We start from the raw sequence: 57671 nt of genomic DNA on the forward strand, positions 1-57671 counted from the left end.
ATCAAAAAGGGACTCGGATTTAGTAAACAATCATTCTATCAATACGGGACTGATCACCTACTTCAGAGACCTAATCAGCCAAAAATCCACGCTGATTATATTGGATAATGTCGACCATAGTGAACAGGTAAAAGATTTGATCCCTGCATCCGGAAATAGCAAATTCTTAATTACAACCCGAAATAAACTGATTATTGATGAGTGTTTTGAACTGATATTGAAGCCACTTCCGGTTGATTATTCTATTGAATTATTCGCCAGCCGGCTTAAAAATAAAAAGTACAAGTTTCCAATAGACGAATTTCAATTAAAATCTGTTGTAACCGACCTTGGTCATCTGCCGATCGCAATCAACATCGCTGCTGAAGTCATCAGCAGCATGAGTTGGACGGTCGAAGAATATAGGGTTCAATGGGAAAAACCAGACGCATTGGACTTACTATCCGATGAAGATAATCCTGATGAAAGCGTTAGAAAATCATTTTCGATTAGTTATGAGAGTTTGCAGGATGAAAATGCAAGATTTGCATTTCGACTTTTGGCCATATTCAGACTGCATTCAATACCTAAGCAATTATTGCATAATGTATTAGAGAAAGTAGTAGCGCATCCTTCAAAAACGGCGTTAACTTTAATTCGTCGCGGACTCCTGGAGATCGAAGACGAAATGCAATTAAATTATTCATTGCATCCCTTAATGAAAAAATATGCGCTCGAATTACTAAATAGAAGTAAAACAGAAGAAGAGCAACGTATTAAAATCGCTTATAACACGGCCGGTAGTTGGTATCGGGATCAAATCAGTACGTGGAATTCCGAGTTAAAAATATTTTACTTTGGATCATTGGGAAAAGTAGAGGATATCGATGTCGGTTTCAATGCGATTTTCTATTTTAATTTGGCGCAAGCATACAATGAATCACAAGCGATATTAGTAGCCATAGCAGATATTACGACTTTACATGGTCGGGAAGAGTTTCTGATTAAATATTTAAATGAATTTGCGCAGCATCGGGAACTTGAACCATGGTTAAAACTTTATCAGGGACATTATTTAATTTTATCCGAGAATCCTTCAGATCAAGCTGAGGGAGAGGCTGTTTTGCAGCATTTGAAACAAGTCGATGACCTAAAATTGTCGTCCGCCGCACTTATCAGCCTTGCGAAAGCGAGAATTAAAAACGGTGCATTTATCGAGGCGACAAAGTTATTCGAGCAAAGCAAAGAACAAAAAAAATCTATAACCCCTTTAGATGCAAAAGGAATAGCGTACATAGAAAATGAACTGGGGTATATTGCTTTGAAAAGCAATCAGCCCGATCGCTATCATGTTGCGATGAGTTATAATAAGAAAGCATTGGAGATTCAAATTTTAGCCAATGACGAAAAAGGGATAGCCTATACTTATAGGCGTATTGGTTCCATACAACTTTGGAACCTCAAACAGATAGACGAGTCTCTACTGACTTTAAAAAAAGGGGAAGACCTTGCCCGAAAAGTTGGTGCAAAATTGATTTTGGTATTATTATTAATTGAAAAAGCTGAGGCGATACGGCAAAAAGGGGGCTTTACAAAGAGCATCGACATCCTTAAAGAAGCGTTAAACATTGCCAAGGAATGTGATGATCCGTTTTCAGAGGCTCATGTCTTAAAAAGATTGGCGATTATAATGGAGAAGGTCGAGCACTACGGAGATGCTTATAAATTTGTTGAAGAATGTATGACAATTTTAAAAAGAATCAAACCCAAAGCTTCTGAAGATTTAAAGAATACTTATCATAGGCTTCGCGGAAAGGTAGCGTTTCTTAAAGAAGAACTTATCAACATACAGGGGATTATTGACCAGTCTGGCGAGACCAGAATCTTACGTCGGAGATTAAAAAAAATAAAAGGCCAATTGAATTTAATTCCCTTTAAAATAACGATTGATACCTTCTGAAATCAGAAGAAGCAAAAAGCAGCTTTGATGGGGCTCGAACCCACACCCCCTCAGTAACTTTGACATTATTGAGGTACTCTAGCCAATTGAGCTACAAAGCCTTATAAAAAATAACAACGGAATAAAATTAAATAATAAATTAGATTTTAGAAATCTAAAAAACACATAGTTATTAAGTGATGTTTCTTGCCCCATGACTTTGTATTTTTTTGTTTTCACTTCCTGCTTTCCCTTACATCCTGGCCACACGGTTGCTAAGTCTGCCAGACACCCGGTCGTCAATGGACGATGTGATCTTTATGAAATACTATGCGGACGTTCCGGTAAAGACTTAAAGATGACCTGTGACATGACCTTTACAAATGAAACCCAAAATTGAAAATCGCTGTTCTCGCTACATGAGGGAACTTTTGTAGGGCATCTTAAGTGGCGAACGTCCGCCATCAAAAGAGAAAAATCACAAATATTTTTTTTTCTTTTCCCGATACCCCTTTCCCTATCCGCTTGCCGTCTTACAGACATATGCGAGAAGAAGACATCAAAGTTTTATTGGATAAATACAAGGCTGGGACCATCACGGACGGCGAAAAAGCCGTGCTGGATCAATGGTACCTGCATGTGGCCGCTGATGGTTCGGAAGAACTATCGGATGAGGAACGGTTGGATACTTTTGAACAGGTGCTGGTTCATTTGAATGAGGTGATTTATGAAAAGAAAACACGTAGCTTATGGCCGCGCATCGCGGCGGCGGCTTCGATCCTCCTTTTCTTATCGGTAGGAACCTATTATTTGTTACATCAAAATAAACCGCAACAAGTAGCAGTTAACCCCGAACAACGCGCACCGGTCAATAATGGCGTGGTGCTGACGCTGAACGGCGGCAAAACGATACAGCTCCTTCAAAAGCACCAGGGTCTGATCACCGCCATTGGGAATACGCAGGTTAAGCAATCGGATAGTTTGTTAACTTATCAGGGTACGGCGACAAACGCCGCACCCGCGATGAATACGCTGGCGAATAATAGCGGGAAGAAATTCAATTTGGCGCTGGCGGATGGGACGGAAGTCGCGTTGGATGTCGCCTCGAGCATCACTTACCCGGTGAACTTTACCGGCAAACGGCGCGAGGTGAGCATCACCGGGCAGGCCTATTTTAAGGTTAGGCATAATGCGGCGCAGCCCTTTGAGGTCAGCGCGAAAGGGGAGACCATTGAAGATATCGGCACGGAATTCAATGTGGATGCCTACGATAATCCCAGAACCACTTTAATCACCGGCGCCATTAAGATCGGTTCGCTGACCTTAAAACCAGGTGAAGAAGCCCACTTAGCCGGCAATGAACTCGTAAAAGGCCCTGCCGACCTCGAAATGGCCACCATCTGGCTGCAGGGCAAGATACCGCTCAACCACCGGACACTCGAAGATGTACTCAACGAGGTCGGCCGCATCTATGACGTCCAGTTCAACTGGCCGGACGCCAGCCTTAAACAACTCAAATTCGGCGGAGCGGTCAGCCGCACCCAGAAACTCAGCACCGTGCTCAACTTCTTCCGCAACACCGGAAAAGTAGACTTTATCGTGAACGGCAAAATAGTTACCGTATTGAAAAAGAAAAAACAATAATTAACCTGAGCAACCATGAAAAAAATTTTACGCAACTAGGCCGCAGGCCAAGGTAACCGGAAACAAAAAAACGCACCCCGACTTGGACCTCGGGATACGTTAAGCGTCCGGGAACCCTCCCCTGGGGCAGAGCCGCAAAGGGAAAATAATAATTCGTGTGTGAAAACAAATTTATTAAACCCGAACAAATCAAAATTATGCAAAATAATGCAAAACGCATGAGCAGTGCCCTGCATTTCCGGGTGCCGCGTCAAACATTCTTAGTCATGAAGATCACGACCCTACTTCTGCTGATCACGATAATGACCGTCAGTGCCAGCACCCTGGCGCAAAAGATCACCCTGAACGAAAAGAACGCCAGCTTAGAGCAGGTCCTCAACAAGATCCGCCAGCAAAGCGGCTACGACTTCGTCTACAGCGAAGACCTTTTCACCAATGCGCCCCCCATCACCATCACCCTCAAAGACGCCACCCTCGAAGAAGCCCTCCAGGCCAGCCTCAAAAACCAGGCCCTGACCTTCCTCATCGAAAACAACGCCGTCGTCTTCAAAGCCAAAGAAGAAAACCTACTCGACAAATACAAAGTTTTTTTCGACCCGATCACAGTCACCGGCAGAGTTACCGACGAAACCGGCCAACCTCTCGCGGGTGTGACTGTAAAGATCAAAGCTACCGGAAGCGGTACCGCGACAGGATTGGATGGAAGCTTTAGGATTACTGTTCCCAATGATCGTGAGATACTGACTTTTACCTATGTTGGCCATGAAAAAGAGGAGATTTTGGCTAGGGATGTCGCAAAAAGCTTAACGGTTGTTATGAAATCAATCGCAACAAACCTTCAGGAAATAGTAATAAATAAGGGCTATTATTCTGTTAAGGAAGAATTGAATACCGGAAACGTGACGGTTGTCAAAGGTGATGATATCGCCAAACAAGTGACCACCGATCCAATACTTGCTTTATCGGGGCAGGTACCCGGCTTGTATATTCAACAGACCTCCGGCGTCCCAGGATCATATGCGAAGATTAGTATCCGTGGACAAAACAGTATCGCTAACGGTAATGACCCGCTTTATATCGTTGACGGCGTTCCGTTCAGTTCGATCTCCTTGTCAAGCTCGAACGGCGCTATCGGACCGGTCGGTAATGCCAACAGCAATTTTAACTCCGCCGGCAATGGACTCAGTCCGTTCAACGGTTTGAATCCCGCGGACATCGAAAATATTGAGATCTTAAAAGACGCCGACGCTACAGCGATTTATGGGTCACGTGGTGCCAACGGTGTCGTCCTGATCACGACCAAAAAAGGAAAGGCCGGGGATACGCGGGTCGATTTCAACGTCTATACCGGCGCAGGCCAGGTTGGCCATATGATGCAACTTCTTAACACGCAGCAGTACCTCCAAATGCGCAAGGAGGCCTTTAAAAATGACGGTCTGATCGTGCCGTCTATCGTTACCAAGCCTACCGACAATAATTATGATATCAACGGTGTCTGGGATACGACCCGATACACCAACTGGCAGAAAGTGTTCATCGGCGGGACTGCACAGTTCACGAATGCCCAGGGGAGTATATCCGGAGGCAACGCCAATACGCAATTCTACATCGGCGGTGGTTATAGTACACAAGGTACCGTATTCCCGGGAAACTATACAGATCAAAAAGCTTCGGCCCATATCAATCTGACCCATAACTCTGCCGATCACAGGTTCAGTACGCAGTTCGCCGCCAGCTATGTCGCTGACAATAATATTTTACCCTCCGTGAATTTTGCAGCTAACATCATCACTGCACCCGACGCACCCGCCCTATACGATAATAACGGGAATGTGAACTGGGCAATTTATAATGGTGCTCCCACATTTCTGGCAAATCCCGCCGGAGTATCCCTGCGCACCGCGTCATCCCGGACCAATAACTTAGTCAGTAATTTCCTGGTCAAATATGAATTACTGCCCGGTCTTGACCTGAAAAGCTCCTTTGGCTATAACCGGGATGAAATGAACCAAAATCAACTAACACCTGCAACGTCAGTAAATCCCACTTTAAATCCCATTACTAGCCGAGACAATATCATTGCTCTGACGAGTTCAACTTCATGGATCATTGAACCGAACATCAGTTATCAAAAGAAATTGGGAAAGGGTAACTTAAATATCTTATTGGGGTCAACTTTTCAAGATAATCAATATAGTACAATCACAACTGAATATAATGGGTTTACGAGCGATGCACTTATTACCAATCCCCAATCTGCTTCTACTATAACTGTTTATGGCAGTAATAACGTTCTATATCATTACACGGCGTTATATGGCAGGATAGGTTACAATTGGGATGATAAATACCTGTTAAATTTAACAGCAAGACGCGACGGAAGCAGCCGTTTCGGGCCCGGTAAGCAATTTGGTAATTTTGGTGCGATCGGTGGTGCCTGGATATTTTCCAAAGAGAAATGGGCTGAAAACAAGCTGTCGTTTTTAAGTTTTGGTAAACTGAGGGCAAGCTATGGTACCTCCGGTAACGACCAGATCATTGATTACCAGTGGTTAAGTACCTATAGCCCCACTACCAACACCTATCAAGGCATCAATGGATTGACCCCTTCGCGGATCGCCAACCCGGATTATGCGTGGGAGATGGTTAAAAAATTAGAGGCGGGCCTGGAACTAGGATTTTTGCGTGACCGACTGAACGTTCAATTAAGCTACTACCAGAATCGTACGGGAAATCAATTAGTAGGATTTCCGCTGCCAATTTTGGCAGGATTTAACACTGTGCAATACAATTTGCCCGCAGTGGTACAAAATACAGGTTTAGAAATACTTCTGAACACCATCAATTTGAAATCCAAAAATTTTGAATGGACTACCAACCTTAATGGGACCCTGCCCAATAACAAATTAGTTGCCTTTCCAAATCTTGCTAATTACCCGCAATTCAACACTATTTATCAGGTAGGTCAATCATTATCTTCCCGAAATGTTTTATTGAATACAGGTGTAAATCCGCAAACCGGGCTTTACAGCTTTGTCACTTCTAATGCCAATGGCGTTCCTTCTGTTCCCGCCGATGACCACTTCATTAAACCCGTAACACAGCGTTTTTATGGCGGAGTGGAAAATAAGCTGACCTATAAAGGAGTGACATTGGATTTCCTGGTGCAATATGTCAACCAGTATTCACCCGGTTACCTGCAGGCATTTAGTTCTATGCCTGGTACAGTGAATTATAACCAACCTATCGAGGTTTTAACACGCTGGCAAGTCCCGGGCGATGTGACGTCTATTCAGCGGTACAGTACCGCGGCTACAGCCAAAACCGCTTATAATAACTTCAAAGGCAGTGACGGCACGTTTGCAGATGCTTCCTTCGTACGCTTAAAGAATGTGGTCGTATCCTGGGAACTACCTATAACTTGGAGCAGTAAACTGCATATCCGAACAACAAGGATCTATTTCCAGGGACAAAACGTCTTTACGCTGACCAATTATAAAGGTCTGGACCCGGAAACCGCGGGGAGCCTGAGTCTGCCGCCATTAAGAATGCTGACGGCTGGAATGCAGATCGGAATATAATTAAATACGAACCCACCTGTTTTGAGACAGGTTAAATCAGATAATCATGTACTTTCCATTATCAAAAATTAGAAGGACAACCCTAGTGTTAAATTTAATACTTATAGTTGTTGTATTAGGAAGTTGCCGGAAATTTGTCGAGATCGATACGCCAAGTACCCAGATCGCAACTGCCGATGTGTTCAAATCCAGTGCATCTGCCACTGCTGCCCAAACGACTATCTATGCCAACATGTCTTCGGGAATATATTATGGCATAACGCTCCCCTGCGCTTTACTTAGCGACGAATTGGTAAATTATTCTTCACCAACAAGTAGTAATAATTTCCTTTATTATACCAACTCAATGGCCGCAACGCAAAATCTGGGTATTTGGACGGCGGGTTATCCTAATATCTATGCTGCTAATTCAATCATAGAACAATTAAAGAACAACACCAGTATTCCGGCAAATGTGTCCAAACAGCTCACCGGGGAATCCAAATTCGTCCGAGCGCTGTGGTTTTTTTATCTTACGAATCAATATGGTGATCTGCCCCTGGTATTGACCACCGATTACCGGATCAACGGCCCGATTTCAAGAACTCCGCAATCCGACGTTTACAATCAGATTATTGCCGATTTAAAGGACGCGGACAATTTACTGAATAACAATTATGTCGATTTGTCCGATACCACTGTTACGACCGAGCGGGTAAGGCCAAATAAGGCCGCCGCAGAAGCTTTATTGGCAAGGGTGTATCTATTCACTAAACAATATGCAAATGCAGAAGCGCTGTCAACACAGGTGATCAATAATAGCCTGTATAAGCTTTGCCCTAATCTAAGTGGTTCTACAAATAGTGTTTTTCTAAAAAACAGTAGCGAAGCGATCTGGCAGTTAGCTACGCCGATACCTTCAAGTTCGGCGACTACCGATGGACAACTTCTTTTTTTAAATGCAGTGCCCAGTACAGGAACACAACGATGTACGGCAATTAACCAGTTTTTGTTAAGTGCTTTTGAGCCCAATGACAAACGATTTTCCCAATGGGTCGGCTTGTATACTGCGCCAAACAGAACCAAATATTATTTCCCATATAAATATCAATCGCACGACATTTCTACCAGTGCGGCGTCACCAACTGAGTATCTTATGGTCTTGCGGTTATCAGAACAATACCTAATCCGGGCGGAGGCGGAAGCCTATCAGGGTAAGATCAGCAATGCGCTTGCCGATCTAAACCTGATCCGCAACAGGGCCGGTTTACCCAATTACGCGGGCGCCCAAGATCAAGCCTCCCTTTTGGCCGCCATCCTGCACGAAAGACAGGTCGAGTTATTCACAGAATGGGGGCATCGTTGGTTTGACCTGATCCGGACGAATACCATCAATTCGGTTATGGGAAGCCCTGGGAACGTTTACAGTTCCAAATTAGGCACACCAGGCAGCTGGAATCCGCAATGGCAATTATTCCCGGTACCAAGTACCGAAATCATTGCAGATCCTAATCTGTCCCAGAACCCAGGCTATTAACCTGTTATTATTTTATACACCGATCGGACATGGGATAAAACCATGGCGGGTCACTATTGAAAAAAAAATGAAAAAGTTATTCTTCCTCATAGTTTTATCGCTCTTTATCGTTGCGACCTACGCGCAGGACAAAGGCATCCGCTTTGAAAAGGGTATGACCTGGAAACAGATCAAGGAAAAAGCCCAAAAAGAGCATAAATATATCTTTGTAGATTGTTACGCAACCTGGTGTGCACCTTGTAAATTGATGGATGCAAATGTATATGTTAATGACACGGTTGGTGCGGTCGTTAACAAAGATTTCATTTCGTTCAAACTGCAGTGTGATATCACCAAGAATGATAATGATTATATCAAAAGTATGTATGCCGATGCGCGTGAGTTGGTGCAGTCCCAGAAGATCGAATCCTTTCCTACATTTCTCTTCTTTTCGCCATCCGGAGAGATCGTTCATAAAGCAGTTGGCTATCAGCTTCCGGGGAAATTCATTCAACTGATCAAAGAAGCTAAAGACCCAGCTAAGCAATACTATCCTCAGTTAAAAAAATACCAGGAAGGCAAGCTTGGCCCCGCAGAGATTCCGGCTTTTGCTCAGATGGCCCGACGCTTCGATAAAGCGTCTTATCCAAAGATTATTCAAGAGTACATTGAAAACTATTTAGACAAACTGCCAGAAAATGAATTCTTTAAACAGGAGAACCTGGATCAATTAAGCAAGTTTAGGGTCGGCCTCCAAACGGCTGACCTGTCATTTAAACGCCTGTTCGGGCAATCCGCAAACGCAGATAAGATCATGAAAGAAAAAGGCTTCGCTTTCAGCATCGTCAACGATGTAATCTACGCCGAACAGATCACCCCTGAAGTAAAGACAGCGAAAACTGCGCAGACCGCGCCCGATTGGGAAGTTTTGAAAAAGAGGTTGGCAGATAAATACGGCATGATACATGGCGCTGAAGCGGTCGCTCGGGCCAAATTGCACTGGTATGAAGAAGCAAAAGATAGTTTAAGGACCTGTGCGGCCGCGATCGAGCGCGTCGAACTGAACTTCGCAGATTCGGCGACGACTGGTGCTTACAACGAAAATCAATTAAATCAATATGCCTGGAATGTGTTTCAGATGAGTAAGGATCCCGCCCAATTGCAGTCGGCAGTAACTTGGGCTGATATAGTATTAAGCGAAATGGATGACACATCGCTTTATGATGGTGTCTGTAAAGGAATGGTATTGGACACTAAAGCTAATTTATTGTATAAGTTGGGGAAAAGACAGGAAGCTCTCCAATTGGAAGAAAATGCTTTAAAACTTGCTAATCTGGCTAAAGATTTTGATCCAAGGCAGATTGCTGATATGCAAAAGAATCTGGAGAAGATCAAAACAGGTCGGCCGACCTGGTAAGCCGTTTATTTAATTATCAAAATCAAAATCATGCGCCACAATTTTAAATTTTTGTTGATCTTTCTGTTTGCCTTGGATTCAATACTGTGCTACGCTCAGCAAGGCTTGCCGATCAAACCCACCCGCACTATCTCTTTTAGCACCAGGGAGGGGACCTATATGGATGTTGATGTGTCACCAGATGGAAAAACGCTGGTTTTTGATATCTTAGGCGACCTCTACACAGTCGCCGTTACAGGTGGAAAGGCGACCCAACTCACCAGGGGGGTAGCCTTGAATGTCAGGCCCGTCTGGTCGCCCGACGCCAGGAAGATCGCCTACCTGAGTGATTATTCAGGCATCTGGCAGGTCAATGTTTCGGACTTGCAAACAAAGGCACGTACGGTTATCGGACCACCTGACGAGGCCCTGGATTACGACCTTGATCTGGTCTGGTCAGCAGACGGCAACCATATCATTGCCAGAGACCGGGTTTACGGCCTCACGGGAGGCAAATTTGATCTGGGTGTAAAGCCCGACCAATTACTTCGCCTGACTCAGGACGGTAAATCAACTTTATTTACTGATTCCGGGTTGGTCTATCAGTTTGATCCGGCTGTTAAGAAAAAAACGGTCATCGCAAAGGTGCCCGAATTGGTGAACGGCAATTGCCATAATGTCGTTCTTTCCTCCAATGGCCGCTGGCTTTGTTATTATGTTGCGGAATCGGATCTATCAAGACGCTTAATGATACAAGATCTGGTAAACGGTACGAGCCGTTCGCTGGTTCCTCAACTCATGTTAAGAACAAGTTACGATCCGCATGTGCCGTTCAATCACTATTGCTTCTCTCCGGATTCAAAATGCGTGTTTGTGAGTTATAAAGGAAAAATTCATCAAATCGATGTTGAAAATGGAAAAGACCATGAAATCCCTTTTACTGCCGACGTCAAAGCTGACCTTGGCCCTTTAGATTACCATACTTTCCGGATAGGCTATGGGTCTATTCAAAGCAAATTTGCACGTTCCGCCCATGCAAGCCCGGATGGCAAACACTTAGTTTTTTCAGCCCTGGATAAAATTTATATTAAAGATCTCCCTGCAGGAAAAGTCCGTTTGCTGGTATCACAACCTTTTGGACAATTCCAGCCGGTCTATTCCCCCGATGGCAAATGGATCGCCTACGTTTCCTGGCAAGACACAATCGGCGGGCACGTTTGGCGAGTACCTGCAAAAGGTGGACAACCTGTGCAGCTGACGAGAGAACCGGGGCTGTATGAGTCTCCTGCCTGGGCTCCTGACGGCGGTTCTATTGCGGTTACGATGGCCAAAGCGATGCACAACCGGACGGATGAAAGACGTGCTATTGCAAGCCTTCAACTCTTGTCATTGCATGCCGGGGGAATAAAAGCCATTGATGATTCTATTCCGCTGGTTAATAATCTATCTTTTGCCGCCGATGGTGACCGTATCTTTTATACTCCCAGTCAAAATCTGTTAAGTAAAAAGGAATTAAAAGGATCCATTTTAAAGCCTCAGTTGATCTCCAGGAATTTAAACACAGGGAAAAGGGAAGTAATCGCGATTGGAGATGCTCCGACATTTTTTGCTTCCAAATCGTTATCTCCCGATGGGCGGTATATCGTCTACTCTAAAGCCGAAGATCTTTACCTGGCGCCGGTCTACTCCGGGGGAAAGCCGATAGCACTTTCAGACAGATTTAGCCATGTGCAAGTGATACGCTTCGTCGCTGGTATAGAACCTCACTGGGTAAATAATAATGTCATCTCCTGGACTTACGGCAAAAATTTTTACCGGATACGTGTTGATAAGATTATGGCCGCTGCCGGACGGATGTTCCAAAACAAAATAGCCTATTGGTCCCATGGTGGGATTACTGGTACTTTAAATAATGGGCTAAATAATGCTTTAAAAGTTGATGTCCGGCCCGATGATGTCATAGACCTGAGCACGGGCTACCAGGCTAATTATGGACATGGATTGATTGCACTTCAAAATGCCAGAATACTGACGATGCGAGGCAATCGCGTGATCGAACACGGTACGGTCATTATCCGGGACGGACGAATCGTTAGTGTCGGAGCTTCATCTGCCATCACCATTCCGCCGGTGGCAAAAGTTTATGATCTTACAGGAAAAACAATTATTCCAGGGTTGATCGATCTCCATTTGCATATGCCGGTACCCCCGAACGTATTTCCGCAGCAGTCCTGGATGTTCCTGACGAGCCTAGCCTATGGTATAACGACCGCCAGAGATCCCTCGCAGACCTATGATGCCTTCGGGTATGCAGAACTGCTGCGGTCAGGTCAAATGATCGGGCCTAGGTTATTTACCGTAGGCGTTCCCGTGATCGACGACGACGGGATTACCCGAGTCGATGAAGCCAATGACGCTCAGCGGGTGGCACAAAAACGCGCGCTCCTGGGTGGAACGGTTGTGAAGAACTATCTATCACCGTTCTTACGTGGTCAGCGCCAATGGCTCTTACAAGCTTCCAACGAAGCCGGCATGAATTTAACCAATGAAGGCTACGTATATCCCATTGGACAATGGGGTATGATCAAAGATGGCAGCACCGGCGTAGAGCATAATCCCGCATTGGGGGATGTGTATCAGGATATGTTACTCTTATACGCAAAGTCCGGTACCTGGTTCACTCCTACGCTTCAGGTTACGGGAAACCCAAATCCGGAAACAACCAAAGAGTATTTTAATTATACCTATTGGCATCAACCTGATGACAAATTGAAAAGGTTCAGTTTCCATGATGCAAAGATGAGACCGGTCGTACAAGGTCCCGAATCTATTGAGGTGATAGAAAAGGTTAAACCTGGGGACGGTAGTTATGACGGATTATTGACCTATTCGGGTATTGATGCACGTATTCGGCACTTTGGCGGAAGAGTGACTTTGGGCAGCCACGGTAACGACCAGGGAATCGGTCCGCACAATGAACTTTGGGCACTGCAAATGGGCGGCCTGACCAATATGGAAGCACTGCAGGCCGCGACGATCATGGGCACGGAAGCACTCGGTATCCAAAAAGACGTGGGCTCGATTGAGGTAGGCAAGATCGCCGACCTGGTCATTTTGAATTCCAATCCCTTGCAGGATATCCATAATTCCAGGGATATCAAATATGTGATGAAGGACGGAATACTCTACGACGGCGATAACCTTGACGAACTATGGCCCATCAAGAAGAAATGCCCCGAATGGAAAATGAAAGAAGAACGATATTGATGAACCACCTTCAACGCCTTTTCTTTTTGGGGAGCTTGCTCGCCTGCGCAAATGTGCAGGCACAGCAAGCGCATTATAACGACAAGGTGAATGTGTTCCTGGGCACTGCCGGGGACCATGGACAGTTATCCCCCGGCGCCTGTGCACCATTCGGACTGCTGGACGTTTCACCGGAAACCTACCCGGCTACGCATACCGGCTATGACCACCGCGCCAAATCTTTCCTCGGTTTTAGTCATAACCGGCTGGAGGGCGTTGGCTGCAAGGGTTCCGGCGGGAACTTATTGATCAAGCCCCTCCTGAAAAATACGACACTTATCAAGCAAAGTGAACAGGCCCGCCCCGGCTATTATGCCGTAGGCTTTCAAAATGGGATCGGTGTGTCTATCAGTGTCAAAGGTAACATCGCAACCGAGCACTATACCGGCCAGCAGCAGCTATTCCTGGACCTGTCGCACGCGTTGGCCAATGGATTTGTTGCTGAGCAACATAGCTGGAACAGTGGAATATTATCCGGCTGGATCGAAAGCGGAACGACCTGCCGGTTCGGCACCTATAAAACCTATTATACCGTCCGTTTCAGTTCACCGGTCAAAATCTCCGACAGTACCGCTCATATGCTGACCCTGGATTGTGCGAAATCTATAACGCTGACCGTCCATTTTTCGGCCAAATCGGAAGATAATTTTGAGAACGAGGCGAAATGGGAACAGGAGCTGTCGCGGATCAAAGTCAGCGGCGACCCAGAAGAAGAAAAACTGTTTTACTCCCTGCTCTACCGGACACTGCAGGCCCCGTACCAGATTGCGGATCATGCGTACAGCGGCTGGTCGATCTGGGATAATTACCGGAATGAGTTGCCGCTGTTATCTATCATCGAACCTGAACGCTACCAGGATATGATCAATAGCATCGTCAAGCTATATCAAACCGGAAAGAAAGACTGGGCGACCCAACGTGAACCATCCAATACCGTCCGCACCGAACACGCGATCGTCGTCCTGCTGGACGCTTACCGCAAAGGTTATCCTGTCGACTTCAGCCACATCAAAGATTCCCTGATCGCTGAGAATAAGCGTTTGGATGATAAGACGCCCGACAAGGCGCTGGAAAGCAGCTATGATAGCTGGGCAATGTCGCAGGTCCTCGCTATTTTAAAAGAAGATAGCCTGAGCAGGGTTTATTTGAACAAAGCCGCGAACTGGAAAAGCAGCTGGAACAAAGATTTTAAAAATCTGTCCAAACCTGATGTCGACCATCTGGAAGCCCGAGGCATGTACCAGGGCACCATCTGGCAATATCGCTGGTTTGTCCCCTTTGACGTGGAAGGGCTGATCGCTGCCTGCGGCGGAGAAAGCGCCTACCTCAAGCAGTTGGATACATTCTTTGCCCAGGATTATTACTGCGCCTCCAACGAGCCGGACCTGCAGGCGCCCTACATGTACCAGTTTACCTCCCGGCCCTGGCAATCGCAGCAAATGATCCGGCACTACGCGAAAGACACCGTCATCCAGTATTACCAGGACAATAATTACCGGGGCATCGGCGCGCAGATCGGCCGCGTGTACAACAATCGTCCTGATGGCCTGCTGCAAACCATGGATGAGGATATGGGCGAAATGTCTGCCTGGTACGTGATGGCCGCTATTGGCCTTTCACCTGCCTGCGTCGGCTGGCCGGTTTATAACCTTCATGTCCCCCTATTCCGCACGGTATCCTTCGGTAAGTTCCAGGTGATCGTCAAAGGGAAAGGACGGTATATCCGCTCGGTCAGTTTTGATCGCCGGCCGTTCAAAAGGAACTGGCTCAGCCACCAAGAGATCATGCGTGGCGGCACCTTAGTGATCACCGCTTCGACCGTGCCCAATAAAAACTTTGGCATCCAAAACCAATGGATGACCAGCCTTAACCCATCAAAGAACCATTAAAAAACCCAATAAATATGAAAACCATTAAAATTCTGACACTCGTACTATTCATTACACTGAGCCATTTTGCTTCGGCACAAGAAATGCCTGCAGCGATCACTGCCGCTTTAAAAACCGACGACGCGAGTGCACTCTCACCATTGCTTAACAAAGACAACCTCAATACTTGTTATGGGAATTACTGCATCCTTGCCGATGCAATTCGTTACCAGGCGGATGCCTGTTTTAGCTTGCTGTTGGATAAGGGCGCCGACGTCAATAAAGTATGCAATGGGTACCTGCCCCCCTTAATGCACGCATGTAAATATGGTACATTGGAAACCGTCAAAGCGCTGATCGCCAAAGGAGCCAAAAAAGATTTTACCTATGACGGAAGCATGGAAGTGCAAAATGGCCCGAAAAAAGGAGATACACCGCTGATCTACGCACAAAGGTATCATCATGATGACATCGCTGATTATCTAAAGTCACTGAAATAAGAAGGTATGCGCAAAATCTATTATTTACTTTATTTACTGATTTTCCTGTGCTCGTCCTTACGGGCACAGGTTAAGCATGTCGTCCTGATCTCTGTGGACAGTTTCCACCCTGACATGTACCTGGATAAAAGCTGGCCCTGTCCGAACCTGCAATATCTGATGCAGAACGGCACTTATGCGGATTACCTGAAAAGCGTATTTCCCGCTTATACCTATCCGAGCCATACGGCAATGATTTCTGGCGCTCTACCGGCACGGAGTAAAATCATCTATAACCAACCATTGCGCTCCAAAGGCGAATGGTACTGGTATTTTAACGCGATCAAAGAACCTACGCTCTGGCAGGCCTTAAAAGCTAAAGGCCTGAAAACCGCCGCCCTGATGTGGCCGGTTACCGTAGGCGCACCGATAGACTACAATCTCTCCGAACTTTGGGAAATTAACCATCCCGATGACCGGATCAGTTTGGCACGGAAATACGCCACACCCAAAGGCTTTGTCGAAGAACTCGAGCGAAACGCCACCGGTAAACTGGATAGTACGAATTATAACGACAATTACCTGATCACGGACGAGAATGTGGGCCGAATGGCGGCTTATACTTTTACGAAATACAAGCCTGCCTTTATGGCGATGCATGTGATCGGCGCGGATGATTTTGGTCACGAAGACGGCAGGGTTTCGCACCGGGTTGATCTGGCCATGGCCACTAACGATCGGGCGATCGGTGACTTGTTGGAAGCTATTGACAAAACACATTTAAAGGACAGCACCGCAATTATTATTGTAGGTGATCACGGCATGGCCACGATCAAACAAGTATTCCGGCCCAATATCCTGATCAAAGCTGTGCCTGCCAAGTTCAATCCGTCCGGCGGCAGTTGTTTTTTATATCCTTACGCGGGTACCGATAAAAAAGATTATCAAACCATCGTTCAAAGAGTAACAGACAGCTTGAACACGTTACCCAAAGAAAAACGAAGCCTGTTCCGGATCATTGACCGGAAACAACTCGATCAAATGGGCGCCGACAGCGCGGCATTAATGGCGCTAACAGGTGTAAACAGCTCCGGCCTGGTGTTCTCCGGTTCAACAAGAGCTGCGGAAACGACCAATCATGGTCCAGGTACTTCTATCCAGCAAAGCAAATTTGATGGCATGTTTTACCCCACTACCGGCGGGCATCATGGCTACGATCCGGATAATGAGGAAATGCATACCGGTTTTATAGCTTACGGTGCAGGTATCATTAAAGGCGGGCATATCGATCATTTGAGCGAACCGGATATTGCGGTGCTGATCGCGAAATTGTTGGGCGTCGATTTTAAAACACCAGACGGCAAATTTGTGAAAGGAATAATTCAGGAAAAATGATCAACGGCAAACTCGACGAGATCGACACCAAGATACTGGCACACCTGCAGGGGAATGCCCGGATGCCCAACGTGGCACTGGGCAAACTCGTGCACCTGTCCTCCGGCCCCGTCCAGACCCGAATCGACAAACTCGAAGAAGCCGGCTATATCCAGGGCTACCACGCCCGCGTCGACCGCCACCTCGCCGGCCAGCCCGTCCTCGTCGTCCTGCACGTCCGGCTCAAACACCAGACCAAGGAACTCCTGCTCGACTTCGAACAATTCGCCATGGCCATCCCCCAGGTCCAGGCCTGCCTCCACGTCACCGGCAAATGGGACTTTATCCTCCAGGTCACCGCCGCCTCCCCGCAAGCTTATTATGTCTTCGTCATGGACCGCATCTGCGACCGCCCCAATGTCGCCAAGGTCGAGACCAGTATGGTCATGAAAGAAGCCAAATGTTTTGGGCCATTGGTGCTATAAGCCCATTGGTTTCATTTCTTTAAAAACACCTGTACAAAGGGCAATAACAAGGAGACCAGCGTCGTCACAAAGGATGCTAGGAACTGGAATTTGGGGTAAGGTTCCAAATAATCGAGATGAATGATCTGGTCGCCTTTTTCTCTTTGAAGATACTCCAGGGACATTTGCGTTTTGAGCCGACGCCACTGTTTGCGCATCCTGACGATAGGTAGGGTAAATAAGCAAATGGAGATCACCCAGAAGGAGTGGAAAACGAGCGCAGCAAAAAAATAACGCGCATCGCTGTAAAAAGTAATGTTTTTCCAATAGAACCAGGTCCAGGGTAAAAACAGGACGATAATCAACAAAATATTGCGCTGCCATTGGGAGAACCTTTCCCGAAAGTCGAGCGAAAAATTAACGCAAAGCTCAAGGGTCGGCTCCTGATTGAATTGAGCAATCAGCAAGGCGGATTCCGTTTGGAGACTTTCGCCGATAACCAGCAGGATGCCAAATAAAAGGGCAAAGGTAAACACACGCAACTCCTGCAATAAATAAGACCAGCAATCAATATCAGGATTGACATAAGAATAAATGGTTCGACCGTGCTGTCCGATCGCGGAATTTCTAAACCATACCGGTCCGTCAAACAAGAGAAAAATCATCACAATGACGGCCAAGAGATGCTTTTTGTTTGATTTTTTTAACCAGCCTGGATAAAGCACAAAAATAAAAATGCCGAGTAAGGCAAAAGTGCTCACCCAGATATAATTCAATTGGGTATCGATAAAACCGGAAAAGGAAATCTTGACGACTGTATTATCCGGCTGTACAAGCGGCCTCCCGTTTTTATAATATTTCTCGGCTCCGCCCACGTCTCTGATACGCGGCAGGATCGTGCTGTCACTGATCCGGTTTTTGAAATCCCTCCCGGTAAAATCATGCGCGCGATAAGCCACATAGCCGGGTATCAGCAAAGCCCAGCAAATAGACAGGAGAATGATCAGCAACGCTTTAAAAGTCGGCGACATAAGGATTAGATTTTCAACCGGGCAAGCAATTTCCGGACACGATGATTCAATTTACAATGGTTTATTAATCAAGCAATTGCTTGGTATAGTAAAAATAACTTATTTTTATAAGCTCCGAATAATAAGTTCAATAAATTTTAATAAAAATGCGTTAATTATATCACCGTGACATGACCGAGCCTTTTTATCATTTAAAAAATGCAAAGACAACTTTATTAAAAGCCGTGTTGGTGGTGGTCATAGCGCTCCTATTCGGATTAATTATTCCAGGTATCGTCGCCGCAGGGGGTGGGGTATTTTATGAAAGTACACTCATTGGTCATATGCCTGTAAAAGCACAGCGGTCATTCCGGGCAGGTCAGGCCACAGAGGCCCTGCTTAAAGCCAAACTCAACGAGATCGACAGTGCTTTGAAAAAAAGCACTTCGCCGGGCATGCTTTCCACACTGGTCAAGGATGAGTCAGCGATCCGTTCGGAACTCAAAACCAGCCACACAGCGGTCGTTCCCGCGCCTTTTTACCTGAACCCGATTATGCTGGTATGGGTGGCCCAGTATACTTCGCTGGGTTGGTTGCTTTTGATCCTGATACCCATTAAAAACCGGATCATTCAATATCGGAAAGATGTTTTACAGTTTGTCGTATTTGTCGTATTGATCTATGCCGTATACGAATGGACCGTATGGATGCGCAACTTTGTTCTTGGAGATGAGAATCGCTTTGTTTACAGCTTCGCCAATTACGACATTTGCGCCGCTTCTTTTGTGATGCAGGAGATCAATACCTTGATCTTCGCCATCTTGCTCGCGCTGGTCTGGATGGCGTGGTTACATTATGTCAAAGAGTGTCGTGACGAGAAACCTGATAGCGCCCATGTGGCCGAAGGGCTGACGGACCCGCAATCACATGACCGGCTTTTACGCACTTACATCCACTGGCAGGCCTGTTCTATCGGCTTAGCTCTTGGTTTTATCAATTTTACCAGCGGATTCTGGACTATCATCATCCGTCAGCATGATCACCGCTACCTGGTCGCCGCGCTTACGATCCATTCCATTTGGGGCTTGACCTGGCTCATCATCACGCTGCCTTTGCTGATCAGATGGTATCGATGGACGCTGACCAAATCAGCCGCGGTCCGCTCATTATGGTTGGAAGAACCCATGGAAATAGAAGTCAGAAAATTCAGGTTAGAGCTCATCAAAGAAACCAACCCGTTTTCTGTGTTCAGTTTGTCTACCTCCGGCATCATTTCTCTGATCTCTTTTTTTCTGCCTATCCTGCAGGCGTTCTTTAAATAAATCGGTTTTTAAAAGTCTATACTGGGATGGTCATGAAAGCGCCAAATATTTCGGGCCATTGGTGCTGTAATTTTTGCTAACTTCACGGATATTTATGCAGCATGACCAAGAGTGCAAAAATGTGGTTGTCAGCCACGGTGATCATAACAGCCTTGCTAAGCCTGATCTTTTTTTGCGGGCCGGCTCCGGCAACTTTTAAGGTGCCTAAAATGGATACGAGTAATCCACTGACGCTCCAAAATTTTGACGAGGGCAGTGGCGACCAAAGTGGAGGCGCCGATCCGACTAAACCACCCCACCAACAAATTCCGCAAAACAACTATCAAAACTTCCGAACCAAGGCCCTGAACCAGGCCATCGGTTATATGGGCAACCGTGATAAGTTGAACCTCTTTTTCAACATCCTGAGTATTGTTTCCATTGTGGCCTCTTTTTCGGTAACGGTGATCGGTGCGAACAACGGCTGGCACCTTTCTGCCGACAAGATCGACAAAGACCTGCCCAAAGTTAAAAACCAGGTCACCAAGAAATGGATCATCCTTTTGAGTTCAGCTGCCGTGTTGTCCACGACCCTGGCTAACCGCTGTAGCGCTTATGCAGATAAAGAACAAAGCAAAGGCCTGGAGATCATTGGGCTTGTCAAAACAGCCGACTCGATGGTCGCTGGTGCTCTAGACATTAACGAAGTACAACATGTGGCTGAAGATCTTGAACTTGACCTGGCGAAATATTAAACTCCTGTTGCTGCTGGCCCCGCTGTCCTGGCAAGTGCAGGCACAACAGTTGGATTTTGTCCGTAAACTGTACGCGCACCAGCTCATCACCAGCGAGCATACACAGGGTATTGAAATGGTGATACGCGATCTTTGCGCCAAAACCAGGTTCAAAGAGCAGCTCAACATCAACCGGGGTTATGATGCCCAAAAACTCAATTTCTATATTATCGATTCCCGTAAAGACACGGTATTAAAGGATATTTGCGCGTTCGCCGGTGCAAATATCATCATACTCGACCAGTATTTCCTGACCACATACCTGGACAGGCTTGGTTTACACCCCGGTCCGGCGAGCTACCGGAATTTTCAATACTGGGTGATCGGCCATGAGATCGCCCATGCCGACCTTGATCATAGCAGCGGCCATTTTCTCAATAACGAAAAACCTAAAACACAGGAGCAGGCCAGGCATCTGCAATTCCTGGAATTGCAAGCCGATCAAAAAAGCCTGTCTTACTGGCCGCTTACCGTCCGGAAAACTATTCCTAGCGATCTGATCGCCATTTTTAACGCAGCGTACCGCAAACAATACGGCCCCGCGAAAACCAGCAATAAATATCTTTTGTGCGACCCCGCACCTTATCTCACCTACGCCTACCGGTTACAAGCGAATCATCCCGTTATGGTCATTCGCACGAGCCTGATGCTCTACTTGCTGAAGGTCAGCCCCCAATTAAATGCGGAAGCTTTTGGTTTTTTGCAGCAAAGCCAACTTCGGATCATCGAAGACCTCAACGGACAACCCATCCGTCGATGAATGTTTTGACCAAATCCTAATCTGACAGCAATTATTGCTGTTTTGAAAATAATTCAAACCTTTTGCCCCTCCCTGCTTACCTTAAAGGTTTGATCATGCACACCCTTACGCTCGATTTAGTTGAAAATCAAACCGAACATTCGTATATTCGAATGAAGGAGGTGCGTATGCCCGCGCTCAGGTCATTAAGCGATGAAGAATTGCTGCCTTTGTTTAAGGCAGGGGACCCCGCTGCGTTCGACGAGATCTACCTGCGATTCCACGGCCCGCTCCGGTATTTCGCTTCTGAAATATTAGATGATGAGTTTGCCGAAGACATTGTACAGGATGCCCTGATCAAGACCTGGCAGCGGCATCAGCAATTCGACAAATTTTATTCCCTGCGCTCTTTTCTTTATACCACGGTCAAACGCGCCTGTTTCGACCAATTGGATAAACGCAAAGTACGCGAGCGCCACCAATTATATGTAGCCAATAACCCGGATTTTGAACAAACCGCCCTGCAGGGCCTGATCCGCTCGGAGACCGTACGCCTGCTCTATTCCGCTGTGGATACGCTGCCCGAACAATGTAAAAAAATTATTTTGCTCACCTACGAGCAAGGATTAAAACCCATTGAAATAGCAGAGCTGTTAAACGTGAGCGTCAGTACCGTAGGCGTCCAAAAAATGCGCGGCCTCAAGCTCCTGCGTGATCGCCTTTCCGGTGATGACCTCGGCGCCGCCGTGCTGCTGATCGGGTTGATCGAGATCTTGCATTAATGCGTCGCCGCCAGTTCTTTGGTGGTGTTCATGACGCTGGCGTTCCTTAAATGCGCATTTAAAGGCGAACGTAATTTATAAGGCCGGTTAAACGCTTCCTGGGAAACTTTGAAATGCACAGCCAGCGCACGGATAATGTCTTTAGAAAAACCCTTTTTGTAGTTCAAAATGTCTGAGATCAGGCTTTTGCCCACGCCTAATATACCCGCCAGATCTTTGGACTTTAACTGGTGATCCGCCATTAAGGAGCGTAGCAGCATCACGGGATCCAGCTGAGTATGACTGCGCTGTGCTTCATCCCAGGTGTGGATCAACAGGGTCAATAAGTCGATTTCATCTTCGTTACCGCCTTTTTCCACTAAATGCTCCAGTGAGTTACAGTAATCAAAATACTGTTCCTTGGTATGAATAATTCTATATTTCAAAGCTTCCATCTTAATACAAACAGATATCGTATTGTTTATTCAATTTACAGAGTTTGGTATATTCCGCATGTGTGCCGATCCAGCACACAAACAAATGCACCTGCCTTTTTCCAAAAGCGTATTTACAGATCATGCGAAAATTATTCCCGCCAATGTCAAACACCACACGGTTGCTGCCATTTCCCAAAAGGTCCGCGCTCCCAAAAGAAGCCTGGATATCTTCCGGGATATCCCAGTCCGCATAATCGATCACATTCAGCCAAATATCAAAAGAAGAACGGCTCCGGGCATGTGTCTTCACATAATCCTCGATCGTTTGTCTTTTAATTAAGTGGACCTTCATGTACAAAGTAAAGATACAGAAAAAAGTTCACAAAATGTGAACTTTTTAGGCGACAATTTTTCCTTGTTAAAAAATCTTTAATTCCTTGTAAAGATTTTGGTACCCCTTCCCGTTTTATGCGCAATGAAAGGAAATGAACTACGCATTGCAGTATTGATCGACGCTTACCTGCGCGGATCAATCACCCGTGAAGAGCTGTCAGAACTCACCGCCTGGACGGAAAGCACGCTGGAAAACCAGCAGTTGTTCGCCGAGCTCATGGACGAAAAGCGTTTGCAGGCCATTCGCGACGGGCAAAGAAGTTTTGATTCTATGGCTTCGCTGGAAATAGCCAAAGTTAAATATATGCAAAGACGCTGGCTGGACTGGCAACGCCTCGCCGTGGCCGCTTCGATCCTGATCGCCTGTTCCATCGGTGGTTATTTTTTGCTGCATCAAAAAGAACAGGCACAGATAGCGATAGCTCAAAGGGAAATCGCCCCCGGCCATAATCAAGCGACCCTGACCTTAGCCAATGGAAAAAAGATCATCATCACCAAAGGCCTAAGGGGGCAATTAGCCACCCAAGGAACAACGATTATACAAGCAACTAATCATGATATTGCCTACAACAGCACCAACAACAAAGATCAGGTCAGTTATAATACGTTAGCCACAGCGCAGGGCGAGCAATCGCCCTACCCGCTGGTCTTAGCCGACGGCACCAAGGTCTGGCTTAACGCCGAATCCAGCATCACGTTCCCAACCGCCTTTAACGGTAAAGAGCGGATCGTCAAACTGATAGGAGAGGCCTATTTTGAAGTCAAGCACAACGAAAAACAGCCCTTCAAAGTACAGACCGAAACCCAAACCATCGAAGATATCGGTACCAGCTTCGACGTGAACGCCTATGCTAACGAGCCCATATTAAAAACCACCCTGGTGGAGGGCAGCATCAAGGTCAATAACGAATTACTGAAACCAAATGAACAAGCCCGTAATGCGAGCGGCAGCGTCACCAAAACAACGGTCAATACCCAGGTCTATACCGCCTGGAAGGACGGCTATTTCCGTTACGACCTCGAAACCCTGCCCGGCATCATGCGCGAATTCGCCCGCTGGTACAAAGTCGAAGTGGTCTTCAACAAACCGGCCACTGACCAGCAATTCAACATGAAAGTATCCCGTAAAGCGACCCTCAACCGGGCCCTCAAAATATTAGCCGACGGCGGCGTGAGCTACCGCCTCGAAGGCAACAAACTGATCATTAATTAAGAAAGGAGCAAAACAGGAAAAAAATTTACAAACACACCATCAGGGAACCCCACCAAAAAAGAAACCGGAAGTGCTGGAAACACTACCGGTCAATTTGGGCGACCCTTGAACAAATCGCGAGAGATCTTCAATCATTCACCCAAACAATACCAAAGATATGCAATTAACCCCAAGGTTTAAACAACTCTTATTGGTTATGAAATTAACCGTATTTCTGTTAACCATTACCCTCCTCCAGGTATCCGCCGCCGGTTTTTCCCAAAAGATCAGCCTGAAGGAAAAGAACGTGACCATCGACAAGGTCCTAACCCAGATCCAGGACCAGAGCGGCTACGAATTCTTCTACAACGCCAGCGCCCTCAAACAAGCCGGAACCGTCGATATCAATATTAAAGACGCCACCGTACAAGCCGTACTTGATGAACTATTTAAGAATAAGCCTTATACCTATTCAGTGGATCAGAATACGATCACCATAAAGGAAAAGACAGCTTCCTTTGTGGACAAACTCAAGGAAAAAGTCAGAGCAGTTGCTGATGCTCTTGCCGCTATTGATGTAACTGGTCGTGTAACTGATGAAAACAATCAGCCGCTATCGGGTGCAACTGTACAGGTAAAAAATGGCACGAATGCCACAACGACTGATGTCAATGGCTTTTTCACGCTCAAAAATGTACAACCTAATGAAACCATCGTTATAACCTTTATCGGCTTCGACAAAAAGGAGTTGCCGGCCGTGGCCAATGTCGGTCAGATCAAATTGACCACCGCGACCTCTAAACTCGATGAAATTCAGATCATCGCTTATGGTCAAACCACCGGCCGTCTGACAACCGGGAACATCTCGTCAGTGTCGGCAAAAGAGATCCAGGAACAACCGACCGGAAATCCATTGCTTGCTTTGGAAGGAAAAGTTCCGGGATTATTCATCACGCAGTCTAGCGGCATTTCCGGCGGTGGGGTAAACGTCCTCATACAGGGACAAAATAGCATCACGCACGGCAATGACCCTTTTTATGTGATCGATGGGGTACCTTATGTCTCGCAATTATTGCCTAATCTGGGCTCGAACATCTTAGGAACCTCTGCCGCCGTGCCGGGAAATTTTTTTAACAACCAGGCTGGCAACCCGCTGAGCTTTATCAATCCTGATGATATCGAAAGTATCAGCGTCCTCAAGGATGCGGACGCTACAGCTATTTATGGCTCCCGCGCGGCCAATGGGGCAATCCTGATCACTACCAAAAAAGGGAGACCCGGTCCGACGCGAGTGGACATTAACTTTCAGCAGGGCTTGGGGCAGACGGACCGGAAGCTTGATCTCATGAATACGCAGCAGTACCTGGAAATGCGTTTAGAAGCTTTTAAAAACGACAATATTGCGCCTTCGGCCACTGATTATGATGTCAACGGCTTATGGGATAAATCGCGTTATACGGACTGGCAAAAGGTATTAACCGGCGGAACCGCTCATTATGCTGATTACAATGCCACGATTTCCGGCGGCACAGCCAATACACAGTATCTCGTCGGCGGCACCTTTCACCGGGAAACGACGGTTTACCCCGATGATTTTGCGGACCAGAAAGCATCGATCCATTTCAGCATCAACAGCACCTCAACGAATCAGAAGTTCCACATCGGGTTAACCGGAAGCTACCTGGCAGATAACAACCGCCTGCCCAATGCGGACTTGTCAGGCTCCGTTTTTAAGGCACCTGACGCTCCGCCGCTCTATAACCCCGATGGGTCTTTGAACTGGGCACCCGACGCGACAGGCACATCAAGTTGGTTAAATCCACTTTCTTACTTAGCGACAAAGTATCTGAACCAGACCAATAACCTGATCGGAAACGCGAATTTAAGCTACATCCTATTTCAAGGTCTTCAGTTCAGCGCTAATTTAGGTTACAACCGGCTAACATCCAACGAGACATCTACTTTACCTCAGGCGAGTTACCCGCCCGAAAACGCTCCTTATAACTTACGCACGGCACAATACGGCTATAATACGATCGAATCCTGGATCATAGAACCACAATTAAACTACAAAAAAAGCTTTGGAAGAGGTAGAGTAGACGCTCTTCTTGGGGCAACGACCAATCAAAATAGCAGCAACGGTCTGCAGTTTTTCGGATCGGGCTATAACTCGGATGCCGTCTTGCAAAATATCCTCGCGGCTACCGCCGTGCAGGCCACTTCCACAACGGTTAGCACATATAAATACAATGCGATTTTTGGCCGTGTAAACTATAACTGGGATGATAAGTATATCACTGACCTGATCCTGCGGAGAGATGGCAGCAGCCGTTTCGGTGCCGCCAATGAATTTCACGATTTTTGGTCAGTTGGGGGCGCATGGCTTTTTTCCAATGAAACATTTATTAAAAATAAATGGGCCTTACTCAGCTTTGGTAAATTTAAAGCAAGTTATGGAGCGACCGGCAGCGACCAAATTGGGGATTACCAATTCCTGAATTTATATACTCCCTACAATCCTGGTGTAGCTTACCAGGGTATTAGCGCCCTGACGCCAAACGGTATTCCTAATCCCTATCTGCAATGGGAAGAAACGCGCAAGTTGAATTTTGGCCTCGATCTCGGTTTTTTACAGGACCGTATCACTATAGGTGTTAATTACTTTCGCAACCGCTCTTCTAATCAACTGCTCACTTACTCACTCCCGCTCATCGCTTCGCCAACGGGTAATGTGACTGCCAATTTCCCGGCTTCCGTGCAAAATACTGGCTGGGAACTCACGGCTAACAGTACAAATGTCAAGACGAAAAGCTTTAGCTGGTCAACAACGTTTAACCTGACCGCTGCCAAAAATAAACTCCTTGACTTTCCAAACCTCGCTTCCTCGAGTTACGCTAATAAATTGATCATCGGTCAACCGGTCAACATCATTAAAGCCTACCAGTTCCTTGGAGTTGACCCTGGGGTAGGCCGCTATGTGTTTTTAGACAGTAAAGGTAATGCTACTTCTACGCCTAATGCGGTCACTGACAAAACCGTGCTCGTTGACCCGAATCCTTTACTATATGGCGGTTTTGGTAACCGGGTACGTTATAGAGGATTCGAACTAAATGTTTTCTTTCAATTTGTTAAGCGCCGGGCAGCAAGCTTCTATTTTGGTGACGGGTTTGCCGGATCTGTGAATATCAACGAACCGGTCAACGTTTTAACACGCTGGCAAAAACCGGGCGATCTAGCAAGTATACAGCGCTTTACAACAGGAATCGGTTTGATTACGCAAAGTTTTGACGCCCAACAGTCCGATGCCAATTACGTTGATGCATCCTATATCAGGCTGAAAAATGCCTCTTTATCCTGGCAGTTGCCCAAATCGACCCAGCAACATTTAGGTTTGCAAAATGCCCAGATTTATCTGCAAGGCCAAAATCTGCTCACCTTTACCAACTACCCGGGCCTGGACCCTGAAACATTAAGCCGGACTTCGCTGCCCCCTTTAAGAATTATTTCGCTTGGGATAAGAATGGGGCTGTAAGACAATCTTTGGAAATTTAAAGAAGAACAAAATGAGACCAATATATTTTAGAAACGAGAAAATGATCCAGCACCTAAAGGTGAGGTTAACAGGGATCTCGCTGAAAGTGATTTTACTAACCGCTACATTGTGCGCTATCGGTTTGCCTGGCTGTAAAAAGCTGGTGGAAGCTCCGGCACCCTATACGAGCGTCAATGCTGCAAACGTCTATGCAACAGATGCCACCGCGATCCCGGTACTGACCGGAATATATGCCCAATTAAGTACAACACCTAATTTTCAGGGGTTAAACGGGTTTGATATACTGCTTGCGTTGTCTGGCGATGAGCTGACACTTTATAGCGGGTTAACCAATAGCAGCCAGAATTTTTATTACAGCAATTCCCTGACCAATGGGAATCCCGACTTTTGGAAAGCTGTTTATCCGCAGCTATTTACCATAAATTCAGCAATCGAAGGCCTGAGTGCCTCCAATACGCTCACACCTTCCGTTAAACGTCAATTGTTAGGTGAGGCGGAGTTTATGCGCGCTTTCTGTTATTTTTATTTGGTCAATCTCTATGGCGATGTGCCGTTAATCACGAGTACAGACTATAAGTCCAATGCTTTAAGCGCCAGAACACCTAAGGCACAGGTCTGGGCGCAGATCATCGCTGATCTCAAAGCGGCACAGGTGTCCTTAAATAATAACTTCCTCGACGGAACTTTATTGGCTGTCACTACGGAACGGGTGCGTCCGACTTCATGGGCTGCCACAGCGCTGTTAGCGCGTGTCTATTTGTATACAGCTGACTGGGCTAACGCCTATACCCAATCGTCATTGCTGATCGCGAATCACGCGCCGTTTACTCTGGCCCTCGTTCCCGATCTCAACAGCGGAAACGTGTTTCTCGCCAATAGCCAGGAAGCGATCTGGCAATTACAACCCGTGGATACGAACCCCACCAATACTTGGGATGGTGGTATTTTTATCTTACCACCCACCGGCCCCAGCCGGGACCAGCCAGTTTATTTAAGTTCCTACCTGTTAAATAGTTTTGAAGCCGGCGACCAACGGAGGACTAACTGGGTAAGTAGCGTAACCTCAGGTGGTACCACTTATTATTTCCCGTTTAAATATAAGGTTGCCGGTAGCACCACGGCTCCGGTCACTGAATATACAATGGTATTACGATTGGCTGAGCAATACCTGATCCGCGCTGAGGCAGAAGCCAACGGCGCCGGCAGAGGAACCGCAGCAGCGATCGCGGATATCAATGTCATACGCAAGCGTGCCGGTTTATCCAATACCCCCGCTTCGACCCAGCAACAACTGCTCGCCGCGATCTTACATGAACGCCAGGTGGAGCTCTTCATGGAGTGGGGAAGTCGCTGGCTGGACCTCAAGCGGACCGGTAATGTTGATGCCGTGATGGGCACAGGCGGCGTTTGCGCGGCTAAGGGAGGGACGTGGCGAAGCGAATGGGCTTTATATCCAATCCCGCTAACCGAATTGAACGCCGATCCTTCGCTGGTACAGAACCCTGGTTACTAACCAATAGGAATTATTTTTTGAAATCGACTCCCATGAAAAAACTATTCGTGCTGTTTGCCTTATTGCTGCCATTGTGGGTTTGGGCACAAAAACCGGTAATTGATCCTAGCACCTATGATCCCGCCACCTGGGCGTCGGCGCAACAGGCGATCATCAGTAACGACGGCCTTTATGCGGCTTACCTGGTGGTCCATTCCACCAAATATGAAAATTCCCTGGTTATCAGGACCATTCACGACACCTGGAAATTTAGTGTCAGCGGAAAACGATGGGCTGCTTGTGTTTTTAGTGATAACAGCCGAAACGCCATTTTTATGAAAGGCGACAGCCTCGTGATTGTGGAACTAGGCAAGGACAACGTAAAATATCTGATAGGTGTCACTTCTTTTAAAACACCCCATAAAGGCAACTGGCTGGCCTGTTTAGGCCGGGACCGGCTATTAAGGATATATGATCTTGTAACGCAGCAGAAATTTCAAGTGCCCGATGTTCAGCAGTATGCATTTAGCGAAGACGGTGCATATCTATTCCTGCAGGTCAAACCGGAAAAAGCATCGCAGGTAACATTTGAACAGCTAAGGCTCACGGATGGCCATAAAACTGACTTTTGGAAGGGCGCTGACCCAGGTCCGATCGTTCTCAGCCAGGACGGGACTAGAATAGCATTTACCGGGCAGAGCGACGATGGAGGTCGGACATTGTGGTTCTATATATCCGGGCAGACCGCCGCGACACCCTTGCTGACGGATTCTGCCGCTCAAAGGCTGTACGGGCTCGATCTGGGTGAAATTACGGCTTTTGACCAAAAAGGCAACTCGCTTTTGCTTTCCTTGGATCATCAGATCGAACTGCCCCCGCTGGATCCCAAAGCGGCCAGTGTCGATGTTTACAGCTATACCGACGCGAGCCTTCAATCCCGACAATTGAAAGAGCTTCCAGGCCAGTCCAAGATCAGTTATTATTTTACCGCGAATCTGGGCACTCATCAGATTACCCGTCTGACCGGGACGAACGAATGGCTTCAGACGCAGCCGGAAGATTTTGGCAGCGGTTCAGGAGACTTTGTGTTGACGGCTAAAGGCCCCATATTCAATGGGGAATCACTTTGGAACAAGTACGCGCTGGGAACTTTATACCTGAGTTCTAAGAGCGATGGCTCCCACAAACTGATCGCGAAAGACGTTTCCGACTGGGAGATCTTCAATTATCATTTGTCGCCAGGAGGGCACTATGTCATCTACTTTGAGGCGGGAAAGCAAAATTATTTCTGCCGCTCTACCATAACCGATATCACTCGGAATATTACCCAAGGTATAAAAACCGTCTGGACCACTTATCATGACCAGGATGTACCTCGTTCTAAATTTGTGCCGATAGGTATCGCCGGTTGGCTAAAGGGTGACCAGGCGGTATTGCTTTATGATCAAAATGATATCTGGAAGGTCGATCCGGAAGGCAAATACCCTCCCGTCAATTTAACGGGGGGATATGGTAAAGTCCATCAGCTGATTTGCTCTTTTTCGAAAGCAGAGGCTATGGCACAGATCGATCCTGATCAGACCATCGTATTGAACGTTTTTAGCCGTAAAACAAAAGCCAACGGTTTTGCAACGATCATACCGGGCAGGTCCGGCTCGCTAAAGTTAGGGGCGCTTTTGCCCTATCTTTTCCAGGCCAGCGTCGATAATGAGGAAGACCCTGGCGGCGCTGTGCCTGTCAAAGCCAGGGACGTCAATACCTGGCTTGTTTTGCGGCAACGTGCGGACGAAGCGCCTAATTATTTTTGTACCAAGGATTTTAAGGATTATCGCGCGATCAGCGATGTCCAGCCACAAAAATCCTACAACTGGATGCATTCTGAGTTGGTCACCTGGAAACTGCCGAACGGTAAGATGAACCAAGGTATCTTCTATAAGCCGGAGAACTTCGATCCTAAAAAGAAGTACCCGGTCCTATTTTATTACTATGAGAAATTGTCTGAACGGCTGCATGGCTTTTTACGGCCGGAATTTATGGAGGGTCAAATCAACATTCCCACTTATGTCAGTCAGGGTTACCTGGTATTTACGCCGGACATGTATTATGAGATCGGTCATCCCGGAAGCAGTGTCGTTAACACAGTGGTATCAGCAGCAAAGTATTTGGGCCGGCTCCCTTATGTAGACAATAAACATATTGGTCTTCAAGGCCATAGCCGGGGCGGCTGGGAAACAAATTATATTGTCACCCATAGTCATCTTTTTGCTGCAGCAATGTCTGCGTCGGGTCTGACCGACTATGTCAGCATGGCCAATGACATCCAGGCATTGGGATCAGGAAATGCCAGGAGCGGGAGTTTTTCAATGGGCTACCAGCGCATCGGCGCGGATATACTCGACCGGCCGGACCTTTACATCGAGAACTCGCCCATTTTTAAGGCGGCGAACGTTCAGACACCGCTGCTGATGATGGCCAATAAACAAGATGCTGATATCCCTTTTCAACAAGGTTTGGATTTTTTTATCGCCTTAAGGAGACTGGGTAAGAAAGTCTGGTTGCTCCAATATGATGGTGAGGGACATGTCGTTTTTGAAAATCGTAACACCATAGATCTTACGATCCGAACCCAACAGTTCTTCGACCATTACCTTAAGGGTGCCCCTGCTCCCAAATGGATGACAGAAGGTATTCCCGCGGTGCTTAAAGGCAGGGACGGGCGTTTCGAGTTGGGACCGGCGGGCGCAACTCCCGGCGCCGGGTTGCTGATGCCTGATGCAGTGAGAAAAAAAATAAACGCCGTCCTGCAAACAACGAAACATTAATTTTTAATCATCAATCACTGAACAATGAAAAAGCTAATCATTCTCCTCTATTTATACATCCCGGTACTGGCGACCGCTCAAACTACCGGGGTTCGTTTCGAACAAAACCTAAGTTGGGAACAAATCCTCGCGAAAGCCAGGACCGAACATAAATATATTTTTTTAGACTGTTTTGCGACCTGGTGCGGGCCATGCCGGCAGATGGATGCCAAGGTTTATCCGACCGACAGCGTAAGCCAGGCGTTAAATCCGCGGTTCATTTCCGTAAAAGTACAGTTTGACACGACCCGGAATGATGATCAAATGACCAGGGCCTGGTATGCGGATGCACATCGTATACTCGAAAGTTACAAGGTTAACGCGTTCCCGACCTTTCTTTTTTTCAACGATCAGGGCGAGATCATTCACCGGGGGGTAGGTTATTTAAAACCGCAGGAATTTATCAAATTGGCCGGGGATGCCGCGGATCCTGAAAAACAATATTATACGTTGGTCAGGGATTACCGTTCAGGCAAGACAAGTTATGCGCAATTGCCCGCTTTGGCAGTGCTATCCAGAAAATTCAATGAGAACCCAACGGCTTTCGCGATCGCGGAAGATTATGAACATCATTACCTCGATAAGCTGCCGGACAGCCAGTTTGCAACTAAAGACAATATGGAGTTCTTATCCAAATTCGCGGAGGTACTGAGTTCCGGGGACCGGATATTTACCTGGTATCGTGATCACGGAAACGAAGTTGACACCCTTCTCCATACGAAAGGGTATAGTAACAGCATGGTCAACTACATCATTTACAAAGAACAGGTTCTGCCCGAATTTGCTGCGGCGAAGGCACGTAAAAGCGACCCGGACTGGACCAGGGTACATACCGCCATTCAACAAATTTTCGGTGCTCATCTCGCAGACGTCAATGTTTTGAACGCCAGGGTCAATTGGTTTAAGGAACAAAAGAACTGGAAGAACTACACGCATTATCTGGTCGAACAACTGGAACGGGACCATATTGAAGATTCGCCAAAAGACCTCTGGGGAGTAATGGGTTTGAATAACAACGCCTGGGATATCTTTCAGCACAGTACTGACAAACAGGAATTGGAAACAGCCCTCAAATGGGCCGACCTCGCTATCGCGATACAACCGAAGGATGGCGGGAATAAAGATACGAAGGCCAATATCCTTTACAAACTGGGCCGCAAAAAAGAGGCCCTGGCACTAGAAGCACAGGCCCTTGAACTTGAGCCAAAAAATAAAGATATCCAGGAGGCCTATAAAAAAATGCAACAAGGCTTAACTACCTGGTGAATCTTATGAAAGCTATTTTTTTAATTATCGGTGTGTTTTTTATTTCGATGGCATTTGGCCAATTGGACAGCAGCCACCATGTACCTTTAGCGAAGACCAGGAACCCGGACAAAGTATGGGCTAATGGTCCGACCACTTATAGAGGTGAGCAACTGGAAACGATCGGGATGCCCATTGGCGGCATCGCCGCCGGGCAGTTGTATCTGAGAGGGGACGGGACGCTGGCGTGTTGGTGGATCGCGAATAATGCTTACAATACCGGCGATGGCCACCACCCGTATTTGAAATACCGAACCCGGCAAGGAACCTATGAGACAGGTTACCAGACGTTCCGCCCTGCATCTTACGTGGAAAACGGATTTACATTAAAGGTTAAAGGTCAGCAGCCGGTCCTATTGAATAAGACGGGCTGCCCGCATATCACTTTTGCCGGGGAATACCCGGTTGCCACGGTGCAATATCATAACGCCGGACCCGTCAAAGTAACCCTGACCGCCTGGAGTCCTTTTATACCGTTGGATGCGCGGGAGAGCGCGACTCCTGCCAGCATCCTGCAATATACCCTTTATAATGGCACCAATGTCCCGGAAGCGGTCTCGCTGAGCGGACAACTGCAAAATCCGGTCGAACTGGATGAACAAGGGCAATATGCCGCTATTAGCCGTAACCGGGTCTTGCTGGAAAAAGGCCGAATCGGCGTGATGATGGATGTTACCGGGAATGATATTCCTCAAGATCATGCATTCAATGGGAACGTAACGCTGAGCCTGTTAGGTCACGGCTATGCACTAGCAGAACAAGGGACCGCCAGTCAAACCGCCGAAAAGCCCCTGGGTATCCCGCTGATCGGTGAAGTGGGTCAAACCCTGATACTCAAACCTTTTGAAAGCCAGACGCTGACCTTTATCCTCAGTTGGTATTTTCCCAACCGGCCGCAGAATCAGGGGCACGGCTACAATTGGAATGAAGCCATTCCCTGTACAGGGACAAAGATCGGCAACAATTATGTGAACTGGTTTAAGAGCTCAAAGGACGTAGCTGCGTGGGTTAGCAATAACTTTAAACGGTTACAGGATCAAACGATGGCTTTTCATCATGATTGGTACAGCGGTACGATACCTTACTGGCTGAACCGGAGGATATTGATGCCGGTTAGCACACTGGCCACGGAAACCTGCCAGTGGTGGGGCAATGGCAAATTCTACGGATGGGAAGGCGTCGGCAGTTGTGAAGGTACGTGTACGCACGTCTGGAATTACGAGCAGGCACTAGCCCATTTGTTTCCCGAGCTGGAAAGGAACCTGCGGGAACGAACCGATCTGGCAACCTCTTTACGACCTGACGGCAAAGTCGATTGCCGCAATGGCCATGGTGGTTATGTCATGGACGGGCAAGCCGGCACCATCCTGAAAGCTTACCGCGAGCATCTGGCCAGTCCCGACAACGCTTTCCTCGACCGGAACTGGGCAAAGATCAAGAGCGCCATGCAGGTCTTAATCCTGGCAGATGGTAATGGTGACGGGCTTATTGAAGGGGACCAGCCCAACACCTATGATATCGCGTTCCATGGCGCCAATACTTATGTCGGCAGCCTGTACCTGGCCGCATTGAAAGCCGCTGCCAGGATGGCGCGAACCGAGCATGACCAAAGTTTCGCCGACAGTTGCGGGCAGATCGCTGCAGCAGGAAGCCTCAACAGTTCGGAAAGGCTGTTCAACGGCCACTATTTTGTTCAGGATGTCGACCTGGCTGCGTATCCCAAGTGGCAGTACGGCAGGGGCTGTCTGTCCGACCAATTGTTCGGCCAAACCTGGGCCGGGCTGACCGGCCTGGGTTACCTTTATCCGAAAGCGGAAATAGATAGTGCCCTGCTATCCATTTACCGTTATAACTGGGCGCCGGATATAGCGGCTCAAACCAGCCTTCACCCTGCTGAGCGCGACTTTGCAAACGCCGGCGAGGCCGGCCTGCTGGTCTGTACCTGGCCTTTTTCCGCGCACCCAGGTAACACCGGGGTGCGTTACCGCGACGAAGTCTGGACCGGCGTCGAATACCAGGTCGCCACTAACCTCATCCAGGAAGGATATACCAACGAAGCCCTGGCCATCCTGAAAGGCCTGGACCGGCGCTATGACGGCACCAGGCACAATCCCTGGAACGAAATTGAATGTGGCGATCATGATGCCCGCGCCATGGCCAGCTATGGTGTCCTGCTGGTGCTGGAAGGCCTGCAATATGACGGCCCAAATCAAAGTTTAAGCTTTACACCCAAAGTACAAAAAGACCGCTTCAAGGGCTTCTTGTCTACAGCCGAAGGCTGGGGCACGATCAGCCAGGAAAAGCAAAGCCAATCTATTTCTATCAGCTACGGTAAACTACCTCTGAGAACTTTGAGTCTTGAACAAAAAAAAGGCAGGATACAAGTGTTGCTGAACGGCAAAGCCATCCAATTTACGCAAAACGCCCGGCTTGGGCAGATCGAATTGACATTCACTCACCTGGTCATTCGCCAGGGACAAACCCTAACGATCAATTATGTATAAGAAAAGTTATATCTGTCTTTTGTTCAGTTTCCTGAGCGTCACAGTCCGCGCCCAAATGACCACGCGCTGGGCGAAAGAGGTGGACCCAATCAAACCTTTGAATGAATACCCGCGCCCGCAAATGGTCCGGCAGGGATGGATCAATTTGAACGGTCGTTGGGAATACGCAGTCACGCCGAAAGATCTTCCACAACCGCAGCAATGGGATGGTCAGCTCCTGGTACCCTATCCCATAGAGAGTGCGCTTTCCGGGGCAATGAAAAATCTAAAGCCCGATCAGAACTTATGGTACCATAGGGCATTCATTAGCAGTAAAACAGACCAAAGGACGCTCCTGCATTTCGGCGCGGTCGACTGGCAGGCGACTGTCTATATCAATGGCCACGAAGCCGGTTGCCATACCGGTGGCTATACGGAGTTCACGATCGACATCACGGATCAACTGAAATCCGGTGAGAACGAGTTATCGGTGAAAGTTTACGACCCGTCAGACCAGGGTATCGGTCCGCATGGCAAACAGGTGCTGAACCCGAAAGACATATACTATACATCCAGCAGTGGTATCTGGCAAACCGTTTGGCTGGAAGAAGTACCCTGGAACTACATCCATGCTTTGCTCATCACGCCCAATGTAGATTCCGGCTTTGTTGCCGTCACTGTGAAAAGCGACCACGCCGGAAAGGTACAGCTGGCAGCCGATGGCCGTGCGGTCCTTGGCCATACCAATGAACGCATCAAATTACCTATACCCAATGCCCACTTATGGTCGCCGACCGATCCTTATTTATATGACCTGAGCGTCAAAATGGGGAATGACGAAGTTAAGAGCTATTTCGGCATGCGTAAGATTTCTGTTCAGAAAGACGAGAAAGGGATAGACCGGATCTTCCTGAACAATAAGTACTGTTACAACCTCGGTGTCTTGGATCAGGGTTTTTGGCCGGACGGCTTATATACCGCTCCGACCGATGAAGCTTTGAAATTTGATATCGAGGCGGTCAAAGCGATGGGCTTTAATACGATCCGTAAGCACATCAAGATAGAGCCTGCACGGTGGTATTATTGGGCAGATAAATTGGGAATGCTCGTCTGGCAGGACATGGTGAACCCCAGCCAGGGCTTGCCGGAGGGCGCTAAAGCGGCATTCGAGCAGCAGTGTAAGGAAACACTGGAACAGTTGCATAACTATCCCTGTATCACAACCTGGGTGTTGTTCAACGAGAAATGGGGACAGTATGATCAAAAACGGTTGACGGACTGGATCAAACAAACCGATCCTTCTCGTCTGCTCAACGGCCATACCGGCGAGATCCTGTATGTCAACGAGCAATTGCGATCACCCAGCCCGGATGCCTATGTGGACGCGGATTTGACGGACGTACACAGTTACCCGGATCCCATGTTGCCGATCAAACAACCTGGCAAAGCGCAAGTACTTGGAGAGTTCGGTGGGATCGGTGTGGCTATCCCCGGCCACGAATGGAATCCTTACCAGGGCTGGGGATATATCAAAGTCAGCCCCGGGCAGGTCAGCAGTCGTTATGAAGCCATGACCAACGATCTCGTCCTCCTGGAAAAAGCAGGTCTTTCCGCCAGCATCTATACACAGCCTTATGATGTTGAAGGCGAAGAGAATGGCCTGATGACCTATGACCGCCAGATAATTAAGATCCCCTTAAAGGAAATGCAGCGCATCAACGGGAAACTCGTCGCCAGATCGCCTAAGCTGCCGGACATCCTGATCCAAGATTCCAATAAAGAAGACGAAGGCGTAACCTATACTCTACTCTTTGATCAATACCTCCATGGCAAAAGGGAACCAGTTTTTTTGAAAGAACTGGCGCTGATGAGCCAGCGCGTTAATGACAAAACGGGAGGGGCCAGGGTAGCCGCCAGTTATATTGAAACGCTCAAAGCCCCGCTGACCATGGATGACCTGCGTTTTACGCTGCAATTTACCAAAAGTAGCCATGATCCCGGATTCCGGTTAATGATAATCCAGCCGGCGGCATTTGAGACACTGATCGGAAAGAGGACGTTAATCACTACGCAAATGAACTGCATCTATAACGGCGATATTGCGCCGGCCATGCAGGTCACGAACAACCCGGACTGGATCACTATCGCTAAAGTGACCGGGACATACGGCCCCGCCGGCGAGGAAATCTACCTGCGCGCACGCATGATCGATGCCCTGAATAAAAAGGACTGGGAAAACTACGCCCGCGCAGCCCGGCCGTATCTCCAGAAATATGGTGCCAATATTAAAGAACAGGAAAAACAAACATTTGAGAACCTCTTACAACAACATCCATAAAACCAATTAATCCAATCATGAAAAATTTGAAACAAACCCTGCTGGCGCTGCTGACCATAGCGGCCATAGCCAGCTGTAAAAAACAAGACTCGGTAAAAACCTATCCCTTGGCCTCAATTAATGTGGCCAACGTCGTTGTCGGCGGCACCGCATTAACCCTGAACAACAGTGCGCTGACCGTTAGCAGCAACAATTATGCACAGTTGTCCGTCAATGCAGGCAACAGTGCTGTTAACCTACATCCGGCTGCAACTCCTTCAGTCGTTTATTACAATCAAAACATCCAAACTACAGAGGGTGGTTATTATTCGCTTTTCCTTTCGGGGCCATCGCCCTCTTCTGTTGACAACGTGCTGATCAAAGAGAGCTTTACTACCTACCCCGACAGTACCTGTGGCGTTCGCTTCATCAACCTGGCGCCTGGCAGCAATCCGGTAAGCGTAAACATCAGCGGTCACCCGAACGGATCAGAGGTTCCCACTTTGGCCTACAAAGCGTATACAGACATTAAAAAGTATCCGGCGGATGGCAGGAACCCCAGCTATGGTTTTGAATTTCGCGATGTTGCCACGGGAAATCTTATTGTGAAATATACGCTGAGTTCGCGTTCATTTCACAATGTAACCATTGTATTGCGCGGCATTGTCGGCGGATCTCCTGCTGCGGGTATAACCTTGGTGAAAGATTATTAAGACGCAGGACAGGAACCGAATTATTCTATGAAAAATTTTAGAAAACTTGCTCTCCTGCTGGTTGCCCGACTATGCCCATGCCTGATTGGTTTACTGACCTCCTGCGCCGCGCTTCAAAAACCGGCGCAGGAACAGGCTGTGGCTTACCGGGTAACGCTCGCCGTCTCCGCTACCGGCGGTGAAGAAAGCATTGCTGAAACTTTAGCCGTGATAGCCGTTGAAAACCTGGGCGAAGGGTACGAACCAAAGGATATTTTCAGCCGGAATAACCCTCAGCGTATCCTCCAATTCCGCGTCCCCAGCGAACAGGCGGCTACCCGGATCGAACAGCAACTGCGCTTCGCAGGCATCGTTATCACCGGCTACCATATCGAAAAGCTTTACTAAGACCATGATCAACGGCAAACTGGACGATATTGACTTAAAAATCCTCGCGCAACTGCAACGCGACGCCCGCATCAACAACGTCGCGCTCGGCAAACTGGTAAATTTAAGCTCCGGCCCCGTGCAAACCCGCATCGAAAAACTCGAAGAAGCCGGTTATATCGAACGCTACCAGGCCATCGTCAACCGCGTCGCCGTAGGCCGGCCCGTCCTCGTCGTCCTCCTGATCTGCCTCCAAAACCAGCAAGCCAGCCAAATGCGGGCCTTTGAACTCATGCTGTCGGCCTTACCCGAAGTGCAGTCCTGCTATATCGTCGCCGGCAAATGGAACTTTGTCGTCCACGTTTCCATGCCCAGCCCGCAGGTCTATGCCGTCTGGCTTTTCGAGCATATCACCTCCCATGAGAACATCAAAGAAGTGCAAAGCAACTTTATGCTCTTTGAATCAAAAAGCTACAGCGGCCTGCCGCTCTAAAAATTAACGGCCAAACGGCCTTTACCCATAAATATTGAGGTTGTACAATAAATATCTGTGGACAAGTCCACAAAGCAGAAATTAGAAAGATAAATCCAATGAACTTGAATACCAAAATCAGCTTAATGATCGCCGCAGGCCTTTTCGGAACCGGCGCCTTTGCCCAGCAGATCCCGAACTGGCAAAATAAAGACCTCGCTGCAGACAGCATCTTCGGCATCAGCACCGAAAAAGCTTATCACCTGCTCAAAGGCAAAACACCCAAGCCCGTAATCGTCGCCGTCATCGATGCCGGCGTGGATACCAGCCATGAAGACCTCAAAAGTATCCTTTGGATCAACCTCAAAAAAAGAAAAGGCGATAACGGGACCTACGGCTGGAGCTATATCGGCTCGGACAAAGGCAACGTCCATTATGACAATTTAGAACTCACCCGCCAGGTGCGGCAATTCATCCAGCAAGATACCAGTAAGCTCAGTACCGGTGACCTGATGGCCTACCAGGCAGAAAAAAAGGACCTTGACCAGCAGCAAAAGGAAGCAGCCAGCGGCCTGAAATATTACACCAATTACCTGCGCGCCCTGAATTATTTCGCCGAACAGTCCGGTCAAACCAATCCCACCGTCAGCGACCTGGAAGCCTATCTCCCCAAAGTGGGCAGGAACTCCGACTACCTCCGGTTTGTGATCGGCGAATTGAAGAAAAAAGACAGTTATGAAGCGCTTAAAAAAGACACCCGGGATGCGATAGACCATTATCAGGCACAGGCCGATTACCAGCTCAATACCGCCTATGATCCCCGCCCGCTGTATGTCGGTGACGATTATTTCAACAGCAAACAACGCAATTACGGCAGTCCTGACGTAATGGGGCCCGACGCCACCCATGGCACCCATGTTTCCGGCATCATCGCCGCCGTCCGCCATAACGGTATCGGCCTCGACGGCATTGCTGACGATGTGAAAATATTAGCCATCCGCACCGTCCCCGACGGCGACGAGCGCGACAAAGACGTCGCCAACGCCATCCGTTACGCCGCCGACCACGGCGCCAAAGTGATCAATATGAGCTTTGGCAAGGACTACAGCCAGGACAAAAAAGCCGTGGACGAAGCCGTAAAATACGCGCTAAAAAAAGACGTATTGCTTATCCAGGCCGCCGGCAACAGCAATAAAAACATCGATTCCGCTGCTAATTTCCCCAACCGCAACTACCGCAACGGAAAAACCGCCGGCGCCTGGATCGTCGTGGGCGCTTCCGGGATGCATAACGACACCACGCTGAAAGCCAGCTTTTCCAATTACGGCAAAACGGCCGTCGACGTTTTCGCCCCCGGCGTACAGATCTATTCCAGCATCCCCGGTTCCAAATACGCCTATTTCGATGGCACCAGTATGGCCTGCCCCGTCGTGGCAGGCCTGGCCGCCCTGATCCGGGAGTACTATCCCAAACTCAAAGCCGCGGAAGTCAAGGATATTATTCTAACATCCGCGGTTAAAGTCAACCACCCGGTCAACCTGAAGATCGGCAAAACGACCCGCAAGGTGCCTTTCACCGACCTCTGTCAGACCGGGGGCATTGTAAACGCCTACCAGGCCTTGTTACTGGCATCCATCTATGACGCAAGATAAACCGGACAGCATCGACCTGAGGATCCTCAACATCCTGCAGCAGGAGGGCCGGATGGAAGTCAACCGGCTCGCCAAACTCGTGCACCTGACCCCCGGACCGGTCCATACCCGCATCGAGAAACTCCTCGCCCAGGGCTATATCCGCCGCTTCGGCGCGGTCCTCGACCGCGTCAGGATCGGCCGGCCCGTCCTGGTCGTCCTGATGGTGCGGCTGAAAGCACAGAACACGCCCCTCCTTGAAGCGTTCGAAGAACTCGTCAAAGACATGCCCCCGGTGCAATCCTGTTTTATCGTATCCGGCAGCTGGAACTTTATCCTGCAGGTCACCGCGGCCACACCACAGGATTACGCGGTCTGGCTGCTCGAAAAGATCACCAGCCACCCGAATGTAGGGGAGGTGGAGAGCAATTTCCTCCTTAAAGAATCCAAAAACAACGCCCTATTTGAGTTATAAGAAATTTCCAAATCGTTCTTTATCGTTTTTTCATTCGTAAATGAAATGTCAGTTAAAAAGACCCAACAGTAAGGGCGCCTCCTGGAAAGGCGCCCTTGATTTCCAAACCACATGAACAGCACCATCCACATCCCTCTTGACCGGAACTATACCCGGGACCATGAATGGCTCAAACGCGAAGGCGAAGAATACCTGACCGGCATCACCGCCTTCGCCGCCCGAGAACTGGGCGATATCGTTTTCCTCGACCTGCCCCAGCCGGGCACCGTATACCGGCAGGGCGAAGTCTTCGGCACCGTAGAAGCCGTCAAAACCGTCTCCGACCTGATCATGCCCGTCAGCGGCAGGATCACCGGCATCAACCCATTAGTACTGAAGACCCCCGAACTCGTCAACAGCGCCCCCTACGACGAAGGCTGGCTGGTCAGCATCACGACCTTTGACAGCTCCGGCCTGGACAGCCTGCTCAGTGCCATAGCCTACCGGGACCTCATCGGATGAAACTGTTTTTATCCAACCTGCCCTTTGAACCCGGCGGCAAAAGCAAAAGACCAGACCACCCGCCGCAAACACCCCGGGAGGATCCGGGAATGACCCGGCCGGGCACCTACCTGCGCTGTAAACGCTGCGGCCTGGTCTATCATCACCATTTCCCCTGGCCGCTGTTACTGGCCGGCCTGCCTTTGCCCTGGGACCGATACTTCTGCGGTTTATGCCTGCGGACGACTTACCGTTGGAAAAGACGCGATGGTCAATCACCATGCTGATGACCAAGATAGTCCTCCATTTGAAATTTTAATTGCAATAACTTATCATGGACCTGTTGTTGAGGGCTTCTATTTGCAAATTGTTTCCTGCGCTCCCGCCAAAACTCTTCCTCTTCCCTTTTCTCCATTGCAGTCGCAGGCTCGTTTGACGGAAACACGAAAGCCTCCGCAAGTTCCTGATCACGGAACTTGGAAAAATCCGTTAATTCATACTTTTTATCATTCTTCCTGGTCTTCATTAAAGATTAATCAATTATATAGTCCCCAATAGTCAATCGTGTGGTAAAAAGCCGCAATCAGCCTTTCTTTTTCAGGGTTATCGGTTCTCAGGATGATCGAACTATAAAACCCTTTGTTTGGAATTTTTGAGTTAAAATTATGCTTTTCGAGATCACTATCTGCTTCACGGAACCAACGGCCAAAGGTAACCTGCCTATTCCGGCCCTTACCATCGTTATCCATGCACATATAGAGCAGTGCATTATCAGGCTGAGATACGAAAAACTCCTGGATGATATGAATGATTGTATGTCTTACCTTTCCGTCATACCTCTTTATTTCAGCAACACTATCGCAGGTAAAACCAAAAGAAATCACGGCAATTTCATTTTCATCCTCATCCAACAAACTGAACTCGGTAAAATAAGCGACATACGTTATACCGGAAGTAGTAACAAACCGATAAGAGCCATCGAGAGCCCTTTCTACATCATATTGGGCGGACAAATTTGATACCCTTAAGAGACGATAATGCAACGCTGTTAGTCACAGCCTTAGCGATACGCTTTTTATCATCCATCAACTTGGTAAATGGATTGGCTTTCTTTTCAGCAGTTTTTTTACCGCTGACAGTCTTTACTGTAGTTGTTTTTCCTGCTTTCATATCTACAAATATCGAAGAAATTTGGAAAAAAAACAAAATTTTACGGATAGAGGTTTCACAAGAATGTCAAGAAAATGTAGCTGAATGAAATATAATGAATGTTCAAGGAAATCGTTTTTTCGCTGACTATTGGACATTGATTAGTTTTCGGGTATCAGTTCAGAAAGCTCTTTAACAATCTTACCTAATAGTCAAAACAATAGTGGGCATCTCGGTCGTAGAAAAATTAAAAGTTCTTTCTTGTAGCTTTGTGTTTTGGTATCGGAACCTCAAAGTTAAATATTTCAAAAGGTTGGATTTCTAGGGCCTTACAAACAGCGATTAATCCGCTTACAGATATGTTATTTGTGCCTCTGACAATTCGATAGACTTGACTATAACTAAATCCGGTCCTGTCTTGTATATCCTCTAATGCAATTTTTTTCTCGTTAGCAATAGACCATAATCTTTGCCTTATTTTTTTTAAAGATTCCTTGTCTATGAATTGCGCACCCATGAGACAAAAGGACTTTATTTAAAAAGAAAATATTATTCCAAATTTGGAATAATTAAGATTAATCTTTACTTTTGATATGTAAAGGAATTATAAGATTTGAAATAAAAGTTTTTATAGTATTCACGAGCCTCGCTAAGAAATCTGGTAAATTTTGTCGTGCGGGGGTAAGTGTTGCGCCATATCCTATATTTGTAGGTCCCCACTAAAAGGTGGGGCTGGCGCTCGCTTATTTTATCGCACGACAGCCTAAGTTTACTTGGGTGGGCTTACCAGAGCCTCTTAGCATTTGATAAGTAGAGACCAGCCCCTTCTTTGGGGTGTCTTTTCAAGGCTCGTTATAAATTACAATAACGGGTAGTCCCGCCAAAAAACGTTATGAAAAACCAATTGCTTCATCGTAGGATAACGTGATTGATTGAAGTTTTGTCAACGAGTCGCGATAGTGCGATTTCCTTGCCGATAAACTTGCGGCTGTTTTTGTGTCGACGGCGTTTTTTTCTTTCGGCTGACTTGCTAATAAAGCAGCAGCGGTCGTGATGATAAGGGTGATGCGGTTGATTTTTACGCGGATGCGGATACCTGTCTTTTTCATAATGGTTGAATTTGTATTTCCGGCAAAGTAAAGCTTGCGGGAGATGCGCAAACAGTAGGAAATAGGTATGATACCCTTTGAATTCTTTCCCGGTATGATGCAACGGTCGCCATATTACAGCCACCTGTCGTATGACCTGTCTCTTTTATCCGAAGTGTTGGGTAGGGACGAGTTCCGGCAAGCCCTGTTTTTAGCCAGCCCGGACTTTTACCGCTTACTCAAAAGCAAAGGATTTGAATGGGATAGGTTGGGGGAGAAGGAGCGGCATACGCTGCGCAAATATTACAACCGTATGTGCCATCGCCCGGTACCCTTTGGCGCTTTTGCTTCCTTTGGTAGGGCAGGGGATCAACAGGAAGCGGTATTGCATTTGTTTCCCGATGGGATCGAAACAAAACCTACACTGAGACCTTTGCCCGATGATACGCAGCTTTATTTGAACCCGACGCTTTACCGGATCGGTAAGCATTACCGTTATACTTTTACTTTGCGGGACGAGAAGGGCCGCTGCAGCTTCCGGCTCGACGCGATCGACGCGGTCCGTTTTAACCAGAACCTGATCCGGCTTTTCCGAAAAGGGCCGCTGACTGCCGGACAGGTACAGGAATGGATCATGGCCAATGCCGATTGCAGCCTGGAAGAAGCGGCGGATTACCTCTTCTTTTTTGTGGATGAGCAGGTCCTTTATACCCGGGACCAGGTATCACTGGTCGGCCCCGTCCCGGGCAGGAGCATTCCTTTTCCCGGTACCCCTGTCTGTGATCAGCCTTATTACGCAGCGCTGGAAAGATCGGTCAGTACGTCACCGGCGCAGGATCTATCAGCGCTTGTTCCTGCTCTGCGCAAACTTTGCCCGTCAAATCCTAACATGCAGCTCGAACAATTCAAAAAGGAATTCCGGCGGCGCTTCGACCGGCAGCGCGTGCCGCTGCTCCAGGCTTTGGACCCGGACGCCGGCATCGCGTACGGCGAACAGCGCGCACCGGTTGGCGCTTTATTGGAAAGCCTGCCTTTCAAAGCCAGTAATAATCACAGTCGCTCTCTCGACTGGCAGCAGGTGCACCAGCTATTGCTTAGGCGTTGGAATGTGTCGGGTATCATCTTGGAAGATAAAGACCTGAAAGACCTGCCCGAGACTTCCCTGCCCTTGCCGCCGACCATGCCCCTGATCTTCCGCGAAACCATAGCAGGTACACAGATCGACTATGCGGCGGGCGTATCCGCCTTGCAACTGGCCGGGCGTTTTTCCTTATTCAGCGAGTCCGTGCACCAGCACTGCCTGGATATTGCTTCCGCCGAGCAGGCGGCTAATCCCGATGTCATTTTCGCAGATATCGACCTGTTCTCGGACGCGCATGTGGACAATATCAACCGCAGGAAAGCCATTTATCGCTACCGCATCCCGCTGAATACCTGCCCGGAAAAAGGCCTCCTGCCAAACGACCTGCTGATATCTTTACAAGGAGACCACCTGGTGCTGGAGTCTAAAAGTTTGAGTAAGCGGGTCATCCCGAGGCTGGCGACGGCGTTTAATTACCGGCGCTGCGAACTGTCGCTGTTCCGCCTGCTTTGCGATATGCAATACGAGGGGGTACAGGGCAACCTGACCTTAGATCCGGAAACTTTGTTCCCTGGCCTGACTTTTTATCCAAGGGTCTCTTATCTGAAGTTTGTGCTCAGCCCTGCCAAATGGTACCTCAAAGCAGAAGAGGTGAATATCGCCGGTCTGCCCAGGCATGTCGCCCTGGGCGCTGCCGACCAGCAATTGGTCTTTGACCTGGGCAAGCCCGAAGAAGCCCTGTTTTTTAAAGCATGTTTGAACGGTACGGTCTGTATTCGCGAATATCTGCCGCCGATGAGCGATCATCTGGTGCAATTCGTTACCACGCTGCATAACCCTCAACCGGTCTACACTGCACTACCACTCGCAGCAAAAAGTAGCATGGTCACCCGAAGCTTTGCACCGGGCAGTGACTGGCTCTATCTGAAACTGTATTGCAGCCCGGCCACGGCCGATGAACTGATCGCCAAAGTAATTGCGCCGCTTGTTAAGCGGCATCAGCGGAATATGATTAATTGGTTCTTTATCCGTTATACCGAAGGCGGCCCGCACCTGCGGTTGCGCATCCGCAGCAACGACACCGGCAAACTCCTTGTCGCCATCCGGCAGCGGCTCCGTTCCACCGGGCTTGACCCTAAAGTAAGGGTCGAAGCCGATACCTATCACCGGGAACTCGAGCGCTATGGAGCGGCGCAGATCGAAAGGGTAGAAGTCGCGTTCCGGGAAGGCAGCGAACAGGTCGCGGCTTTTTATGAGCGGCACCTGCAACCCGGCGAAACGGAACTGTTCCGGTTCGCCCTGCAATACGCTTATGCCACGGCCTGCGCTTTTTTTAATGGCGAAGAACTCATCGCGTTTGGCCGGCAATGCGCCGGTAATTTTTTCACCGAGTTCGGCAGCGGTAAAGACCTGAAGGTCGCCCTCGATTTGCGCTACCGGGAACTGCGACCAAACATCAGCGCCTGGTTACAAAAAACCACGGCAACCGGAGCTTTGACTGCGCTGGTTGCAGCGACGCGGCACAAAGCAGAAAATGTACGCATAGCGCTGGCCGCCGACCTCATCCATATGCAGGTCAACCGCCTCTTTAACCAGGACCAGCGCCGGCAGGAACTGCTCGTTTACCATTGCCTGTACAAATACCTGCGCTCAGATCAGGCCCGCGCGCAGCTTCTCCTGGAAGGCGGCGCGGTAGCTCCGCCCGATGGTCAGCCGCTTGCCGCCGCTCAGGACCACCTCGTCAGCGATGACCTGATGGATATGCGCGTGGGCGACGATATAAGAGCGGTGGATGCGGGAGAAACGTTCCGCGGGTAATTGTTCCATGATTTCCGTGATCCCGGAATAGGTGATCACCTTACCGTTCTTTGAAAAGATCTCCACATAATTCAGCAACGCCGAAATATACAAGATCTCACCGATCTCGACCCGCGTCAGTTGACCATTACCCGTCTTTGCAAAAAAGTGCCCGGCCGGCGCCGTGCGCCTCGCCTTCTGGATAGCCATCAAAAACCGTTCATAAGCGATCGGCTTCAGCAAATAATCCAAAGCCTCCACCTCGAACGCCTCCGGCGCGAACTCCCGGAACGAAGTCGTAAAAACAATAGCAGCACTCTTGACCAGTTTCGCCAGTGCAATACCAGATAATTGCGGCATATCAATGTCCAGGAAAACAAGATCTGGGTTGAGTGCTGCCAGCAGGGCAGGGGCCTCGAGGGCTTTATTGGTCGATCCCACCAGTTCCAGTCCGGGCGTACGCGCAATAAAACGGCCCAGCAGTTCCGTGGCCGGCCTTTCGTCATCCACCGTCAAACAGCGCATCATAACGGTAAACTCAGCTCCAGCGAAAAATCATCAGCGGTTTCTAAAATATCTAACCGGTAACGCTTGCCATACGCATGATCGAGCCGCAACCGGATGTGTTCCAAACCAGTCGATAACCTGTGCTCCAAAATCTGCCTTTTGCGGTTGGAAGTCCTGAAGAATAAACGATCGCCCCTGGCTTCCAGCGTCAGCGTTGCTGGATTTTGTTCATCCTGCAGATCACCATGTTTGAACAGGTTCTCCGCCAGCGTCAGCAGCACCAACGGAATGACCTGGCCCTCCACTGCATCGATGTTCACTTCCAAAAACATTTGGCCGAAGCGGAACGCGTTGATCTCTACGAGATGCCGTAACTGCAAAGCCTCCGAATCTATCGACACCCGATCCGCAGGCGCAATACTGAACCGCATCAACTCGCCCAGCAGCAAAACACACCTGGCCGCCTCCGGCGAATGCTCATCCACCCGGCTGTAAATAAAGTTCAGCGTATTGAACAGCAAATGCGGCTGCATCTGCTGCTTATAATAAGCCACCTTAGCATCAGCGGCCTGCTTCCGGTAAAAAGAAAGATAGGACGCCACCCGGTAAAAAGCCGCCAGGATCGCGAAATACATCCCGCGCGCAAGATTTGTCGGCGCATACGCCCGGATATGCTGCAGCCGGATAGCCGGCGTGGCGCCCTTGTCCATCAGGTAATCCGCCGCACCCTTCACCCACAGCAAAGCCACAAAAGCGAACAGGACAGACAGCCAGGGCCTTCGGCGGCCGCTCACCCACACCAGCAGGTAAAAAAAGCCGATGTTGATCGCATAATAACAAGCATAAACATACGGCGGCTCGGTCCTCCGGACCGCGTAATACAACCAGCCCATCTCGTAACCGATGAGCAGCATCCAACAAAAAAAGTGCAATAGCAGGGTCTTTGCCCTTGGTAGAACATAAAATGGCGTTGATAACATAAGTGATGTTATTGGTATAAAATCTGTAAATGAGATTTCCCTGCCAGTTTATTTTACAATAATAACAAAAAAAGCAAATGAAACAGAAAAGCAAATTACCAGAAAAGAACAAACGGATCCAATCCGTTTACGGCCAGCCGCAAAACGACCTGCCGACGACCGATCCGACACAAACCAGCGGCGACCCGACCAGCGGGCTCCCGACCACCACAACCCATTTAGCCGGTTTCCGCCGTTAGTATGTTAAAGAATGAACTCCAGGACCCGGGCGGGGCCATCCCCGCCTGGGAAATGGCGCTCTTCTCGGCGGATAGTGATGAAACGCTCCGCCGTTATTACCAGTTCCATCTGAAGGAACTGTCGAAAAACTACGATGCTGAACTGTGCGACCACCTGCTGGAGCATTACGCGGCTTATCTTGACCTGGATATACCCGCGCCGAATGAGCATCATAAGCGTCTTTTAATCCAACTGCCACAATTGGGCGATACGGTACCGGAGCGTTTGCTGGCCGCCTATTTGGAAGATATGCAAGATACCCGCTATCCCTACACCTTTAGCGCATTAAAATATTTTAAGAATTTGTTAAACGGCCTTCGGCAATATGATGACCTGATCAGTTTACTTGTTCGTTATAATTTCAATCACCCTGCTTTCTTTGGTTATTTATATCAAAATGGTATTCGCGTAAATGTGTTACCGATGCCCGGCTATTGTTATGACAAACGCTGGCCATCGCTCGACCCGGCGCTCTTAACCCGGCCAGGTAGCGTCGCTCCAACAACTTTAGGACTCGACCTTTCCGTAGCGCAATTGGCTTGTTTGCTGCGCCTCAACTACCAGCAAGGGCTCTACGCTGGCGCCAGCCTGCAGGAAGTCTTCCATTTCGCGGCTACCCATTTCCACACCCGCCGGCAATCTCATATCTCCGAACGCAGTCTGGCTAAAGAATACTATAGTATCTCGCAAATCACTGCTGCGACCGTGCGTGATATGCTGATGAAGCAGGTGGCTCAGATCGACCGCGAATTCTTCCCGTCGTAATAAATGCTATTTCTCCAGAGGTCTCACTACTGCTACGGTGCTAAGATTATTTTTAATTTGCTAATTGTATTAGCATTTGCTATCTTTGTTCGTATTCCTTACTTTTGCATTATCTCCCAGCAACTTATGTTTAACAGCGATAGCATTTATACCAAAGAACAAATTGATAAACTAGGCAATGCCATTATCTTTTTGTGCGAGCGTGTAGGTCCGGTGTCCAAGACGAAATTGCTCAAGCTGATCTATCTGATCGAAGAGACCTCCGTTAAGAAATACGGCGTGCCGTTTTTTAACATCCGATTTGATGCCTGGCATTTAGGCCCGGTAGCACGCGACCTGTACCTGGAGATCACCGGTGAGACCTTTATGCTGGACCGGTATATTGATAAAAAGATGGTCGATGGCACGATCAACGTCGTTCCCAAACAAGACTTTTCTGATGACGAATTCAGCGATACTGAAATGAAGCTGATGGAGCAGATCGCGGTCACTTTCAAATACGCTCCTGCGGAAGACCTCGTCAAACTTACCCATCGTGAACATTCGCCCTGGCACCAGACAGCCGTAGAGCACGGTTTGCTGGAAGCCTTTGAGCAAAAACTGGCAACCTCTTCCAATGCCGAGATCGACCTGAGCCGTATCCTCGCCGGAGATGAAGAAAAATTGAAACGCTACCAGGGTTATAAGGAATTTATGGCGGAAAGCCGCAGCCTCAAACGCTAATGTATCACGCCGGATCGATCATTTACTTTCCGATATTTTATTTTAAGAACGGCGGGAGGTCGAAAGCCAAGTACTTTTTGGTGTTGAAAGAAGTTGAAGCTGGATTATTACTGGTCAGCCTGCCTTCCAGCATTGATCATTTGCCGCGGTTTAGCAAACAGGTACACGGTTGCCTGGAGGTCCCGGATGGCAATATCTGTTGCTATATTTTTAAAGCCGGCCAGGGTGTTTGCGATAATGGCTTTTCATTTGAGTTCGATACCTATGTATACGGCGAGTATTTAGACCAGTATGAAACCAGCTTGCTGGACGATATTTACCCCATTGAAAATATCGATTTCGAAATTATCGGCACGCTGACCGGAACAGAACTAGCCGCGGTCACTGCTTGCTTCGCCAGTAGCGCCAGTGTCAAACAAAAATACAAGAAACTGCTGCGCCACTAAATTATACAGCGAGCCTCCAGGAGGACCTTCATTTCGCCGACCAAAGACAATTGGCGGCACTTAACCGCGAATTCTTCCCGGCGTAGCCTGTAACAAATGCAATAAATTCTCTTTCTCCAGAAGCTGCGTAAGCTCCGCTAACCACGGATAACTGAAATACGTGTTCTCCTGCAAGCTTTCCGGGCTTTCCGCCAAAATATCTGCCAGACAATTCAAACCCATTTTTTGCGCTTGCGCACAAAAGGCAGGGCTAAAGCCGATCTCTTCCAGGTTCCGTTCAAGCATACTCAAATATAACCAATGTTGTTTAAAGTAGGTATATTATAAGCGGTTTATTTTTAGCGGACATTTGGCTTGTTTTGTCCATGCCCAAATACACCGATACCGAAGCACTGCTCGTCAAGATCGGCGAACGCATCCGCGAGCTGCGCCTGGCCAAAGGCGAGCCCAACGCGGAGAAATTCGCACTGAAGAACGACATCAACCGCGTGCAGTATTACGGCTACGAAAAGGGAAAGGATATGCAGCTGTCTTCGCTGCTGAAGGTCCTCAACGCTCTGGATACCTCCCTGCCCGAATTTTTTGAGGGGTTTTAACGAAGTAACAAAGCTATGATGTAGTTAATGCCTGCTTTTTGTAAAAGATCTAATAAAAATCGTAGCACCTGTTCCCATTATTGTTTCTCTGCATTACTGCGTATGCAGATAGGGGCAACAGCGCAGGTGAGCAAACAGAAGGCGATCTTTCACAAGGACAAGGGGGGCTTTTTGATCTGGCCGGATAGGGGCATTTTCAGGTGTTTTACTCACCTTGGTATTATTAACTTAATTGTTTCCTTATCAATTGAATAGAAATAAGAAAGTCCAATTATTTCAGCAATGTTAATAATATTAGTGCCGCTTTATTTGAATATGTTGTTCTGGTTGCTAATATTTGCCGGTATTAATTGCGTATGATTGTTTCTGCGCTCCCCTTAGTTATTGTATTTATCACTATTGAATAAACCCATGAAGAAACTTCTCCTTGCCACGATTTTGGCTGTGGCTTTTTACAGCCAATCGTTGGCGCAAACAAACGTAAGTCCCGATACTACAGCTATTGGCATAGGCGCGACAAGCTATGTGTGGCCGTACAAGTTCCCCTACCAAAACCATCACATAGCCTATTACGGATTGGGTTGGCACACGGACGCCGAGCAACAGCACGGCGGCTATATGGCGTACTTAAGTGGATGGTCTGGCATAAAGTTCTTTACAGACGAGTTGCCTCGAATGACAATTAAGCAAGATGGCAGCGTCGGCATCGGCACAAATACCCCTGGTTACAAACTGGAGATTACCGGAAGTACCGGCGGCAGGGGCCTTATGGGTAATGGTAGTATGGGGCAGTATTACGAGATACTACCTTACGAAATAGGCAGTCATAATAATGCCGGATGGTCAGGAACGATGTTTGGCGTTAGAACTGGCGGACTTAACAGTGCTTCAAAACCTCTTACTCAGAATGTGAGTGCCAACAGCTCAGACTATCAACAAGCATGGGCCATGACCTTTAGTTCGGATAAAAATGCAAGCAATGGCGCTGCTTTCTCCTTGTGGAGCGCCGATGCAACTACCCCCAATACGGAAATGTCAGAGGTTTTCCGTGTTCAAAGTAATGGTGCAGTGGGCATCAATACCAATTATATTCCCTCGGGGTATCAATTGGCTGTTAATGGAACGGTGATTTTTACACAGGCTTATGTGCAGCTAAGAGGCAGTTGGCCAGACTATGTTTTCAAAAAGGGTTACCAATTAAGGCCGCTTTCCGAAGTCAAAAGTTACATAGATCAAAACCAGCATTTGCCGGATATGCCAGACGCCGCAACCGTAAAGAAGGAGGGCCTCAACCTGGGCGAGATCAACAAAGCCTTGCTTAAAAAAGTGGAGGAACTGACGCTGTACCTGATCGAAAAGGACGAGAAAGTGGCTGAGCTGGAAAAATTGAGCAAAGAGCAGAAAACCCTCATGGCTATTCAAGAGGCCCGATTAAAAAAAATAGAAACCGCACTGCGACAGATTGCAGGCAAATAACACGAACCATCAAATGAAAAAAAACTGTTTACCCTAATTACCTTCGTCCTTTTTTAGTGCACACGCGGAGAACAGATTGTTTTCATAATTGTTGAAATTAACAAGAACCTGTATCCAATAAGATTAGGATGCGAGGTTCTATAAGCCGGTGGTTGCCAGGTAGACGAGTGTAGATTCGTTGACGGAGAAGTGGAAGGGGAAGGTGGTCGCCATATGTTTATGGGTTTGATAATGGAGTTAGATTTGAAGACCCGGATGGAATATGGCCAGGACAAGGGTTTTTAACAGACTTTCTTGAAAGCGCGCAGCTCTTTCGTCAGTAGGTAGCTGTGCCACTAAAGAACAGCTATACGAGGATAACGACCATTGTTATTTAACCATGCAATTCAAATATCCCTGAAACTCTTCGGCAACTGCACGATGGACGGTTACATCAATACCTGCGATTTGAAATACTTTGATTTTTTGGGCCTTAAATTGCCTGAGTACAGCGGGACTGCAGGTTAACACCGTTTCATAGTTATACCCGTCCCGACTGTTTAGCCATATTTTATTGATTTTCTGGCCAAAGTATCGCAAGGTATGGCCGTCATCTAACTTGATGTATAATCCAGCTTCGTCACTGGAAACCAGCTCTTTGATGTTGAAGTTGATGGTTACCGTGGTATCACGGCCATTAATCACCGCTTTGAGCGCCATGCTCATATCAGGGCCGGTGCAGGTAATCACCTTCGTTACCTTATCGGTATCACGGACGAGGTCAGCACAATAGTCGGTCTGCGCATGGGCGATGCCGAGCGAACCGAGCAAAAAAATGGCGAGTAAGGATAAGCGCATCATCATTAGGGCAAGGCGTTGATTCGCTAAATATGCAAAATTTATTACAAACTAATGCGAATCAGGGTTGTTTAACTCTGTATCTTTATAAAAAAAACAGATGTCGGAAGGAAGTGTTAAGTCGGTGGCGGAGATTCTGGGAAGTGTGGTAAAACCCATGTACGACGACGCGGTGCAGCCCGCGGCCAAGCAGGTTGGCAGAACATTGGAAACGGTTACCAAAACCGTCAATATGGCATTAATGCCGATCAAGGTACTGGTCTGGGGTTATGAACAAATTGAATCCTGGCTAACCTCGCGCCTGGCTGAAAAGTTGCGTAACGTGCCGGACGAGCACATTGTCACTCCGGCTCCTGCCATTGCCGGGCCAGCGATAGAAGCCTTACGCTATGCCGGTTACGACGAGCATTTGCGGGAGTTATACGCCAATCTCCTAGCCGCTGCTATGGATAGCGATACGGTAGCCCAGGCCCATCCGGGGTACGTCGAAGTGTTAAAAAATCTGTCGTCTGAGGAAGCGATATTGTTGCGGGCATTTATCCATACCGCATCTTATCCGGCCGTGCATATCAAAAGTGTAGCGGCCCATGATGGTTCACATTCCATTGCAAAACGCTATCACGCTACTTTTGCGCAAGTCATAACCTTGCAGCACGCTGAATTGATCCCTTCCTACCTTGATAATCTGTTACGCCTGGGTATTTTGGAAAGCCCGGGGCAAGTCAGGGCCTCCGACAGTACTTCTTACGAATTGCTGGAGACCGGCAAAGACCTGGAAGCGGTATTCACCGAGATACTTCATCAGGGCAGGCATGTTGAGTTTGAGCGAATCGTCATCCGGCTGACGAACTTCGGCGGGCAGTTCGTACAGAAGGTGGTGAAAGAAAAAGCATAACAGTCGCGGCGCATTACGGCATGGTTCAGGTTAATCAGGCCTGTCTATTCGATTAATCCGGGACTGTTTTCTTATCATGGCAGGGCGCATTAGTTCAATGGAAGACTTCAGGTCTACGTCCGCGAGTAATCCCTGCCATGAGCTAATTTGGTCAGGTATGGAAACGAGAAAGCGGAACTACAATTACTTTGTCGGTACAGATATTTCCAAGCATAAACTGGATCATGCTGTGGTGTATGAAGGGAGAGTACTGTTTCATAAGGTGACCGCAAATAATCCCAACGGCATACAGGAACTTTTCGAAGCCCTATTGGCTATAGCTGGTTTCCGAATGAACCGGACGTTGTTCTGTATGGAACAGACCGGCTTGTATGGTCACTATTTGTTAGATACGCTACATCGCCATCGGGCGCATGTCGTATTGGAAATTCCGTCGAAAATCCGGAACTCTTTAGGCATTGTTCGCAATAAAAATGATAAGATCGATGCCATACGCATAGCGGGCTATGCGTATCAGAACCGGAATAAACTTCAACTTTGGGAGCCGAAACGGCCAATATTGCAAGAGCTGGCTCTGATGACCTCACTCCGCCGCCGCCTGGTGAATGTCCGGACGGCCTTAAAGCGTCCCCTCAAAGAACATGGTCAGTTTCATCAGCAAAAGGATCATCAACGCTTATCGAATATGTGTATTTCGACATTGGAGGCCATTGAACACGATATCGGAGTCGTTGATCAGCATATGCAAACGATTGTCGGAAAAGATGAACGGCTGCACCAGCTGATGGAACTGGTGACCTCGGTTCCGAGCATCGGCACGTTAACCGGCTTACAGATTATCATCTGCACCAACGAATTTAAAAGCATCCGGGACCCGAAGAAATTTGCTTGTTATGCCGGAGTGGCACCCTTTATTAACGAATCCGGTAAATATAAAGGCAAAGCCAAACTATCCAATATTGCCAATAAGCGAATGAAAGCACTGCTCCATCTGAGTGCATTGTGTGCCATTAGAAACATCCCGGAAATCAAAGCCTATTTCGAGAGACGAACCAAAATCGACAATAAGCCCAGGATGTCGGTGGTTAATGCGATTCGATATAAGATCATCCTGCGAATCTTCGCGTGTGTGAATCAAAATCGAATGTATGAAAAAGTATATGACCGGAATTCCCGCAATGTTCAAGATGCTGTCAACTGAATATTGATGTTTGATATTTTTCGAGAGGGTTTAAACGTAGGCCGACTGATACCAGGTCGGTTGGTTATGCACAACGACCACAATAATCAAATCCGGTCATCCTCATTTAACTTATTGTCTATTAATTAAAAGCGGCAGTTAATTAAGGCTATTTTCAGGAATGTTAATAATATTAGTGCCGCTTTATTTGAATATGTTGCTCCGGTTGTCAATATTTGCCGGTATTAATTGCGTATGATTGTTTCTGCGCTCCCCTTAGTTATTGTATTTATCATTATTGAATAGACCCATGAAGAAAATTTTCCTTGCCACGATAGTGGCCATGGCTACGTATGGCCAATCCTCAGCGCAAACGAATAAACTTGAACCAACCGGCGATGTCGGTATCGGGACTACAACCCCGGGTTCATTATTGCATGTTTCAGGAGGTGCCCGAAACGGACTAAGGATCGACGGAGCCTTGAACGGTACCTCAACGAGCAAATATTTAAGCATCTGGCAGGGTGCCGGTGGCATAGGCATTGATCCTATTGGTACCGGGCAGATTTATTTGGGTTATGACCAGCCGTCGGATATTTTCTTTGGTGGCTCATCGCCAAAAGGAATTTGGAATCTAAACGGCAATGTTGGTATCGGCACCACCACCCCATTTGATAGGTTGGAAGTTTCCGATGGATGGATTTCCGTATTAAACAACTTATCTGTAGGTGGCGCAGAAGGCAATGGCTTGCGCCTGTTCGGCAACTTAGGAAACAGAAACTATCGTGCCATTAGCTTTACGCCCTTTGTACCTGCGGGAAGCCTCGGCGTCGATTATGTCGGCTTGAAAGTGTTTACATCAAACGGCGGTACCAATGTTGTGAATGCACTGACTATTTTACCGGAGGGAAATCTTGGCATCAATACAGATACACCCGCATCGCTTTTCCAAGTTGACGACGGCGTTAGTAAAGCGTCTATTGGTAGTGCGGGTGATTCACAGGTACTTAATTGGGGTACGAGTTATTTGGGATTCAACGCTTCAAGAATCGGCTCCGCGCCCAATTTCAGTTGGCTAACCAACGGTGACACGCACAATAATGGCGGCGGGGTAATTTATAGTTCGGTCCTCGGGGACATGTATTTCGCAACCGTACCAACTACCGGGGCTACGGGCCAAACGCTGCTCGACGCCGACATCGCCGGCCATATTGCTCTCAAAATAGATCACACCAACGGCGCGGTGTACGCGAAGCAGATGTATGTGCAACTTACCGGCTTTCCAGACTATGTGTTCAAAAAGGATTACAAGCTGATGTCGCTTGCGCAGGTGAAATCGTATATCGACCGGAACCATCACCTGCCTGATATGCCAGCTGCATCTGTCGTTGAAAAAGACGGGATCAATTTGGGTGAGATGAACAAGGTGCTCACCAAGAAAGTGGAGGAACTGACGCTGTACCTCATTGAAAAGGATAAAGAGATTAAAGAATTTAAGGTAGCTGAAAATGAGCGTATTAAAAAATTGGAAAAGCGCTTAGCCGAACTGGAGAAACAATAAGTGACTAGCTA

Annotated in this window: 48 protein-coding genes, 1 tRNA gene and 1 pseudogene (1 of these 50 running past the window's edge); 37 read left to right on the forward strand and 13 right to left on the reverse strand. The window is 47.9% G+C overall.

The window, feature by feature from the left end; genetic code table 11:
• Positions 1-1939 carry the 3' portion of a trypsin-like peptidase domain-containing protein gene (locus ACFGVR_RS15095; RefSeq protein ID WP_448698147.1) on the forward strand. The gene continues 959 nt to the left of window position 1, outside the view, so 1939 of the gene's 2898 nt are visible here — the last part of the coding sequence; its start codon lies beyond the left edge, outside the window; the stop codon is at positions 1937-1939.
• Positions 1940-1958: 19 nt separating this feature from the next.
• Here the strand turns inward: ACFGVR_RS15095 and ACFGVR_RS15100 are convergent.
• A tRNA-OTHER gene (locus ACFGVR_RS15100) sits at positions 1959-2040 on the reverse strand.
• Positions 2041-2461: 421 nt separating this feature from the next.
• On the opposite strand from ACFGVR_RS15100, the gene ACFGVR_RS15105 reads away from it, so the two are divergent.
• From ACFGVR_RS15105 to ACFGVR_RS15145, 9 genes are all read left to right on the forward strand, one after another.
• Positions 2462-3562, forward strand: coding sequence for a FecR family protein (locus ACFGVR_RS15105; protein WP_448698148.1), 1101 nt, complete (start codon positions 2462-2464; stop codon positions 3560-3562).
• 197 nt (positions 3563-3759) lie between these two features.
• On the forward strand, positions 3760-7143 hold the full coding sequence (locus ACFGVR_RS15110) for a SusC/RagA family TonB-linked outer membrane protein (RefSeq protein WP_448698149.1): 3384 nt from the start codon (positions 3760-3762) through the stop codon (positions 7141-7143).
• Positions 7144-7189: 46 nt separating this feature from the next.
• A complete protein-coding gene (locus tag ACFGVR_RS15115; RefSeq protein WP_448698150.1) occupies positions 7190-8659 on the forward strand; it encodes a RagB/SusD family nutrient uptake outer membrane protein in 1470 nt (489 codons plus the stop codon).
• 67 nt (positions 8660-8726) lie between these two features.
• Positions 8727-10055 carry a thioredoxin family protein gene (locus tag ACFGVR_RS15120; RefSeq protein ID WP_448698151.1) on the forward strand — a complete coding sequence of 443 codons (1329 nt, stop codon included), beginning with the start codon at positions 8727-8729 and terminating at the stop codon, positions 10053-10055.
• 30 nt (positions 10056-10085) lie between these two features.
• Positions 10086-13301 (forward strand): amidohydrolase family protein, encoded by a 3216-nt coding sequence (locus tag ACFGVR_RS15125; RefSeq protein WP_448698152.1) that lies wholly within the window; start codon positions 10086-10088, stop codon positions 13299-13301.
• Positions 13247-15229, forward strand: a complete 1983-nt coding sequence (locus tag ACFGVR_RS15130) for a glycoside hydrolase domain-containing protein (protein ID WP_448698153.1) — start codon at positions 13247-13249, stop codon at positions 15227-15229. The genes ACFGVR_RS15125 and ACFGVR_RS15130 overlap by 55 nt, the downstream gene beginning before the upstream one ends.
• A gap of 14 nt (positions 15230-15243) precedes the next feature.
• Positions 15244-15708 (forward strand): ankyrin repeat domain-containing protein, encoded by a 465-nt coding sequence (locus tag ACFGVR_RS15135; RefSeq protein WP_448698154.1) that lies wholly within the window; start codon positions 15244-15246, stop codon positions 15706-15708.
• Between the two features lie 6 nt (positions 15709-15714).
• On the forward strand, positions 15715-17082 hold the full coding sequence (locus tag ACFGVR_RS15140; RefSeq protein WP_448698155.1) for an alkaline phosphatase family protein: 1368 nt from the start codon (positions 15715-15717) through the stop codon (positions 17080-17082).
• Positions 17079-17546, forward strand: a complete 468-nt coding sequence (locus ACFGVR_RS15145) for an Lrp/AsnC family transcriptional regulator (RefSeq protein WP_448698156.1) — start codon at positions 17079-17081, stop codon at positions 17544-17546. Before ACFGVR_RS15140 ends, ACFGVR_RS15145 begins: the two co-directional genes overlap by 4 nt.
• A gap of 11 nt (positions 17547-17557) precedes the next feature.
• Here the strand turns inward: ACFGVR_RS15145 and ACFGVR_RS15150 are convergent, their stop codons facing one another.
• On the reverse strand, positions 17558-18556 hold the full coding sequence (locus ACFGVR_RS15150) for a hypothetical protein (RefSeq protein WP_448698157.1): 999 nt from the start codon (positions 18554-18556) through the stop codon (positions 17558-17560).
• A gap of 170 nt (positions 18557-18726) precedes the next feature.
• Between ACFGVR_RS15150 and ACFGVR_RS15155 the strand changes: the two genes are divergently transcribed.
• The 4 genes from ACFGVR_RS15155 (at position 18727) to ACFGVR_RS15170 (ending at position 22151) form a co-directional block, all read left to right on the forward strand.
• Positions 18727-19857 (forward strand): hypothetical protein, encoded by a 1131-nt coding sequence (locus tag ACFGVR_RS15155; RefSeq protein ID WP_448698158.1) that lies wholly within the window; start codon positions 18727-18729, stop codon positions 19855-19857.
• Between the two features lie 101 nt (positions 19858-19958).
• A complete protein-coding gene (locus ACFGVR_RS15160) occupies positions 19959-20591 on the forward strand; it encodes a hypothetical protein (RefSeq protein WP_448698159.1) in 633 nt (210 codons plus the stop codon).
• The gene (locus tag ACFGVR_RS15165) at positions 20551-21390 is read left to right on the forward strand and encodes a hypothetical protein (protein WP_448698160.1); all 840 of its coding nucleotides are present in this window, start codon (positions 20551-20553) and stop codon (positions 21388-21390) included. Before ACFGVR_RS15160 ends, ACFGVR_RS15165 begins: the two co-directional genes overlap by 41 nt.
• Before the next feature lie 62 nt (positions 21391-21452).
• Positions 21453-22151 (forward strand): RNA polymerase sigma factor, encoded by a 699-nt coding sequence (locus tag ACFGVR_RS15170; protein ID WP_448698161.1) that lies wholly within the window; start codon positions 21453-21455, stop codon positions 22149-22151.
• Here the strand turns inward: ACFGVR_RS15170 and ACFGVR_RS15175 are convergent.
• Positions 22148-22585: a helix-turn-helix domain-containing protein gene (locus ACFGVR_RS15175; RefSeq protein WP_448698162.1), complete on the reverse strand. Its 438-nt coding sequence runs from the start codon at positions 22583-22585 to the stop codon at positions 22148-22150. The genes ACFGVR_RS15170 and ACFGVR_RS15175 overlap by 4 nt on opposite strands.
• A gap of 1 nt (position 22586) precedes the next feature.
• Positions 22587-22919 carry a type II toxin-antitoxin system HigB family toxin gene (locus ACFGVR_RS15180; protein ID WP_448698163.1) on the reverse strand — a complete coding sequence of 111 codons (333 nt, stop codon included), beginning with the start codon at positions 22917-22919 and terminating at the stop codon, positions 22587-22589.
• 123 nt (positions 22920-23042) lie between these two features.
• Here ACFGVR_RS15180 and ACFGVR_RS15185 point away from each other — a divergent pair, with 123 nt between their 5' ends.
• The 13 genes from ACFGVR_RS15185 (at position 23043) to gcvH (ending at position 42321) form a co-directional block, all read left to right on the forward strand.
• Entirely contained in the window at positions 23043-24173 is a 1131-nt protein-coding gene (locus ACFGVR_RS15185; RefSeq protein WP_448698164.1) for a FecR family protein, read from the forward strand.
• A 196-nt stretch (positions 24174-24369) separates the two neighbouring features.
• Positions 24370-27684: a SusC/RagA family TonB-linked outer membrane protein gene (locus ACFGVR_RS15190; protein WP_448698165.1), complete on the forward strand. Its 3315-nt coding sequence runs from the start codon at positions 24370-24372 to the stop codon at positions 27682-27684.
• Between the two features lie 61 nt (positions 27685-27745).
• Positions 27746-29218 carry a RagB/SusD family nutrient uptake outer membrane protein gene (locus ACFGVR_RS15195; protein WP_448698166.1) on the forward strand — a complete coding sequence of 491 codons (1473 nt, stop codon included), beginning with the start codon at positions 27746-27748 and terminating at the stop codon, positions 29216-29218.
• 32 nt (positions 29219-29250) lie between these two features.
• Complete coding sequence (locus tag ACFGVR_RS15200; RefSeq protein ID WP_448698167.1) at positions 29251-32019, forward strand: prolyl oligopeptidase family serine peptidase; 2769 nt, start codon at positions 29251-29253, stop codon at positions 32017-32019.
• 24 nt (positions 32020-32043) lie between these two features.
• Positions 32044-33324, forward strand: a complete 1281-nt coding sequence (locus ACFGVR_RS15205; RefSeq protein ID WP_448698168.1) for a thioredoxin fold domain-containing protein — start codon at positions 32044-32046, stop codon at positions 33322-33324.
• Positions 33325-33329: 5 nt separating this feature from the next.
• Positions 33330-35867 (forward strand): GH116 family glycosyl hydrolase, encoded by a 2538-nt coding sequence (locus tag ACFGVR_RS15210; protein ID WP_448698169.1) that lies wholly within the window; start codon positions 33330-33332, stop codon positions 35865-35867.
• A complete protein-coding gene (locus ACFGVR_RS15215; protein WP_448698170.1) occupies positions 35860-38184 on the forward strand; it encodes a sugar-binding domain-containing protein in 2325 nt (774 codons plus the stop codon). Before ACFGVR_RS15210 ends, ACFGVR_RS15215 begins: the two co-directional genes overlap by 8 nt.
• Positions 38185-38201: 17 nt before the next feature.
• The gene (locus ACFGVR_RS15220; RefSeq protein WP_448698171.1) at positions 38202-38876 is read left to right on the forward strand and encodes a hypothetical protein; all 675 of its coding nucleotides are present in this window, start codon (positions 38202-38204) and stop codon (positions 38874-38876) included.
• 27 nt (positions 38877-38903) lie between these two features.
• Positions 38904-39263 carry a hypothetical protein gene (locus tag ACFGVR_RS15225; RefSeq protein ID WP_448698172.1) on the forward strand — a complete coding sequence of 120 codons (360 nt, stop codon included), beginning with the start codon at positions 38904-38906 and terminating at the stop codon, positions 39261-39263.
• 4 nt (positions 39264-39267) lie between these two features.
• Entirely contained in the window at positions 39268-39735 is a 468-nt protein-coding gene (locus ACFGVR_RS15230; protein ID WP_448698173.1) for an Lrp/AsnC family transcriptional regulator, read from the forward strand.
• Positions 39736-39833: 98 nt separating this feature from the next.
• The gene (locus ACFGVR_RS15235) at positions 39834-41366 is read left to right on the forward strand and encodes a S8 family serine peptidase (RefSeq protein WP_448698174.1); all 1533 of its coding nucleotides are present in this window, start codon (positions 39834-39836) and stop codon (positions 41364-41366) included.
• On the forward strand, positions 41353-41820 hold the full coding sequence (locus ACFGVR_RS15240) for an Lrp/AsnC family transcriptional regulator (RefSeq protein WP_448698175.1): 468 nt from the start codon (positions 41353-41355) through the stop codon (positions 41818-41820). The genes ACFGVR_RS15235 and ACFGVR_RS15240 overlap by 14 nt, the downstream gene beginning before the upstream one ends.
• A 111-nt stretch (positions 41821-41931) precedes the next feature.
• Positions 41932-42321 (forward strand): glycine cleavage system protein GcvH, encoded by a 390-nt coding sequence (gene gcvH, locus ACFGVR_RS15245; RefSeq protein WP_448698176.1) that lies wholly within the window; start codon positions 41932-41934, stop codon positions 42319-42321.
• Between the two features lie 250 nt (positions 42322-42571).
• On the opposite strand, the gene ACFGVR_RS15250 is transcribed toward gcvH, so the two are convergent.
• The 5 genes from ACFGVR_RS15250 to ACFGVR_RS15270 form a co-directional block, all read right to left on the reverse strand.
• Positions 42572-42826 carry a hypothetical protein gene (locus tag ACFGVR_RS15250; RefSeq protein ID WP_448698177.1) on the reverse strand — a complete coding sequence of 85 codons (255 nt, stop codon included), beginning with the start codon at positions 42824-42826 and terminating at the stop codon, positions 42572-42574.
• Positions 42827-42836: 10 nt separating this feature from the next.
• A complete protein-coding gene (locus ACFGVR_RS15255) occupies positions 42837-43211 on the reverse strand; it encodes a DUF6169 family protein (protein ID WP_448698178.1) in 375 nt (124 codons plus the stop codon).
• 85 nt (positions 43212-43296) lie between these two features.
• Complete coding sequence (locus tag ACFGVR_RS15260) at positions 43297-43470, reverse strand: hypothetical protein (protein ID WP_448698179.1); 174 nt, start codon at positions 43468-43470, stop codon at positions 43297-43299.
• Positions 43471-43696: 226 nt separating this feature from the next.
• Entirely contained in the window at positions 43697-43966 is a 270-nt protein-coding gene (locus ACFGVR_RS15265; protein WP_448698180.1) for a helix-turn-helix domain-containing protein, read from the reverse strand.
• A 373-nt stretch (positions 43967-44339) separates the two neighbouring features.
• The gene (locus ACFGVR_RS15270; protein ID WP_448698181.1) at positions 44340-44558 is read right to left on the reverse strand and encodes a hypothetical protein; all 219 of its coding nucleotides are present in this window, start codon (positions 44556-44558) and stop codon (positions 44340-44342) included.
• A 97-nt stretch (positions 44559-44655) separates the two neighbouring features.
• On the opposite strand from ACFGVR_RS15270, the pseudogene ACFGVR_RS15275 reads away from it, so the two are divergent.
• Positions 44656-47253: pseudogene (locus ACFGVR_RS15275) on the forward strand (thiopeptide-type bacteriocin biosynthesis protein); the annotation flags it as partial.
• A 15-nt stretch (positions 47254-47268) separates the two neighbouring features.
• On the opposite strand, the gene ACFGVR_RS15280 reads toward ACFGVR_RS15275, so the two are convergent.
• Both ACFGVR_RS15280 and ACFGVR_RS15285 read right to left on the reverse strand, forming a co-directional pair.
• Positions 47269-47943, reverse strand: a complete 675-nt coding sequence (locus ACFGVR_RS15280) for a LytR/AlgR family response regulator transcription factor (protein ID WP_448698182.1) — start codon at positions 47941-47943, stop codon at positions 47269-47271.
• Entirely contained in the window at positions 47940-48902 is a 963-nt protein-coding gene (locus ACFGVR_RS15285; RefSeq protein ID WP_448698183.1) for a sensor histidine kinase, read from the reverse strand. The genes ACFGVR_RS15280 and ACFGVR_RS15285 overlap by 4 nt, the downstream gene beginning before the upstream one ends.
• 77 nt (positions 48903-48979) lie before the next feature.
• Between ACFGVR_RS15285 and ACFGVR_RS15290 the strand changes: the two genes are divergently transcribed.
• The 4 genes from ACFGVR_RS15290 to ACFGVR_RS15305 all read left to right on the forward strand — a co-directional run bounded on the left by ACFGVR_RS15290 (position 48980) and on the right by ACFGVR_RS15305 (position 51115).
• On the forward strand, positions 48980-49141 hold the full coding sequence (locus ACFGVR_RS15290) for a hypothetical protein (RefSeq protein WP_448698184.1): 162 nt from the start codon (positions 48980-48982) through the stop codon (positions 49139-49141).
• A gap of 1 nt (position 49142) precedes the next feature.
• The gene (locus ACFGVR_RS15295; RefSeq protein ID WP_448698185.1) at positions 49143-49946 is read left to right on the forward strand and encodes a hypothetical protein; all 804 of its coding nucleotides are present in this window, start codon (positions 49143-49145) and stop codon (positions 49944-49946) included.
• A 126-nt stretch (positions 49947-50072) separates the two neighbouring features.
• Complete coding sequence (locus tag ACFGVR_RS15300; protein WP_448698186.1) at positions 50073-50669, forward strand: Panacea domain-containing protein; 597 nt, start codon at positions 50073-50075, stop codon at positions 50667-50669.
• Positions 50669-51115: a hypothetical protein gene (locus ACFGVR_RS15305; protein ID WP_448698187.1), complete on the forward strand. Its 447-nt coding sequence runs from the start codon at positions 50669-50671 to the stop codon at positions 51113-51115. Before ACFGVR_RS15300 ends, ACFGVR_RS15305 begins: the two co-directional genes overlap by 1 nt.
• A 60-nt stretch (positions 51116-51175) precedes the next feature.
• On the opposite strand, the gene ACFGVR_RS15310 is transcribed toward ACFGVR_RS15305, so the two are convergent.
• Positions 51176-51400, reverse strand: a complete 225-nt coding sequence (locus ACFGVR_RS15310) for a hypothetical protein (protein ID WP_448698188.1) — start codon at positions 51398-51400, stop codon at positions 51176-51178.
• Between the two features lie 80 nt (positions 51401-51480).
• Between ACFGVR_RS15310 and ACFGVR_RS15315 the strand changes: the two genes are divergently transcribed.
• The gene (locus ACFGVR_RS15315; RefSeq protein WP_448698189.1) at positions 51481-51711 is read left to right on the forward strand and encodes a helix-turn-helix domain-containing protein; all 231 of its coding nucleotides are present in this window, start codon (positions 51481-51483) and stop codon (positions 51709-51711) included.
• A 411-nt stretch (positions 51712-52122) separates the two neighbouring features.
• Positions 52123-53187: a hypothetical protein gene (locus tag ACFGVR_RS15320; RefSeq protein ID WP_448698190.1), complete on the forward strand. Its 1065-nt coding sequence runs from the start codon at positions 52123-52125 to the stop codon at positions 53185-53187.
• A 369-nt stretch (positions 53188-53556) separates the two neighbouring features.
• Here the strand turns inward: ACFGVR_RS15320 and ACFGVR_RS15325 are convergent, their stop codons facing one another.
• Entirely contained in the window at positions 53557-54030 is a 474-nt protein-coding gene (locus ACFGVR_RS15325; protein ID WP_448698191.1) for a hypothetical protein, read from the reverse strand.
• A gap of 94 nt (positions 54031-54124) precedes the next feature.
• Here ACFGVR_RS15325 and ACFGVR_RS15330 point away from each other — a divergent pair, with 94 nt between their 5' ends.
• From ACFGVR_RS15330 to ACFGVR_RS15340, 3 genes are all read left to right on the forward strand, one after another.
• Positions 54125-54919, forward strand: coding sequence for a DUF4393 domain-containing protein (locus ACFGVR_RS15330; protein ID WP_448698192.1), 795 nt, complete (start codon positions 54125-54127; stop codon positions 54917-54919).
• A 157-nt stretch (positions 54920-55076) separates the two neighbouring features.
• Positions 55077-56120 (forward strand): IS110 family transposase, encoded by a 1044-nt coding sequence (locus ACFGVR_RS15335; RefSeq protein ID WP_448698193.1) that lies wholly within the window; start codon positions 55077-55079, stop codon positions 56118-56120.
• 289 nt (positions 56121-56409) lie between these two features.
• Positions 56410-57660: a hypothetical protein gene (locus ACFGVR_RS15340; protein ID WP_448698194.1), complete on the forward strand. Its 1251-nt coding sequence runs from the start codon at positions 56410-56412 to the stop codon at positions 57658-57660.
• Positions 57661-57671: the final 11 nt, after the last annotated feature.

The organism is Mucilaginibacter aureus (genome assembly GCF_053514885.1).

Excerpts from the sequence above, each read along its gene's own strand:
- ACFGVR_RS15265 (WP_448698180.1), bottom strand. The coding sequence starts at position 43,966 with ATGGGTGCGCAATTCATAGACAAGGAATCTTTAAAAAAAATAAGGCAA.
- ACFGVR_RS15280 (WP_448698182.1), bottom strand. The coding sequence starts at position 47,943 with ATGATGCGCTGTTTGACGGTGGATGACGAAAGGCCGGCCACGGAACTG.
- ACFGVR_RS15260 (WP_448698179.1), bottom strand. The coding sequence starts at position 43,470 with ATGAAAGCAGGAAAAACAACTACAGTAAAGACTGTCAGCGGTAAAAAA.
- ACFGVR_RS15140 (WP_448698155.1), top strand. The coding sequence starts at position 15,715 with ATGCGCAAAATCTATTATTTACTTTATTTACTGATTTTCCTGTGCTCG.
- ACFGVR_RS15160 (WP_448698159.1), top strand. The coding sequence starts at position 19,959 with ATGACCAAGAGTGCAAAAATGTGGTTGTCAGCCACGGTGATCATAACA.
- ACFGVR_RS15110 (WP_448698149.1), top strand. The coding sequence starts at position 3,760 with ATGCAAAATAATGCAAAACGCATGAGCAGTGCCCTGCATTTCCGGGTG.
- ACFGVR_RS15325 (WP_448698191.1), bottom strand. The coding sequence starts at position 54,030 with ATGATGATGCGCTTATCCTTACTCGCCATTTTTTTGCTCGGTTCGCTC.
- ACFGVR_RS15215 (WP_448698170.1), top strand. The coding sequence starts at position 35,860 with ATGTATAAGAAAAGTTATATCTGTCTTTTGTTCAGTTTCCTGAGCGTC.
- ACFGVR_RS15295 (WP_448698185.1), top strand. The coding sequence starts at position 49,143 with ATGTTAAAGAATGAACTCCAGGACCCGGGCGGGGCCATCCCCGCCTGG.
- ACFGVR_RS15155 (WP_448698158.1), top strand. The coding sequence starts at position 18,727 with ATGACCGAGCCTTTTTATCATTTAAAAAATGCAAAGACAACTTTATTA.
- ACFGVR_RS15230 (WP_448698173.1), top strand. The coding sequence starts at position 39,268 with ATGATCAACGGCAAACTGGACGATATTGACTTAAAAATCCTCGCGCAA.
- ACFGVR_RS15270 (WP_448698181.1), bottom strand. The coding sequence starts at position 44,558 with ATGAAAAAGACAGGTATCCGCATCCGCGTAAAAATCAACCGCATCACC.
- ACFGVR_RS15115 (WP_448698150.1), top strand. The coding sequence starts at position 7,190 with ATGTACTTTCCATTATCAAAAATTAGAAGGACAACCCTAGTGTTAAAT.
- ACFGVR_RS15300 (WP_448698186.1), top strand. The coding sequence starts at position 50,073 with ATGTTTAACAGCGATAGCATTTATACCAAAGAACAAATTGATAAACTA.
- ACFGVR_RS15150 (WP_448698157.1), bottom strand. The coding sequence starts at position 18,556 with ATGTCGCCGACTTTTAAAGCGTTGCTGATCATTCTCCTGTCTATTTGC.
- ACFGVR_RS15195 (WP_448698166.1), top strand. The coding sequence starts at position 27,746 with ATGATCCAGCACCTAAAGGTGAGGTTAACAGGGATCTCGCTGAAAGTG.
- ACFGVR_RS15165 (WP_448698160.1), top strand. The coding sequence starts at position 20,551 with ATGTGGCTGAAGATCTTGAACTTGACCTGGCGAAATATTAAACTCCTG.
- ACFGVR_RS15120 (WP_448698151.1), top strand. The coding sequence starts at position 8,727 with ATGAAAAAGTTATTCTTCCTCATAGTTTTATCGCTCTTTATCGTTGCG.
- ACFGVR_RS15205 (WP_448698168.1), top strand. The coding sequence starts at position 32,044 with ATGAAAAAGCTAATCATTCTCCTCTATTTATACATCCCGGTACTGGCG.
- ACFGVR_RS15105 (WP_448698148.1), top strand. The coding sequence starts at position 2,462 with ATGCGAGAAGAAGACATCAAAGTTTTATTGGATAAATACAAGGCTGGG.
- ACFGVR_RS15200 (WP_448698167.1), top strand. The coding sequence starts at position 29,251 with ATGAAAAAACTATTCGTGCTGTTTGCCTTATTGCTGCCATTGTGGGTT.
- ACFGVR_RS15190 (WP_448698165.1), top strand. The coding sequence starts at position 24,370 with ATGAAATTAACCGTATTTCTGTTAACCATTACCCTCCTCCAGGTATCC.
- ACFGVR_RS15130 (WP_448698153.1), top strand. The coding sequence starts at position 13,247 with ATGGCCCATCAAGAAGAAATGCCCCGAATGGAAAATGAAAGAAGAACG.
- ACFGVR_RS15335 (WP_448698193.1), top strand. The coding sequence starts at position 55,077 with ATGGAAACGAGAAAGCGGAACTACAATTACTTTGTCGGTACAGATATT.
- ACFGVR_RS15180 (WP_448698163.1), bottom strand. The coding sequence starts at position 22,919 with ATGAAGGTCCACTTAATTAAAAGACAAACGATCGAGGATTATGTGAAG.
- ACFGVR_RS15250 (WP_448698177.1), bottom strand. The coding sequence starts at position 42,826 with ATGAAGACCAGGAAGAATGATAAAAAGTATGAATTAACGGATTTTTCC.
- ACFGVR_RS15310 (WP_448698188.1), bottom strand. The coding sequence starts at position 51,400 with ATGCTTGAACGGAACCTGGAAGAGATCGGCTTTAGCCCTGCCTTTTGT.
- gcvH (WP_448698176.1), top strand. The coding sequence starts at position 41,932 with ATGAACAGCACCATCCACATCCCTCTTGACCGGAACTATACCCGGGAC.
- ACFGVR_RS15175 (WP_448698162.1), bottom strand. The coding sequence starts at position 22,585 with ATGGAAGCTTTGAAATATAGAATTATTCATACCAAGGAACAGTATTTT.
- ACFGVR_RS15315 (WP_448698189.1), top strand. The coding sequence starts at position 51,481 with ATGCCCAAATACACCGATACCGAAGCACTGCTCGTCAAGATCGGCGAA.
- ACFGVR_RS15210 (WP_448698169.1), top strand. The coding sequence starts at position 33,330 with ATGAAAGCTATTTTTTTAATTATCGGTGTGTTTTTTATTTCGATGGCA.
- ACFGVR_RS15135 (WP_448698154.1), top strand. The coding sequence starts at position 15,244 with ATGAAAACCATTAAAATTCTGACACTCGTACTATTCATTACACTGAGC.
- ACFGVR_RS15225 (WP_448698172.1), top strand. The coding sequence starts at position 38,904 with ATGAAAAATTTTAGAAAACTTGCTCTCCTGCTGGTTGCCCGACTATGC.
- ACFGVR_RS15330 (WP_448698192.1), top strand. The coding sequence starts at position 54,125 with ATGTCGGAAGGAAGTGTTAAGTCGGTGGCGGAGATTCTGGGAAGTGTG.
- ACFGVR_RS15240 (WP_448698175.1), top strand. The coding sequence starts at position 41,353 with ATGACGCAAGATAAACCGGACAGCATCGACCTGAGGATCCTCAACATC.
- ACFGVR_RS15220 (WP_448698171.1), top strand. The coding sequence starts at position 38,202 with ATGAAAAATTTGAAACAAACCCTGCTGGCGCTGCTGACCATAGCGGCC.
- ACFGVR_RS15125 (WP_448698152.1), top strand. The coding sequence starts at position 10,086 with ATGCGCCACAATTTTAAATTTTTGTTGATCTTTCTGTTTGCCTTGGAT.
- ACFGVR_RS15340 (WP_448698194.1), top strand. The coding sequence starts at position 56,410 with ATGAAGAAAATTTTCCTTGCCACGATAGTGGCCATGGCTACGTATGGC.
- ACFGVR_RS15320 (WP_448698190.1), top strand. The coding sequence starts at position 52,123 with ATGAAGAAACTTCTCCTTGCCACGATTTTGGCTGTGGCTTTTTACAGC.
- ACFGVR_RS15145 (WP_448698156.1), top strand. The coding sequence starts at position 17,079 with ATGATCAACGGCAAACTCGACGAGATCGACACCAAGATACTGGCACAC.
- ACFGVR_RS15235 (WP_448698174.1), top strand. The coding sequence starts at position 39,834 with ATGAACTTGAATACCAAAATCAGCTTAATGATCGCCGCAGGCCTTTTC.
- ACFGVR_RS15285 (WP_448698183.1), bottom strand. The coding sequence starts at position 48,902 with ATGTTATCAACGCCATTTTATGTTCTACCAAGGGCAAAGACCCTGCTA.
- ACFGVR_RS15290 (WP_448698184.1), top strand. The coding sequence starts at position 48,980 with ATGAAACAGAAAAGCAAATTACCAGAAAAGAACAAACGGATCCAATCC.
- ACFGVR_RS15185 (WP_448698164.1), top strand. The coding sequence starts at position 23,043 with ATGAAAGGAAATGAACTACGCATTGCAGTATTGATCGACGCTTACCTG.
- ACFGVR_RS15305 (WP_448698187.1), top strand. The coding sequence starts at position 50,669 with ATGTATCACGCCGGATCGATCATTTACTTTCCGATATTTTATTTTAAG.